At 60.6% G+C, this 52,758-nt stretch carries 45 protein-coding genes and 2 pseudogenes; 22 read left to right on the top strand and 25 right to left on the bottom strand.

All coding sequences use genetic code 11. The annotated features are described in order from the left end of the window. Positions 1–691: 691 nt before the first annotated feature. The 5 genes from AC1VNY_RS32465 to fdhD all read right to left on the bottom strand — a co-directional run bounded on the left by AC1VNY_RS32465 (position 692) and on the right by fdhD (position 7,052). Positions 692–922 carry a DUF6894 family protein gene (locus AC1VNY_RS32465; protein WP_482408232.1) on the bottom strand — a complete coding sequence of 77 codons (231 nt, stop codon included), beginning with the start codon at positions 920–922 and terminating at the stop codon, positions 692–694. A 299-nt stretch (positions 923–1,221) separates the two neighbouring features. Continuing rightward, positions 1,222–1,392 (bottom strand): hypothetical protein, encoded by a 171-nt coding sequence (locus AC1VNY_RS32460; RefSeq protein WP_482408231.1) that lies wholly within the window; start codon positions 1,390–1,392, stop codon positions 1,222–1,224. Positions 1,393–4,058: 2,666 nt separating this feature from the next. Next, positions 4,059–4,250 carry a hypothetical protein gene (locus AC1VNY_RS32455; RefSeq protein WP_482408230.1) on the bottom strand — a complete coding sequence of 64 codons (192 nt, stop codon included), beginning with the start codon at positions 4,248–4,250 and terminating at the stop codon, positions 4,059–4,061. A gap of 161 nt (positions 4,251–4,411) precedes the next feature. After that, the gene (locus tag AC1VNY_RS32450) at positions 4,412–4,663 is read right to left on the bottom strand and encodes a DUF6894 family protein (RefSeq protein ID WP_482408229.1); all 252 of its coding nucleotides are present in this window, start codon (positions 4,661–4,663) and stop codon (positions 4,412–4,414) included. A gap of 1,561 nt (positions 4,664–6,224) precedes the next feature. Then, a complete protein-coding gene (gene fdhD / locus AC1VNY_RS32445; protein WP_482408228.1) occupies positions 6,225–7,052 on the bottom strand; it encodes a formate dehydrogenase accessory sulfurtransferase FdhD in 828 nt (275 codons plus the stop codon). 109 nt (positions 7,053–7,161) lie between these two features. On the opposite strand from fdhD, the gene AC1VNY_RS32440 reads away from it, so the two are divergent. Both AC1VNY_RS32440 and AC1VNY_RS32435 read left to right on the top strand, forming a co-directional pair. Then, a complete protein-coding gene (locus tag AC1VNY_RS32440; protein WP_482408227.1) occupies positions 7,162–9,486 on the top strand; it encodes an FdhF/YdeP family oxidoreductase in 2,325 nt (774 codons plus the stop codon). A 9-nt stretch (positions 9,487–9,495) separates the two neighbouring features. Continuing rightward, positions 9,496–9,648, top strand: a complete 153-nt coding sequence (locus AC1VNY_RS32435) for a hypothetical protein (RefSeq protein WP_482408226.1) — start codon at positions 9,496–9,498, stop codon at positions 9,646–9,648. A 55-nt stretch (positions 9,649–9,703) separates the two neighbouring features. On the opposite strand, the gene AC1VNY_RS32430 is transcribed toward AC1VNY_RS32435, so the two are convergent. Both AC1VNY_RS32430 and AC1VNY_RS32425 read right to left on the bottom strand, forming a co-directional pair. Continuing rightward, complete coding sequence (locus AC1VNY_RS32430; protein WP_482408225.1) at positions 9,704–9,955, bottom strand: hypothetical protein; 252 nt, start codon at positions 9,953–9,955, stop codon at positions 9,704–9,706. A gap of 85 nt (positions 9,956–10,040) precedes the next feature. Beyond that, positions 10,041–10,250: a hypothetical protein gene (locus AC1VNY_RS32425; RefSeq protein WP_482408224.1), complete on the bottom strand. Its 210-nt coding sequence runs from the start codon at positions 10,248–10,250 to the stop codon at positions 10,041–10,043. A 275-nt stretch (positions 10,251–10,525) separates the two neighbouring features. On the opposite strand from AC1VNY_RS32425, the gene AC1VNY_RS32420 reads away from it, so the two are divergent. After that, a complete protein-coding gene (locus AC1VNY_RS32420) occupies positions 10,526–12,709 on the top strand; it encodes an exonuclease domain-containing protein (protein WP_482408223.1) in 2,184 nt (727 codons plus the stop codon). 14 nt (positions 12,710–12,723) lie between these two features. On the opposite strand, the gene AC1VNY_RS32415 is transcribed toward AC1VNY_RS32420, so the two are convergent. From AC1VNY_RS32415 to AC1VNY_RS32400, 4 genes are all read right to left on the bottom strand, one after another. Continuing rightward, positions 12,724–13,749 (bottom strand): glycosyltransferase family 4 protein, encoded by a 1,026-nt coding sequence (locus AC1VNY_RS32415; RefSeq protein ID WP_482408222.1) that lies wholly within the window; start codon positions 13,747–13,749, stop codon positions 12,724–12,726. Positions 13,750–13,887: 138 nt separating this feature from the next. Next, on the bottom strand, positions 13,888–14,097 hold the full coding sequence (locus AC1VNY_RS32410; RefSeq protein ID WP_225646023.1) for a hypothetical protein: 210 nt from the start codon (positions 14,095–14,097) through the stop codon (positions 13,888–13,890). 271 nt (positions 14,098–14,368) lie between these two features. Continuing rightward, positions 14,369–14,683, bottom strand: coding sequence for a hypothetical protein (locus AC1VNY_RS32405; protein ID WP_482408221.1), 315 nt, complete (start codon positions 14,681–14,683; stop codon positions 14,369–14,371). Between the two features lie 23 nt (positions 14,684–14,706). Beyond that, positions 14,707–15,822 carry a DUF1236 domain-containing protein gene (locus AC1VNY_RS32400; protein WP_482408220.1) on the bottom strand — a complete coding sequence of 372 codons (1,116 nt, stop codon included), beginning with the start codon at positions 15,820–15,822 and terminating at the stop codon, positions 14,707–14,709. Positions 15,823–16,043: 221 nt separating this feature from the next. Between AC1VNY_RS32400 and AC1VNY_RS32395 the strand changes: the two genes are divergently transcribed. The 8 genes and pseudogenes from AC1VNY_RS32395 to AC1VNY_RS32360 form a co-directional block, all read left to right on the top strand. After that, the gene (locus AC1VNY_RS32395) at positions 16,044–16,271 is read left to right on the top strand and encodes a hypothetical protein (protein WP_038959943.1); all 228 of its coding nucleotides are present in this window, start codon (positions 16,044–16,046) and stop codon (positions 16,269–16,271) included. An 892-nt stretch (positions 16,272–17,163) separates the two neighbouring features. Further along, the gene (locus AC1VNY_RS32390; RefSeq protein WP_482408219.1) at positions 17,164–18,066 is read left to right on the top strand and encodes an STAS domain-containing protein; all 903 of its coding nucleotides are present in this window, start codon (positions 17,164–17,166) and stop codon (positions 18,064–18,066) included. A gap of 2 nt (positions 18,067–18,068) precedes the next feature. Continuing rightward, on the top strand, positions 18,069–18,458 hold the full coding sequence (locus AC1VNY_RS32385; RefSeq protein ID WP_482408218.1) for an STAS domain-containing protein: 390 nt from the start codon (positions 18,069–18,071) through the stop codon (positions 18,456–18,458). Beyond that, entirely contained in the window at positions 18,442–18,843 is a 402-nt protein-coding gene (locus AC1VNY_RS32380) for an anti-sigma regulatory factor (RefSeq protein ID WP_482408217.1), read from the top strand. The genes AC1VNY_RS32385 and AC1VNY_RS32380 overlap by 17 nt, the downstream gene beginning before the upstream one ends. Before the next feature lie 4 nt (positions 18,844–18,847). Beyond that, complete coding sequence (locus AC1VNY_RS32375; protein WP_482408216.1) at positions 18,848–19,831, top strand: ATP-binding SpoIIE family protein phosphatase; 984 nt, start codon at positions 18,848–18,850, stop codon at positions 19,829–19,831. A 5-nt stretch (positions 19,832–19,836) separates the two neighbouring features. Continuing rightward, positions 19,837–21,603 carry an ATP-binding protein gene (locus AC1VNY_RS32370; RefSeq protein ID WP_482408215.1) on the top strand — a complete coding sequence of 589 codons (1,767 nt, stop codon included), beginning with the start codon at positions 19,837–19,839 and terminating at the stop codon, positions 21,601–21,603. Next, positions 21,600–23,198 carry a response regulator gene (locus AC1VNY_RS32365; RefSeq protein ID WP_482408214.1) on the top strand — a complete coding sequence of 533 codons (1,599 nt, stop codon included), beginning with the start codon at positions 21,600–21,602 and terminating at the stop codon, positions 23,196–23,198. Before AC1VNY_RS32370 ends, AC1VNY_RS32365 begins: the two co-directional genes overlap by 4 nt. A gap of 76 nt (positions 23,199–23,274) precedes the next feature. Next, positions 23,275–23,382 (top strand): annotated as a pseudogene (locus AC1VNY_RS32360) (DUF3606 domain-containing protein); the annotation flags it as partial. Positions 23,383–23,538: 156 nt separating this feature from the next. Here the strand turns inward: AC1VNY_RS32360 and AC1VNY_RS32355 are convergent. Both AC1VNY_RS32355 and AC1VNY_RS32350 read right to left on the bottom strand, forming a co-directional pair. Next, on the bottom strand, positions 23,539–23,676 hold the full coding sequence (locus AC1VNY_RS32355; RefSeq protein WP_482408233.1) for a hypothetical protein: 138 nt from the start codon (positions 23,674–23,676) through the stop codon (positions 23,539–23,541). Between the two features lie 968 nt (positions 23,677–24,644). Then, complete coding sequence (locus tag AC1VNY_RS32350; RefSeq protein ID WP_482408213.1) at positions 24,645–25,001, bottom strand: hypothetical protein; 357 nt, start codon at positions 24,999–25,001, stop codon at positions 24,645–24,647. 178 nt (positions 25,002–25,179) lie between these two features. Between AC1VNY_RS32350 and AC1VNY_RS32345 the strand changes: the two are divergent. Further along, positions 25,180–25,382, top strand: a pseudogene (locus AC1VNY_RS32345) (DUF3606 domain-containing protein). A 1,145-nt stretch (positions 25,383–26,527) separates the two neighbouring features. On the opposite strand, the gene AC1VNY_RS32340 reads toward AC1VNY_RS32345, so the two are convergent. The 3 genes from AC1VNY_RS32340 to AC1VNY_RS32330 all read right to left on the bottom strand — a co-directional run bounded on the left by AC1VNY_RS32340 (position 26,528) and on the right by AC1VNY_RS32330 (position 29,862). Next, positions 26,528–26,704 (bottom strand): hypothetical protein, encoded by a 177-nt coding sequence (locus tag AC1VNY_RS32340; RefSeq protein ID WP_482408212.1) that lies wholly within the window; start codon positions 26,702–26,704, stop codon positions 26,528–26,530. A gap of 1,582 nt (positions 26,705–28,286) precedes the next feature. After that, entirely contained in the window at positions 28,287–28,514 is a 228-nt protein-coding gene (locus AC1VNY_RS32335; protein WP_482408211.1) for a hypothetical protein, read from the bottom strand. 370 nt (positions 28,515–28,884) lie between these two features. Continuing rightward, the gene (locus tag AC1VNY_RS32330) at positions 28,885–29,862 is read right to left on the bottom strand and encodes a helix-turn-helix transcriptional regulator (RefSeq protein ID WP_482408210.1); all 978 of its coding nucleotides are present in this window, start codon (positions 29,860–29,862) and stop codon (positions 28,885–28,887) included. A gap of 710 nt (positions 29,863–30,572) precedes the next feature. Here AC1VNY_RS32330 and AC1VNY_RS32325 point away from each other — a divergent pair. The 4 genes from AC1VNY_RS32325 (at position 30,573) to AC1VNY_RS32310 (ending at position 33,722) form a co-directional block, all read left to right on the top strand. Beyond that, positions 30,573–30,872, top strand: coding sequence for a hypothetical protein (locus AC1VNY_RS32325; RefSeq protein WP_482408209.1), 300 nt, complete (start codon positions 30,573–30,575; stop codon positions 30,870–30,872). 21 nt (positions 30,873–30,893) lie between these two features. Beyond that, positions 30,894–31,394 (top strand): portal protein, encoded by a 501-nt coding sequence (locus AC1VNY_RS32320; RefSeq protein WP_482408208.1) that lies wholly within the window; start codon positions 30,894–30,896, stop codon positions 31,392–31,394. Between the two features lie 556 nt (positions 31,395–31,950). Continuing rightward, a complete protein-coding gene (locus tag AC1VNY_RS32315; protein WP_482408207.1) occupies positions 31,951–32,307 on the top strand; it encodes a hypothetical protein in 357 nt (118 codons plus the stop codon). Between the two features lie 71 nt (positions 32,308–32,378). Further along, positions 32,379–33,722 (top strand): AMP-binding enzyme, encoded by a 1,344-nt coding sequence (locus AC1VNY_RS32310; protein WP_482408206.1) that lies wholly within the window; start codon positions 32,379–32,381, stop codon positions 33,720–33,722. 348 nt (positions 33,723–34,070) lie between these two features. Here AC1VNY_RS32310 and AC1VNY_RS32305 read toward each other — a convergent pair whose 3' ends face one another. The 9 genes from AC1VNY_RS32305 to AC1VNY_RS32265 all read right to left on the bottom strand — a co-directional run bounded on the left by AC1VNY_RS32305 (position 34,071) and on the right by AC1VNY_RS32265 (position 43,669). Continuing rightward, positions 34,071–35,477 (bottom strand): TAXI family TRAP transporter solute-binding subunit, encoded by a 1,407-nt coding sequence (locus AC1VNY_RS32305; protein WP_482408205.1) that lies wholly within the window; start codon positions 35,475–35,477, stop codon positions 34,071–34,073. Positions 35,478–36,123: 646 nt separating this feature from the next. Beyond that, the gene (locus AC1VNY_RS32300) at positions 36,124–37,014 is read right to left on the bottom strand and encodes an SDR family oxidoreductase (protein ID WP_482408204.1); all 891 of its coding nucleotides are present in this window, start codon (positions 37,012–37,014) and stop codon (positions 36,124–36,126) included. Positions 37,015–37,291: 277 nt separating this feature from the next. Beyond that, on the bottom strand, positions 37,292–39,091 hold the full coding sequence (locus AC1VNY_RS32295) for a thiamine pyrophosphate-requiring protein (protein ID WP_482408203.1): 1,800 nt from the start codon (positions 39,089–39,091) through the stop codon (positions 37,292–37,294). A 76-nt stretch (positions 39,092–39,167) separates the two neighbouring features. Continuing rightward, positions 39,168–39,707 (bottom strand): hypothetical protein, encoded by a 540-nt coding sequence (locus tag AC1VNY_RS32290; RefSeq protein ID WP_482408202.1) that lies wholly within the window; start codon positions 39,705–39,707, stop codon positions 39,168–39,170. A 116-nt stretch (positions 39,708–39,823) separates the two neighbouring features. Next, positions 39,824–40,099, bottom strand: a complete 276-nt coding sequence (locus tag AC1VNY_RS32285; protein ID WP_482408201.1) for a cytochrome C oxidase subunit IV family protein — start codon at positions 40,097–40,099, stop codon at positions 39,824–39,826. Beyond that, complete coding sequence (locus tag AC1VNY_RS32280; protein WP_482408200.1) at positions 40,096–40,740, bottom strand: cytochrome c oxidase subunit 3; 645 nt, start codon at positions 40,738–40,740, stop codon at positions 40,096–40,098. Before AC1VNY_RS32280 ends, AC1VNY_RS32285 begins: the two co-directional genes overlap by 4 nt. Further along, on the bottom strand, positions 40,733–42,340 hold the full coding sequence (ctaD, locus tag AC1VNY_RS32275) for a cytochrome c oxidase subunit I (RefSeq protein WP_482408199.1): 1,608 nt from the start codon (positions 42,338–42,340) through the stop codon (positions 40,733–40,735). The genes AC1VNY_RS32280 and ctaD overlap by 8 nt, the downstream gene beginning before the upstream one ends. Then, positions 42,337–43,239, bottom strand: a complete 903-nt coding sequence (gene coxB / locus AC1VNY_RS32270) for a cytochrome c oxidase subunit II (RefSeq protein ID WP_482408198.1) — start codon at positions 43,237–43,239, stop codon at positions 42,337–42,339. The genes ctaD and coxB overlap by 4 nt, the downstream gene beginning before the upstream one ends. A gap of 76 nt (positions 43,240–43,315) precedes the next feature. Further along, positions 43,316–43,669 carry a hypothetical protein gene (locus tag AC1VNY_RS32265; RefSeq protein ID WP_482408197.1) on the bottom strand — a complete coding sequence of 118 codons (354 nt, stop codon included), beginning with the start codon at positions 43,667–43,669 and terminating at the stop codon, positions 43,316–43,318. 115 nt (positions 43,670–43,784) lie between these two features. Between AC1VNY_RS32265 and AC1VNY_RS32260 the strand changes: the two genes are divergently transcribed. The 6 genes from AC1VNY_RS32260 to AC1VNY_RS32235 are packed head-to-tail and all read left to right on the top strand — an operon-like array spanning position 43,785 to position 50,864. Beyond that, positions 43,785–44,441: a cytochrome c3 family protein gene (locus AC1VNY_RS32260; RefSeq protein WP_482408196.1), complete on the top strand. Its 657-nt coding sequence runs from the start codon at positions 43,785–43,787 to the stop codon at positions 44,439–44,441. Next, on the top strand, positions 44,438–47,344 hold the full coding sequence (locus AC1VNY_RS32255) for a TAT-variant-translocated molybdopterin oxidoreductase (RefSeq protein ID WP_482408195.1): 2,907 nt from the start codon (positions 44,438–44,440) through the stop codon (positions 47,342–47,344). The genes AC1VNY_RS32260 and AC1VNY_RS32255 overlap by 4 nt, the downstream gene beginning before the upstream one ends. After that, positions 47,341–48,696: an NrfD/PsrC family molybdoenzyme membrane anchor subunit gene (gene nrfD, locus AC1VNY_RS32250; protein WP_482408194.1), complete on the top strand. Its 1,356-nt coding sequence runs from the start codon at positions 47,341–47,343 to the stop codon at positions 48,694–48,696. The genes AC1VNY_RS32255 and nrfD overlap by 4 nt, the downstream gene beginning before the upstream one ends. Continuing rightward, a complete protein-coding gene (locus tag AC1VNY_RS32245) occupies positions 48,689–49,219 on the top strand; it encodes a DUF3341 domain-containing protein (RefSeq protein ID WP_482408193.1) in 531 nt (176 codons plus the stop codon). The genes nrfD and AC1VNY_RS32245 overlap by 8 nt, the downstream gene beginning before the upstream one ends. Continuing rightward, on the top strand, positions 49,216–49,737 hold the full coding sequence (locus AC1VNY_RS32240; RefSeq protein WP_482408192.1) for a c-type cytochrome: 522 nt from the start codon (positions 49,216–49,218) through the stop codon (positions 49,735–49,737). Before AC1VNY_RS32245 ends, AC1VNY_RS32240 begins: the two co-directional genes overlap by 4 nt. Positions 49,738–49,739: 2 nt before the next feature. Beyond that, positions 49,740–50,864 carry a hypothetical protein gene (locus AC1VNY_RS32235; protein WP_482408191.1) on the top strand — a complete coding sequence of 375 codons (1,125 nt, stop codon included), beginning with the start codon at positions 49,740–49,742 and terminating at the stop codon, positions 50,862–50,864. Positions 50,865–52,758 lie beyond the last annotated feature (1,894 nt).

Raw genomic sequence — 52,758 nt, 5'->3', positions numbered from 1 at the left:
ATATCTTCGCTTTCATCGAGGGCTTCTACAATCGAACCCGACTCCATTCCGCCATCGGATATATCGCCCCGATCGAAATGGAGCTAAAAGCCGCTTAAACCCGTCCACTTTTTCGGGGGAAGATCAGCCTCCCGCTCAACGCCCGGGCCAAGCGCCTTGGCTTTGGCGCTGGGCCCCTTCATTGGAGGCGATGACGTTCCGCGGATGGGAAAACGGACCGCTCCTTAGGAACGATCCAACGTCGGGAAAATTAGGTAATGGTGGATGCGTTTCCGGCCCCCAAGTTGGCGCATCCACCTCAGTCCCGGCGCTCCTCCCCAGAGCGCTGGGACTTATTTGTTTAAATAGCCGGTTTGAGCCGCCTTTGTGGCGATCCGTCTGGAGATCGGCCTCACGGAGGGCGGCGCTTACGTTCAAGTGCACAGCGCGACCAAGCGATATAAGACTTGGCGGCGCTGGCACTCAAACTGGAAATTGCAATCCTCCAGCGCCGGACATACGCGTTGATGCGCGGAAGGTTGCTAGGGCTGTTTCTCCAACTCGGCGATTTGCTCTTCGATGTCCTTGATTATGTCGACGAGCAAAACTCTCGTGGCGCCGCCAGTGAAGCGTTTGGAAAGCCCGCGATAGCCGCGCGGTTTCCGTTCAAGCTCTTGCCTCGGCTCTCTTGCGATCCATGTCGGCGCGCGCCTTACTGCTTCGGATTGTTCGTCTCAAAAATGATTGCAGCTCTGAAGAGTGGGCCATCTTCGGTTCGCACCTCGATCAAAACATCGGTCCGATTGGGGACCATGTCCTTCACGAGCTCTCCCAAGGTGCGGATAGCTTCCGCTTCCGCGGCCTGTTGGTCGGGCCAGTCGAAGCCCTCATCATCGGGGTAGAGGCCCCGAGCATCTCTAATGTCGAAGAAATAACGCGGCATTTCACGCTTCCATTGCGGCCAGCAATGGACAGCAACAAAACGGTGAAGGAGCCGTTCCTACGTCGGGGAATGAAGCCGAGGGACGCACAGCCATTCGGTCATTGGCGCCAGCTTCTGCTTGCCGGGTTGGTTTCAAGAGCGCTTCCTTCTCGATACCTCCGGCTAGGCGGCGCCTGAGTTCGTAAATCCCGAAGCCGTGCGTCAAGCGAATCCGTGTGGATACCCCGGCGCGAAAGTACCGTGCGACCTTTTTCCCCGTTCAGTTCCATAAGGGAACGCGCGGCAAATCCGTGCGTTTCCTATCTGGATTCTTGCATGGCGCGATGGACCTCATTAGCCAGATTTCGATGATGCGTGGCCAGTCTGGCGAACAGTTCTTTCTTGGCCTTGTTGGTCGCCAGCTTGCTGATCAGCTCACACTCTTCCGCCTCGACGCGAAGCTTTTCCCAATGCGCCTTCAAATCCTTCATCGGTCCCCCGTTGAGGCCTTAACCCGGCTGCGGTGTTTAGAATCGTAAACAGCTTTGGAGAGGAAAGGCCAACGCAAAGTTGCCGTTCCTTCCCGATCCGGAGCTTGGTTCAGCCACTCATAGCCCCGATAACTCCACTGCCAGGTGGATGGAGTCCTACCCCGAACATCGACTAGCCCTTGTTTGGGGCAGGGCTAAACGCGAGCTAGACCACCCTAAATTCCGAAGCGGCCTCGGCCGATTGACTAGGCAAAGTACCTAAGATCGTGGTCGATCCTCTTGGGGAAGGGAGTCCCCGGAGGGACCTGCCAATTTAACTTACCGCATGCGCAGGCATAGACGCGCGCATTCCCATTCCGCTTCGGGTCGAAGACTCTATGATAGAATCTGATTTCCCTCCCGCAGTACGAGCACTCGGGGAAAGCCTCCTCTTTTGCCACGTCGACAGTATCGGCCATTGTCGGAAATCCTTATTCACCTAGGACACTCCGAGTCTGAGAAACTCTTTCCCGCCGAAAAAAAACGTGGGTGACGCTGATCGTCACGTCTCCGTAGGCGTTGGTGGTATGCTACGCAGAATTTAGCAATCGGCGTCGCGCTGGTTAAGAGCGAGCCGGATTGGCAGGTCGCCTGACTTCGGGATGCTTGTCGATGGTCCTTTTCGCTGCAGCGATCGCTTCCTGAGTACTTTGATAGGTCATTGTTCTAATGGTTTGGCCGCTGGCGATCGGCGTGATTTTGACCAAGAATCCGCCGCCGGGTTGCTCGATAATCACCAATCGGTGCGCTAGATATTCTAGTTCGTTCGTCACATCAGTGATCTCGTTCTAGATTTCGAACAAACGAGTAAGACCTGGAAAGTTCCAATGGAAAGGTGGGGCACTCCGGGCCACCAACTCGATCGCGGGTTCACGGCGGAGAACTTGCAATTCCACCAGAACAAAGGATGGCCTTTGATTGCTTGACCAGGGCACAACGCCGCCCGCTTAAAATGCACACGGGCGGCGTTGGCTCTAGCCCCAGGATATAAAGTGCAAAATCCTGACGAGTAGGAAACTACGGAGGTACGTAAACGTTTCTTACCTAGGAAGGGGTAGTGCCCGAGGCTCGACCGATTTCTTGGGTCGGAGCTGGCACAAGCTCGCGGAGCTCTCATCCTGCGCATGAAGGACGATCTCCCGCCAAGATCACGTTCGGCGAGCAGACCGGTGCAATGCGTATCATTGTCTATTGCAGAGACTATAGATGCTCGTGCAACGTCCAGATGGACGCATCAAGGTTGCCGGAGGAAATGCGTCTGCCCGACTCGAGCCGCGGTTCACCTGCACGGTGTGCGGAAAGCGAGGTTCGAACATTCGATCGGTAGACGTGCTGCCAAGGATGGGTACGCGCGGTTGAAGGGGACGCTGCCCAAGCTTGGCCGAAATGGCCCGTGCGGACGACGCGATATCGAGCTGGACCCGTCCGAGTCCGGTATCAGCGACCATGGTGTCTTCACGAACAGGCCGGCACGCAGGATTGGCAAGACGGGAGCATGGGATGAACACCGTCGAAAGCGACCTCGCACGCGTACGGTGTGACGACCGACGCTTGCGGTCGTGCATAGCTTCGAGCCGCTGGATCGGACCTGAATGATCCCAAGAAAAGACGCCGCCGGTATCAGAAATACATGCCCGGCGGCGTTTTCGTCCTGAACTGGGACGCTCAAATCCCCAGCCTCACTTAGACTGCATGGGTTATTCCGGGTGGCGTCGGGCTCTCGGTCTCTCGCTGCTGGTGGACGAGCCGCCGCTCGTGGATGTAGCGTCGAATCCAACCGCCCAGATCGGCGGACCGGCGAAGCTGGGCGTTACGCAAAACCTGGTCGAGATCCTGGAATTGAATACCTGTCTCTTGTTGCATTGCTTTACCCCGGAATTTTTTAGGTGAGTAAGAACGTGGGGAGGGTGGGCGCGGTTTGTTTCACGCTCGCTTCTAGGTGTCGCGAATGATGTTTCGTTCACGCCGAGGTGTTGAGGTGGTTACGACCTTGCCCAGGGTGTAATTCTGACTCTGTGTCCATTAGGGCAGCTAAGATCGCATATCGCCCAGGACGCGAAGGGGGCCGTCGCTGAAAGGATCAGCGCGAGCTACGTTTAACGCGGCTGGGCAAATCGAGGCGGTGAGCTATGGCCCGGCCAACTGAGGCGCCCATACTCCTGCAATTCTCTTAGCATGCGGCTCCGGTGTTCGAGATGCAGCCTTTGGACGTCGTGGAAGTTTCCAAGCAGCTTTCTGGCTTCTGTCGTGTTGTGGCCATGTCGATCAAGCTCGGCAATTAGACGTTCCTGCCGATTAACGCGTTGCTCGCCTTCAATGACGTGCCGCTCTGCCATCCTAAGCCTGGATAGTTGCATTATGCGGTCGATGGGACAGTTTGGCACACTATTGCGCCCAGAGATATCGCGCAGAGCGCGGTCTATGATGACTTGGGCTTGCTCATCACCGTTCTCCTCAGCTACCGATGAAGCGGCTTCAAGGTGATGTTCGATCCAACGGTGAGTAAGGCTTCGCATCGCACTGCCTAACGAGTTCGTGACAGCCCCTCCGTAACCCGGGACACCGCGGTCACACGGATCAGCAAGTTTCGAACTGAGCACGCCCTGAACGGGGCTCCACAACCCGTGTTAAGATTGTGAGTTCTCGTACCAGCTTTCCTCTTGCGGGAAAGGCTCCTGCGTCTTGCGGCCAAGGAACGTGTCAGGTGCCGGGAGGTTCAGCAGCTCGACCGACCGCGCCACGATCTCCCGAACAAGTGCGCTCTGCTTGGTTATCTGGGCTGCTTCACTATGGACGCGATAAACGTGCTGGACCGGCATGGCCTCGCTCCCTTGCTTTTGCAGGCGGGAGCGCTCGCGGTCTCTCAGCCACCGACGCCCACGGGCAGAGCCTTTGGCCGGTGATGGTGGCACAATTCACGTAAGCCACATTCGTTGCTAGGGAGGCGACATTCCAAGCAGAACGTCTGCGGTCGGGGAATTCAGGAAGGCTTGACCCTCTTGGTTTGGAGATCAAAGACCAATTTAACCTGCATGATGGGGCCGGCTTCGTCCCTAACGTCGATGGTCATGTCGTGCGGCTTTGCCGACGTCGAGTGGATCTCATCACGAGCCAAATCCGCTAGCGACTTGGCGGCCTCGGCTTGGGCGGCCTGGACGTTCTGCAGTTCCAGTCCCTCCTCGTCGAGCGCCATTGCCTCTCCGTCGTAGAGATCGAAATAAAAGCGAGGCATCAGGACCTCCTAGACCTGCATTCGATCAAAGCGGGCCCATGGGATGCGTTCCTATTCGCCGCGCCTTAATGCCTTGTCGCGTGCGGAATGGCCGCTATCACTCTACTCCTATCGTCTCGCACGACCACAGCTCGGCCTGTCGCATCTGCCATCTCGCGCGCCATCCTCAACGCGGCGTCTACGTCGGGAAGATCGAGCACCACACGGCTTCTGCCGTTTTGCTTCGCGGATGTTAGTTCGATCGAAGCATCCCGTTGGCTCGCGTCTGCGGGGGAATACTGCCGAATCGATGGTGAGATACCGGACTGTAACCCGCTTTCGTGTTCCTCGTTCGGGAACGGTTCCTGGGTCTTGCGTCCAAGGAATGTATCGGGGATGGGGGTCGCTAGCAGCTTCGCCGAGGCCGATATTCGACCGCGCATGAAAGCGATGCGAGCTTTGACGGCATCGCCGTTTTGGATGCGATGAACAATCGCCATTGACTGATCTTCCGTTCTTGGCCCAGAGCGCGCTGAGTGGTTCACGTTGGGGTCTTGACCCGGGAGCGCGTAGCCATTCGGTCATGCTTGCGCCAGCTTCAGCTTGTCGAGCAAGTTTCAGCAGCGCCTCTCTCGATACCTGGGGCTAGGGCTGCGGCCTGATCGCGCAGACTCTTGGCCCTCGATATGAGGCGGGCTTCAAGCGAATGGGTCTGCTTCACGCGACTCCGCTTCTGCATGGCGCTGGCTCTCCGGTCCAATGGGGCGGAGCGCACGCGCGATCAAACCGATTGCCAAAGGGTTATGGCGCGGCGATGAGCAATCAATTGTGAGGTTGGGGCAAGGTTCCTAAAACCGTCAATTCGGCCGAGATTGGCCGACGGACTTCTCGACCCATCGAGCAGCCAGCTTGGCGAATAGATCTTTCTTACGATCGCCACTTGCTAATTAATCGCACTCTTCCGCCCTGATCCGAAGCTTCTCCAAGTGCGCCTGCATGTCCATCATTGGACATTCTCCCGAGATGGCAGGATCATCTCATAGGGAACTCGCTGAACAATGCACGTTTTCGGGAACCCCGTCAGGGACAACCCGGAAAACACCGGAAAGACGGGGCGGCCCCATTTGCAATCCTCGTTGTTTCAGTACGGATTGTGGAGGGTTCCAATGCCGGCATGGTCCAGGGAGGACGAACAGCGGCTTTTGCGGTTGATCCAGGAAACGGGCCTCACGCAGCGTGAAATTGCGCAGAAGATTGGACGCACAGAGGCTGCGGTCGTTGCTCGGCTGATAGTCATCCGGAAACGAATCGAGGACTCGAACTAGGTCACCAGCTCTGACGCACCTAGGTAAGTGCCGGAACGGTTCTCCAGCGGCTCACTGGACGCATGTTCAGCTTCGATCATATGGATGGCGTCGAGTACGGCCTTCTCAGCTTCGCCGGCATGTCGCTCGTCGTCAGCGTGAGTTGGCCCTTGATCGGCTGAACTCCCTCACTCTCGTGGATGACACGTCAACGTGGCCTCAGCGTTGATCCGCTCGCTGGGGCCGTTTCCGGGACTGGGGACCTCGGGCATTACAGATTACCCGCGAATTGCATCCGGATGGCTGAAGACTTCGAATTCGCATCCACGCGCAACAGCAATTAACGTAATTCCGCACGCCTCGGCCGCACGGACCGCGAACGCCGTCGGAGCCGACATCGCAACGAGCATGGGACAGCTGATCGCGGCGGCCTTTTGTACAAGCTCGATCGAGACGCGACTAGTCAGGACGATCGCGCCTTCGGTGGCGGAGACGTTGGTGGCGGCGAGCGCGCCAGCGAGCTTATCCAAGGCATTGTGACGACCGACATCCTCGCGAATCGCCACCAGTTTGTGATCGGGATGGAAGAATCCGGCCGCATGCGTAGCGCGCGTCGCGCGGTTGAGCGTCTGGGCGTCTGACAATGCGACCAGGACGCTCTCGACTTGCCGAGCTCGAATAGTGATAGACCTCGTCAAGTGGGTCGCCGGACGCGTGGCGTCCGCGAGGCTTTCGATGCCACAAAGGCCGCAGCCGGTCGGACCGACCAAGCGCCGCTGGCGCCGCCTGAAACGTTCTTCGCTAGTGCCGGCGAGCCACATGCGCAGCTCAACGCCTGACGATACTGGAATGATGTCGAGGGACTTCAGGTCGGCGACATTGTCGATGATGCCTTCGGTCAGGCTGAAACCCAGCGCAAGATCCTTGAAGTCAGCGGGAGTCGCCATGACCACGGCGGCCGTGGTGCCGTTGTACACTAACGCGACGGGACACTCCTCTGCGAGAATTCGCTGCGCTTCCAAGCCACCTTGATCTCTCCGCAGCGTCTCGACGGTGGGGTCGGGTAGATGATGAAAGCTGTCGTTGGAGATCGACAATATCTGCATGAGCGCTCCTTGTCAGCACGACGCTCGCGGCGCGCCACGGTTCCTGTTGCGCGAGGAACCTCCGCTTCAACGGTCGGTTTCTGTCAGTACTTGTCGAGCGAGATCAGCCATGAAGCAAAAAGTGACAGTAAAGCCATACGCCGGGCCGGCTGGTGGTTGGGGGTCAGTGAAGGCCGTCGCAGGTATTCTGACCCAAGAGGAGGTTGCGATCCTCGGCAGCGAAATCCTGCTGAAACAGAACAAATCCGATGGATACATGTGTGTCAGCTGCTCATGGGCGAAGCCCGCAAAACCCCGTCCATTTGAGTTCTGCGAGAACGGCGCCAAGGCCACCGCTTGGGAGGTTACGAACAAGACGGTCGAGGCCGAACTCTTTGCAAAGCACACGCTCTCGGAGTTGCGCAGCTGGTCCGATCACGCACTCGAGGAGCAGGGGCGTCTGACGGCGCCGATGCGCTATGATGTGGCGCTGGATAAATATGTTCCGGTGAGCTGGTCGGAGTCGTTCCAGGCGATCGGCCGAGAGCTGAAGGGGCTCGATCCACGGTCCGTGGTGCTGTACACTTCCGGCCGCGCCTCGCTTGAGGCAAGCTACATGTATCAGCTATTTGGCCGGATGTACGGCACCAACAATTTTCCCGACAGCTCGAACATGTGCCATGAGAGCACGTCGGTGGCATTGCCCCCAGTGATCGGCGTGCCGGTCGGCACCGTACGGCTGCCGGATTTCGAGCAGACAGACTGCATCCTGTTTTTTGGTCACAATACGACGACCAATGCCCCGCGGATGCTGCATCCGTTGCAAGAAGCAGCGCAACGGGGCGTCCCGATCATCACCTTCAATCCGTTGCGGGAGCGTGGTCTGGAGCGCTTCACCAACCCGCAGGACCCGATCCAGATGGTAGCGGGCGGCACCCGGATCAGTTCGCAATACCATCAAGTGAGGTTTGGTGGTGACGCCGGAGCCATCATAGGGATCTGCAAGGCCGTGATCGAGGCGGACGACGAGGCGCGGTCAAAGGGGCATGAACGTATTGTCGACGCCGCGTTTATCGAACAGCATACAAGCGGGTTCGACGCTTTCGCGGAATTCTGCCGCGCACAGTCGTGGATTGATCTGGAGCGGACGTCCGGGTTGCATCAGGCAGCGATGTTCCAGGCGGCCAGCACCTACATGGCCGCGGACGCCGTCATCGCGAACTACGGTATGGGCGTGACCCAGCACCGGCACGGCGTCGAAACCGTGAAAATGATCGTCAATCTGCTGCTGTTGCGCGGCAATATCGGCAAGCCCGGCGCCGGGATCTCTCCGATCCGCGGCCATTCCAACGTCCAGGGCCAGCGCACCGTCGGCATTTCCGAGAAGACCAAGTTGGTCCCGCTCGACAAGCTGAAAGAGCTTTACGCATTTGAGCCGCCGCGATGGGACGGCCTGACGACGGTGGACGCCTGCAAAGCAATCCTCAAGGGAGAGGTACGCGCCTTCCTCAGCCTCGGTGGCAATTTTATCCGCTGCATTCCGGAACGATCGCTGATGGAGCCGGCCTGGACCCGGCTTCGGCTATCGGTCCAGATCGCCACCAAGCTGAACCGTACGCATCTCGTCCCTGGAGAAGTGACCTTTCTGCTGCCGTGTCTCGGTCGGATCGAGATAGACCAGCAGGCGAACGGCCCGCAAGCCGTTGCCATGGAGGATTCCACGGCCTGCATTCATGGCTCCAGAGGACAACGCAAGCCGGTAGCGGAACGGCTGTTGTCCGAACCGCGGATCATTGCCGAGATGGCGAAGGCGACGTTGCCGCCGAATCCCAAGCTCGACTGGGACGCCTGGGTCGAGAACTACGCGTTGGTCCGCGACGCGATCGAGCGGACTTATCCGGATCAATTCAAGGATTTCAACAAGCGCATGTTTGAGCCAGGTGGCTTTCCGCGGCCACTTGGCGCTCGCGAGCGGAAATGGAACACGCCGAATGGCAAAGCAAATTTCACGGTGGCGGAAGCCGCTTTCGACCCGCCGCCGGCCGGGGACGGTGTCTTCGAACTCATGACTGCCCGCGCAGATGGTCAGTTCAACACGACGATCTATAACGAGAACGACCGCTTCCGCGGAATCTACGGCAGCCGCGAGGTCGTGCTGATGAACGCCGACGATATGGCCGAATGGGGTCTTGCCCAGGGCGATCTGGTCACGCTGGAGACGGCGGCCGATGACGGTGTCGAACGTCGTCTCCGTGGACTTCAGGTCGTTCCCTATGACGTTCCCCGCGGTGGCATCGTTGGATATTATCCGGAGTGCAACGTCCTCGTTCCGCTCTGGCATTTCGCAAAGGGCAGTAAGGTCCCGGCGGCAAAGTCGGTCCCGGTGCGCATCAGCCGTGATCCGGTGCCCGAATTGACGGACACCCATGAAATCCCGATCACCACGGTCGAGTGAGGAGGCGACATGCCCAAGGAAAACGATCTCGAAGGACAGCAGGATCAGGGCGGCAAGCACGGTGGCCAGAAGGGAATGCCAAAACCGGAGCCCAAGCCGAAGGGTGATCAGCCCGATCTGGTGAAGCGGCAGGGCTCGACGCCTCCGCCGACACAGGAGTGAGGTCGGCAGGATCGCGGCTGGCTGCATCACGCCAATGTGCGCGTCATGAAATCCATCAGGCGGCCACAGCAAAACGCCAAGCCAGAACGGCCCGGCGCCGGCGAAGATCAGGAGCCGTGCGCCGCGATTCCGGAGCTCCATGAAGAACGCCGCGACGATGGCGGCGTTGAGAGCGGTAATCACAATCGCCACCGCGGAATTTGAAGAACCCGAGCGGCGGATAGGCTAGGGTGACGGTCAGCGCGAGCAGCGCAAGCAATGCAAGCCAGGAGACGACGAGCGTCAGTGGTGATCGCCAAGCGGTCATGCACCACTCCGTCCGGGCAGGTAAATCAAGGCAAACAGCACGATCGAGATCACGTCGACAATGTGCCAATAGAGTGCGGCCGAGTTCAATGCGCGCAGACGCGTGCTCGCGGCGCGCGCAGCATGATGGCGAGAGTCGCCAGGACGGCAATGCCGACGATCATGTGGATCGCATGGATCGACGTCGCGAAGAAATAGAAGATGAAGAACAGCTCTGCGCCATGCGCGTGCGGCGTTGCGAAGCTGCTTTTTTTGGCCCCCTCAATTCCCGCGATGGCTATTTTGAGCTTAGTCAACCCGCCGGGTGCTGTGCCGACGGGTTAGCCTTAATCCAGATATCAAAGCGCGCCAGCGTCAGCGCATGGCGCGACCGGGGCCACCTCCGGGCCTGCCGCCCGAAGGACGACCGGCAGCGGGTCCGCCGCCGGGCGGGCGACCGACGCCAAGTCTACCACCACCGGGGGGACGACCGACACCGGGGCGGCGCTTGACAAATTCGCGCGCTGGAACAAAAAAGGAACGGTGCCTGCACGCGGTAGCGACGATGCGGAGCCAGAAGATTAGGTCCCGGATGACGCCTCCCGTCCTGCCGACGTATTATTATCGCGATCATTTCATCGAGATGCTGCAGTTTGTCGGCAGGACTTACGGCGAAATCTTGACCGAGGAGCATCGCGCGTTCCTCGCGTGCTTCCATGGCCTATCGCAAGATGCGCAATGCCTCCTGATCCGCATGGTCAACCGGCGCGGCGCGATCTTCAATCGCGCGTTATTCAGATACGCCGAGATCTCCGACATCCAGACCGCGACCGACGCGCTCATGGACTGTGGCCACGTCCGCGCGCTGGCCAGCCAGGACTATTGGGCTTTCGTCGCGTGCCTCACGAAGGTCGCGCTTCTTGACGGGGCCCGCGCTGCCGGCTTCGGGTCCGAGGTCCGGGCGTCATGGTCGAAGCCGGTCCTCGTCGACTTCTTCGTCGCTCGGATTCCCTTTGACGTAGCGGTCGAGCATTGCGGCGGCGAGAGCTTCGTTGCGCTGGCCGATACACGGCCGATCGAGTTCCTGCTGTACTTGTATTTCGGGAAGACCGCCAAGAATCTGAAGAACTTCGCGCTTCGCGACCTCGGTGTGCTGCGGACCAATCGGGAAACTTCGTTCAGCGCACGCTTCGCCGATGCCAAAGAGGCGCGTGCGTGCTTCCACTACAGTCAGGTGCTGGACCGCATCGAAATCCGCTCCGCCGAGATATGCGATAAGGCTGCTGTAGACATCCTGGAGGGACCGGAACGGACGACCGAATATGCCGCGGATCTTGCGGGCCGTGCGGCCTGCCAGTTTGGGCAGTTCTTTGAAAGGCAGGGCGACAAGGATCTCGCAGAGCGGCTCTACCGCTTTGGTGGCTCCGCCGAGTGCCGAGAGCGCCTTGTCCGGCTCCTGCATGCGCGGGGCGATAAGCCTGCGACGGAGGATCTGCTGCGGCGGATGATCGACGATCCGGAGAGTGACGACGAGCATCTGTTCGCCGCCGACTTCTACGCCCGCAAGTTCGGGAGACGACGGACCGGGCTGTGCACCGACCTTTTGCGGACGGAACGCACGATCACGGTTGACGACACGCATCGCGGGAATCCCGAGGCGGGCGTGGCCGGAGTGCTGCGGCGTCAGGGCGGACAGGTGTTCTTTGCGGAGAACACGCTCTGGCTTTCGCTGTTTGGACTTCTTTTTTGGGACGAGCTTTTCGAGTCCGGCCAGACGACCAGCGGGTTCGACTGGATCCCGCACTGCCTGCGCGATCGCACGTTCCGCAAGCGGTTTGCCACGCAGATCGATGCTAAGCTCATGGCGCTCGGATCCGGCCGTGGGATGCCGATCGTTCTGCGCACCGTTGCCGCTAGATGGGGGTGTCTCAACGGCATCTTCTCCTGGGACCACGTCCAGATGGCGGCGCTCCGGGTCCTGATCGAGGGCACAAGCGCGTCCGGCCTTGCCGAAATCCTCCGAACGATGTGTGACGACTTTCGTGGCATGCGGGACGGGTTTCCCGACCTGATGCGCGTCCGCGACGGCAAGGTCACGTTCGTGGAGGTGAAGGCCGAAGGCGACGCCATACGGCGAAACCAGCTCGTCCGCCTTCGCCAACTCGCACATGCCGGGATCCCGACCGAAATCGGCCGCGTGGACTACCGGTTCGATCCGGAGCAGGACTATGTCGTCGTCGATATCGAAACTACCGGCGCGTGGTCATCGGGCGATCGCATCACCGAAATAGGCGCAGTGAAGGTCCAGAATCACGAAGTCGTCGACGAGTGGCATTCACTGGTGAATCCGCAGCGGTCGATTCCGGCTAGGATTGTGCAACTGACCGGCATCACGAACGAGATGGTACAAGACGCGCCCGTATTCGCCGAAATCGCAGACCGCTTCATGACGTTCATGGGCGACGGCATCTTCGTCGCCCACAACGTGAACTTTGATTATGGCTTTCTATCGTACGAATACGAACGGCTCGATCGGCGGTTCCGCTTTCCGAAGCTTTGTACTTGCGCTGGCATGCGTCGCAGATATCCCGGTCATAAGTCCTATGGTCTCGGCAAGCTCTGCGCGATCTACGGCATCGAGCTCGAGGATCACCATCGCGCGCTGTGCGACGCCCGCGCCGCTGCCAGGCTACTGAACCTGATAAATCGGAAGCGCGCCGAGGAGACCCGGCGCCGCCGGTGGAAGTGGCCGCTTAACCGCACTCAGGGCAGGTGAAAGGGGCTGGCCCTTCAGGCGGCGATTAGGCCGCGGTAGGCTTTCTCGTACTCTCTCGCCATCCGGCTCGCGGAGAAGCGCGCCTCGAACCGGGCGCGTATCGTCTTCCGATCCAGCCGACCGAGCTCGGCCACCGCTCTTGTCGCCTGGTCTACATTCTCGACGATGAAGCCCGTTACACCGTCCTCTACAACTTCCGGCACGGAGCCGGATCGGTAGGCGATCACGGGCGTTCCGCAAGCCATGGCCTCGATCATGACGAGACCAAACGGCTCGGGCCAATCAATCGGAAACAGGAGGGCCGCCGCCTCGGCCAGAAAAGGTTGCTTTTTTGCCTCATCGACTTCCCCCACCAGGTGAACCGCTCGGCCATCGATCAGCGGCTCAATGGTTTTCTTGAAGTATCGGGTCTCGCCCCGAGGAATCTTGGCCGCGATTCGCAGCGGCTTTCCAGCCGCCTGTGCGATTCGGATTGCATCTTCGGGACCTTTCTCCGCGGTGAAGCGGCCGAGAAACGCGAGATAGGATCCCTGCTCATTCGACGGGTTGAAGAGATGCGGCGGCAGCCCGTGCTGAATTGTCGCGATCCAGTTCGCCCCCGGAAGCGGCAGCCGCTGATGCTCAGAGATCGAGACGAATCCCGCGTCCGGAAATTGGCGCACAACGTCAGGAAGGCCCGGGAGGTCCAATCTGCCATGCATGGTGGTCAGGAAGGGCACGGAGAGCCGGCCAAGCAGCGGAAGCGGCAGCCAATCGATGTGAGCGTGGATCACGTCGAAGTCCTTCGCGCGTCGCGCAACGGATTCCAGGAGCATGGCACAGGCTGCACTGGGATCGACGCCCTTACGTCCCAGGCGCAGGGCGCGCGGCCATACGGGATGCAACTTGCCCTTCGTCTTGGAATCTCCGCTTGCAAACAGCGTGACGTCGTGTCCGAGCCCGACCAGCTCGTCAACCAACCACGCCACCACGCGCTCGGTGCCTCCGTAGAGCTTCGGGGGCACGCTTTCAGCGAGGGGAGCAAGTTGAGCGATGCGCATCATGGATCCGTTAGATAGGAAGCGTCGCTCCGAGGAGTAAGACGATGGCCGCTGAAGCGAGTTCAGCAATGACCAGCAGTGTCCACTCCGGTCTTGCGCTGCCGCTCACCGCGTGCCTGACGAGCTCCTCCATCAGCCTCAACATTCGTCCTTGGGAAGACGATCGAGATAAGCCAGGCCGAATCCAGTGAGTTCATCGGCTTCGCTCACGTTCGCTTCCCATCTCCCTTGAAGGTGACGCTCGAGCAGACAACGACGGCTGTCCGCAATGTCGACATCGCGATGTTTTGCCCGATAGAGGCACCAAACCGTATCCACCACGCTTCTGAGCGGGACGTCGTCGACCATGTATCGGCTCCAGCAAGAAAACTACCGTGAAGGCAACTCGCGCTCGGGCCGATGTTTCCAGTTTTTCCTAACAATCGCGCCTAGTAACTTAGTCGGACGCTCTGTGGCGCAGACCTCGAGTGCTCCCCAGGATGCCGACCGTGTGGTTAGGAGTCACGCCGACGAAGAATTCGCGCTGCTTCCTCAAGACGTGATCTCTTGTCGAGGTCGGACCGCCACACTGCTACCGCAAAGAAGGGACCGCTCCGAAGGAGCGGCCCCTGTGTAGCGGCTACCAGCCGCGGGTGCCAAAGCTGAAGCCGACGCCCGGGCCGCTGCCGTAATAACCATAGCTGCGATCATAGTAGGCGGGTCCGCCGTAGGAACCGTAGCTCCGGCGCACCACATAGCCGTCATCGCCGTAATAGCGCTGAACGTAGCGGGGACCATGGCTGCGGAAGCAGCGACCGTACTCGTTGCAGACGAGCCGGACCTGGCGAATGCCGGAGAGTTCGGGCGAGCTGACGGCGGAGGGGCTGAGGGGAGCTGCGGTCGCAGCCGATCCCAAAAGGGCGGCGCCGAGGACGCCCAGGGCGATGATCTTCATGATTGTCTCCTCTTCTGATGAGATCAGTCGATCTCTTCGATGATGCGGCGTTCGTGCGGTTCGACGATGTAGGTACGGCTGTCGCGATTGATGTACCGATATTCTCGCAAGGTCGGCGCGTCTCGATAGACCTCGTCGGGGAATGCTTCGATCTCAACGTCGTCTGGCACGCGCTCGCCGGTTCGGATTTCGGTGCGAACCGTGCTGCCGGTGGTGCGCCGCTCGCGCTCGACTGGGCGCGCCTTGGCGTTCTTTCGGATCACTTCGCGATCGCGATCGCTAAAGGTCGTCTTGCGCTGCTCGGAGTGCGCCGGTGCCGCCGCCGTTGAGCGGCCCGAATACGGCATGACCGCAACGATCTTGTAGCTGGAAGGCTCCACGATCACGATCTCGTCTTTCACGAGGACGAAGTTGTAGCCGCGATACTGCGGAACGATTTCGGCGACCTCGGCTGGTAGCGGCTGCAGGCGCACGTCCCGAGGCACGGCCGTGCCGACCGATAGCGAGAAGTTCACGTTCGTCAGCGGCTGGACGTTGAGATGCGAGATCGACGTGCTGATGCGGGTACGCTGCTGGTCGTTGATGTTGACGGCAGCGTTCACGTTGGTATTCGACGAACGGTCGGCCGATTCCCGCTGGCTGTTCGGCTGCTGGGCCGTGTTAGTCGAGCTGCTACCGGTCGGCGACTGGGCCTGATTGCTGTTGTTCGACGCCGGCGGATTTGCGCTCTGAGCCTGACCGGTCGAAGGCGAGTTGGTCTGCGCCTGGTTTGACGGCGGGTTGGCCTGGTTCGACGGCTGGCTGGTCTGCGCCTGGCTTGGCGAGTTGCCCGAGGCCGGTGTCTGCGCAGTGTTGGCGCCGGTCTGGGATGATTGACCAGTCGCACTCTGGGCTGCGGAAGGGGACGACTGAGTTTGAGCAGAATTGGTTGAAGTGGCGTTGCCCTGAGCGTGTCCCGAAGACGTCGCAGCGGAGGACGACGGCATCGTGCTCGAGGGGGGCGTCGCCGTCGATCTGGAATCCTGCTGACGCTGCGCGACTGGCGGATTTGAGTTCGAAGTGCCTGGAGAGGTTTGCGCGAAAGCCGATGTCGCGATCACGGCCGCCGCAGTAGTGGCCAATAGTAAATGCCTGTTCATCCGAAAACTCCCTGAATGTGGTGGCCAACAACAATGCTTGACGCGGCTAGTTCCAACTCGGGATATTTTGGCAATAGCTGCAGCTTGCTCGAAAAATTAACGATGGGGCGCGTGCAGACTTCGACTTCAAGCCTGCCAGAACTACGCATCGGGAAAAAGTGGAACTTCCCTCGAAATCCGCCGTTGGGACGCACTATGAGCATCCACTGAAGGAGGACATTATGAAGAAGTTGATCGTATGCGGCGCTCTTGCCGCCTTTGCTCTCGGCACCCAGGCCGCCAGCGCCGCCGAGTTTTACATTGTGCGCGACGCATCGACAAAGAAGTGCACCGTTGTCGACACCAAGCCGACGACCACCACAACGACGGTCGTGGGCGACGGCGTCTACAAGACCAAGACCGAAGCCGAGTCTGCCGTGAAGACCACCAAGGTCTGTACCGAGCAGTAGGTTGCTCTGAGACGGCCTGGAGCGGCTAACTATGTCGTCAGATGCATTGAGCTGCTAAGCTGTGTAAGCGAAAGGCCCGCTTTAGCGGGCCTTTTTGCGAGAAGGCTGGCCTAAGGCGCGCGGTGGCCTTGGCGGCGTTGTAGGGGCTCATCGCCCAACCGCCACCCGTACCGGAGACCGAAGCAGTATTCACGATTGAACTATTGATTTCGAGAGATGGATGAAGCCGCCCGGCAGCCGAAGATATTCAGTCGGCATCCGTCGCCTTGACCCGCGCCATTGATCGTCCGAGATGCCGGCCGGATCGGCGACTTCGTGAACGGTGCTTTGCCGCCTTCGCAGCGTAATCGCGCGAAATCATGCGCAACCGAGAGCGGGCTTGGACGATGCTGGCCAAAAGAAATTGGCAACTCAGTAGGAACGAGTCCTGTCCAGGAAAATTACGCAATCGACGACGGCGCAACCCTGCCCCCAAGCAGGCCTTCGCCATTAGTCCCAGCGCCCCTTACTCCGGGCGCTGGGACCTATCCTTTCCAATCCCCCACCGCCGCATTCACGCGACCGATACGCTCTTGTACTCTGGCCGGACCGATCTTTCGCGTTGGGCCTGTCCAATACTCAAGTCGGCCCGTCTTGGTAGAGGATCAGAGCGTTGACTTGGGTAGGGCACGACAGTACCGCCGCACTTGCGGGCGCCGGCTCGGTGTCGCATAAGGTGGAGAACCCTTCGTCGGGCAGGCGCAGGCGCGCTCGAGCCGACCGGTCATCCTCCCAAAGTAACCCATGTTAGTTCGCAAGCTAGACTTGACCCGCAGGTTGAGCCTTGTCTTCCATTGCCATCGGTTCCGGCGCCGGATAAAGCGTGAAAATCAAGCCTCTCGGAGCACATGCAATGGCTGCAAATATCGGCACCCTCGCTGAATTAGTCGACAATAACGAGCAGACCATCCTGCCCGAATGGATTGATTTGCAGAAGAGATCCGGCACCCTGCAGACCGGTCGGATCACCGAGGGAGAGCTTCTGTCTCAGTCACGGGACTTCCTGCATCTGTTACGAGACGGCCTCGCCAAGGGCGGAAACGATGCAGCCAATCCGGCCTACGGACCGGCCAAGCAACTTCTCGGCGATCTCTCTCGCTCTCGCGCGCTCCAAGGCTTTTCGCCAAGCGAGACCGCAACTTTTGTTTTCTCGCTAAAGCAGCCGCTGTTCAATGCGCTCAATCGCGTTACGACACTGTCGCCGGCTCAGGCGGCGGAATTGACGTGGTCAACAACGATATTGCTCGACGAACTCGGAATCTACACGCTCGAGGTCTTCCAAAAGAGCCGAGAGGAGGTCATCGTTCGGCAACAGCGCGAAATCGCCGAGCTATCGACGCCGGTCGTGAAACTATGGGATGGCATTCTCGCGTTGCCCTTGATCGGCACATTGGATAGCCAGCGAACCCAAGTCGTGATGGAGAATTTGCTTCAAACCATTGTCGATACCGAAGCTGAAATTGCGATCATCGACATCACCGGTGTACCAACGGTTGATACGTTGACTGCGCAACACCTCCTCAAGACGGTCGCTGCGGCCCGATTGATGGGCGCTGATTGCATCATCAGCGGTATCCGGCCGCAGATCGCTCAGACCATGGTTCATTTGGGCGTCGAACTGAATGTCATTTCTAAAGCGAGCTTGGCGGACGCACTTGCTGTCGCGCTCGAGCGGACCGGCCGAGCTGTGACTAAGCTTAGGAAAGCGGTCGACGTTTCCGCGGCCAACGCGAAGCCAGCCCAAAAGGCTCAGTAGCGATGGATCGTATCCCAATCCTGAAATTCGGAAATGCATTGCTGGTCACCATTCAGGTTGACATGCATGACCGTCTCGCCACAGCCCTGGAAGAAGATCTGACGAGCAAGATCGTCGAATATAACGCCAAGGGCGTTCTTATCGACATTTCAGCGCTCGAAATTGTCGATAGCTTCATCGGTCGCATGCTCGACAATATCGCAGCCGTCTCGCGGATCTTAGATGCGGATACGGTGGTCGTTGGCATGCGACCGGCGGTCGCGATCACCTTGGTCGAGCTGGGGCTATCGCTGACAGGCGTTAAGACGGCGCTCAATGTCGAGCGCGGCATGGCGTTGATCAAGGCGCGGCTCAAGACGGCAGATTCCGAAGAGGATGACGTTGAGGAGTGAGCGGCTCGATATCCGGTCGTCAGATGACGTCGTGCGCGTTCGTCAATTGACTCGCACGTTGGCCCTGGAGGCTGGTCTGAGCCTTGTCGATCAGACCAAGGTCATCACAGCGGCGAGTGAGCTGGCGCGCAATACATTGGACTATGGCGGGGGCGGATTTGTGCTTGCAGAGCTGATCGAAGGAGCCGGCCGCCGCGGCGTTCGGCTGACCTTTGAGGACCAGGGTCCCGGTATCCCCGACGTCGAGGAGGCGTTGAAGGACGGCTATACGTCCGGCAAGGGCATGGGCCTTGGCCTTGGGGGTGCCCGAAGACTCTCCAGTGAATTTTTCATTCATTCTAAGCCGGGCGAGGGCACCAAAGTCGCCATTGCGCGTTGGAAGTAGCCTGATGATCGCTCTCGCCGTGCAGGACCAAAGCCAAGTATCGGAAGCACGGCAAACGGCGACAGAGATGGCGCAGCGCCAGGGGTTCGGCAATTCCGATGCGGGGCGGGTGGCGCTGGTCGCAACCGAGCTCGCAACCAATATTCTCAAGCACGGAAAAGGTGGCGAAATCCTCGTCGGCCCATACGGCGAGGGACCGGATAGCGGCATCGAACTGATTGCGCTAGACAAAGGCCCTGGAATTTCAAACGTTGCCGCCAGCATGGCGGATGGATATTCCACCGCCGGAACGGCGGGGAACGGCCTCGGCGCGGTGTCGCGTCAATCTCATTTCGTCGAAGTGGCTTCATGGCCCGGCGCAGGTACGGCGGTCTTGGCGCGCCTTAAGCCCGGGCAACCGGACGGATCGATCGATGCAAGTCGAATTGGCGCGGTGTCAGTGGCGAAGCCCGGCGAAGAGGTGTGCGGCGATTCGTGGGGCGTGTCGGTCGGGTCAGAGGAAACCACCGTCCTGGTGGCCGACGGGCTCGGCCATGGTCCGGAAGCCGCCGAGGCCGCTGTCGAGGCGGTCCGGCTATTTCACCGGTTCAACGGGCACCGAGCCCCGGTGCTGCTCGATTATATCCATGGCGGCCTCAGGGCTACCCGCGGGGCGGCAGTTTCGGTGGCCCGCTATCAGCCCGCAACGGGCAAGGTGATCTATTCGGGAGTAGGGAACGTCGCCGGAGTCATTTCCACCAATGGCGAGCTACGGCGCATGGTGTCGATGCCGGGCACGGCCGGTCACAATGTGCGTAAGATTCAGGCCTTCGACTATCCCTTCACGGCCGGCCTCGTAATCCTGCACTCCGACGGAATCGCCTCGTCATGGACAATGGACCGCTATCCAAGTCTCGCTACCAAACACCCGACGTTGATAGCTGCGGTTCTCTATCGAGACCTGACGCGGCACCGGGACGATTCAACTGTGCTGGTCGCAAAATGGTGAAAGGCATGACCGCGGACAGCAAGCTATGGCCGATCGTTACGGTCCCGATCGAAAGCGAGGCCGACGTTGTTACCGTTCGTCAGCGCGCCCATCGGCTAGCGGAGCTATTGGGCTTCGAACGTCAGGATCAAACGCGGATAGCGACTGCCGTTTCTGAGTTGGCCCGAAACGCCTTCAGTTACGCGGGCGGCGGGCGCGCCGAATTCATCCTCGACCCGGCACCCACACCCCAAGTCTTTTACGTCAGGATTTCGGACAAGGGGCCGGGCATCTCCGATGTCCAAACCATTCTCGACGGGCAGTATCGTTCAAAGAGCGGCATGGGTCTTGGCATCCTCGGTGCCCGCCGGTTGATGGATCACTTCAGGATTGACTCCAAGCTAGGCAAAGGTACCACCGTTGAGATCGGCCATGATTTGCCGCGTCGCGCTCCCCCCATCACCCGCGCAAAACTTGGGGATGCGTCCGCCACGCTGAAACGGGATAGTTCATCCGATCCGCTGGAAGCTTTGCGTCAGCAAAACCGCGAGCTGTTACAGAGTCTGGACGAAATCCGCCGCAAGGATGAGGAAAGCAAGCAGCTCGACCAGGAGCTCAGCGACACCAATCGGGGCGTTGTTGCGCTTTACGCCGAATTGGACGAGCGCGCAGAGCAGCTTCGGCATGCCAGCGAGCTCAAGACAAAATTTCTCTCGAATATGAGCCACGAATTTCGCACGCCGCTCAACTCGGTGCTGGCACTGTCCCGGCTATTGCTCGATAGGATCGATGGTGATTTGACGCCAGAGCAGGAGCGGCAAGTGGGCTACATCCGCCGTTCCGCCGAGAGCCTGCTCGAACTCGTCAACGATCTGCTCGATCTCGCCAAGGTCGAGGCCGGTAAGGTCGATATTAAACCATCGGCCTTCACGGTCGGCGAGCTGTTCGGCGGCCTGCGCGGCGCGCTGAGACCCTTGTTGACCGGCCAGGCGGTCGAATTGATCTTCGATATTCCGGACAAGGTCCCAAATCTCTTCACCGACGAGGCGAAGGTCACGCAGATACTGCGTAATCTCATTTCAAACGCTCTAAAATTTACCGAACAGGGCGAAGTTAGGGTAACCGCATCCTTCGATACCGATGCGAAGCGCGTCAATCTCTCAGTCCGAGATACTGGAATTGGCATCGCGCCAAAGGATCATGGTCGTATTTTTGAGGAGTTTTCTCAGGTCGATACGAAGATCCAGAAACGCGTCAAGGGAACTGGTCTAGGTTTGCCGCTGTCCAGGTCGCTAGCCGAATTGCTGGGAGGCGAGTTGCTCCTTGAAAGCGTGCTCGGGCAGGGGTCGGTTTTCACCCTCTCGATCCCACCCGAGCGCGGGGATCCGTTGCGGCGCCAACGCGCTGGCGACAACGCTCGCAAACGCGTCCTGCTCATAGACGATGATGAGACGTTTCGCTACGTAATGCGCCAGATCATCAGCAATGAACCCCGCTATGAGTTTATTGAAGCCTCTGACGGGGACGAAGGCCTCAAGGTCGCGCGTGAGCAGCGACCTGACGTCATCATTCTCGATCTGCAGATGCCGACCGTGGACGGATTTACCGTGCTCCAGGAGCTAGGCGCCGATAGCCGGACAAGTGTAACTCCGGTGATCGTATCGACGTCTCTTAATGTGAATGCCGAGCTGAAGGCTCGACTTCCGGCAGGCACCCGCGTGATTTCCAAGAACACCATTTCTCGCGAAAACGTTTCGCTCTTCCTTCGCGACGCAACGCAGGGGGCATCGTGACCGAGCGCGGAAACATTGTCGTTGTTAACGTCGATGACCAAGATGCGCCTCGCTACGTCAAGACGCGCGATCTTCAGGAACATGGCTTTACTGTTATTGAAGCGCGAACCGGCGCGGAAGCGCTTCGGGTGATTGAGGCCGAACGGCCGCCAATAGTTTTATTGGACGTCGAGCTTCCTGACATCACCGGCTATGACGTCTGCTCCTTCATCAAGAAGAAGTGGCCGGATGTAATGGTGTTGATGACGTCATCCACCTTTACGACATCGGTCCATCGGACGCGCGGTCTTGATTCAGGCGCGGATACCTATCTTGTGCAGCCGGCAGAACCCCTCGAACTAGCTGCTGCGGTTAATGCACTGTTACGGATACGTTCCGCCGAAGATTCAATGCGCGCTCTCAACGCGAGCTTAGAGCAACGCATTAAGGATCGCGTAACCGATCTGGAAGCAGCAAACCTTAAGCTGAGAGGCGAAATCGAAGCGCGCGAACGTGCTGAAGCTGCACTTGTGCAATCGCAGAAGATGGAGGCGATCGGTCAATTGACCGGCGGCCTAGCGCACGACTTCAACAATCTCCTCACCGCAGTCGTCGGAAATCTTGACATGATCCGCATGCGCGCAACCGATCCTCGCATCGTTCGCCAGGCGGAGCACGCGTTCAAGGCAGCGGAACGAGGATCAAAGCTTACGGCGCAATTATTGGCTTTCTCCCGGACACAGAAATTGGCGACCGCGCCGGTTGATCTGAATGCCTTGATTTCGGGCATGGGTGCGCTTGTTAATCAGACGCTGGGTGCAGAAATTACGGTCGAAACCGACCTGTTCGAAGGGTTGCCGCACGCGCTGGCTGATACAAATCAGCTTGAGCTTGCTATCCTCAATCTGTCGATCAACGCGCGCGACGCCATGCCCGGTGGTGGGACACTGACGATATCGACCAAATCAGATGCGACCAATCCGCAGCGAGTGGTCGTTTGCGTGGCTGATACGGGAACCGGCATGCCACCGGAAGTGGTTGCTCGGGCATTCGACCCATTCTTCACGACCAAGCCGCCGGGCAAGGGGACGGGGCTGGGATTATCTCAGGTATACGGTATCGTTCGGCAAATCGGCGGGGACGTTACCATCGATACAACCGTGGGCAAGGGGACGCGCATCAGCATCGCTTTACCTATCGCTCTCGCGGAAGCCCAAGGCGAGAATGCCGGTCCGAGCAATGTGCCGCGAGGCTCCGAGTCGGTTTTAATCGTGGATGACGATTCTGATGTCCGCGAGATCATGGCCGGCGTTCTGTCCGACCTTGGTTACCGCGTGAGAGACGTTGCAAGTGGGGAAGCGGCACTGCAGCTCTTGAGAGATTATCGACCGGATTTGCTCGTGCTGGATTTTGGTATGCCTGGCGCGAATGGTGCAGAGGTGGCGATACACGCCCGGCAGTTAAGTGCTGGCCTGAAAATTCTCTTCGTCAGTGGTTATTCTGATACGTCTGCAATCGAGGAGGCCGTCGGGAAAGCCATGTTGCTGTATAAGCCGTTTAGGCCGGCCGAATTTGCGGCTGCCGTACGGTCCGCACTTGATGGATCTCAACACTAAGCTGATCCCTCGCTTTCATGATGCGGTCTCGAATCAATCGGCACCGCCAGTTGCGTCAACGGTCCCTTCCTCATGTTACGAGGTGCACTATAAGGCGAGGAAGATCGGCAAGTCGGCCGCATCGGTGAAGAAGACCGTCAAGAAGGTCGGCACCGGCCGCAAGCGAGTTGAGCGTCGGCTCGGGTCGGCCATGAAGGAGTCGTTACGAACGACACCTTCGAAGGGTGCCCGGCACTCGCCCCCGAAGGCCCGGGGCACCTTCTCGATCAGCGCTCAGTGGAATTCGCCTCGAAATGACTGTGCAGCCCTAGGGTTCCACAATGATCCGGAATGCGTTTCTTTATTCGGCGGTCGCGTGGGCACGCTCCAGCGCCGCCTGGTAGATCATCTGCTCGTTGAGCTTGACCTCGTAAAGCAGGGCTCCGGTCTCGGAGACAGGGTGAATGCCAAACCCGGCGTCCGGACGGCGGGCGGCCATGTTCGCGTTCGTAGCGGCCCGTGTAGACCTCGATTTCAGACATCGGCTTGGTCCCGCTTTAGGACTCGCTGAGAGATAGATAGTGGATGGCGGTTTTACGAATCAGCGCGGCGGGCAGGATCGGTTGCGCGGCAGCGGCCCCGGCAGTCGCCTCCAGGCCCCAGAAGTGCTGGGGCCGTTATCCGGCCAACTGGGGCGGCCTGATTAAACGAAAATGCTCGTCAGCAGCGCGGCAAGCATTGTCGCGCTAAATATCGCAACGCCAAGAAAGATGCGCGCTGCCTTCGAATAGGGGTCGAAGTGAGGCTGGTTAATCATGGGCGGCCTACATTGGCGCCTGCAGAGCTGGGGGACATCAGCCACTCGGTCAGATGAGCCACCGCTTCGTCTTGCCGGCCCCCCCTGAGCAGGGCCTCTTTCTTGGCTAATGGAGGTAGCGCCTTGGCCTTCGAGCGCAGGCGCATGGCCTCGTCAGTCAGACGCTCTCCTAGTGATTGGGTTTGTTTGAAACGACGCCGCTTGCTAGTCATAACGCTGCTCCTGTTTGTGTGGGGCGGGAGCGCGGTGACGGCGTTCTCGTCACCGCTAGTTACCGAGGGCCGTGCGGTGATGAGCTGACAATGACCCCGCGGAAGGTGGGTTTCCATAACACCCGTTAACTATCTGAAACTCTGATAAGCCTGCTCGGCCGCGGAACGCACGACAGGAATAAGAGCATAGGCACAGGCGCGGGAACGGAGTTGTCACGGCAACTATAGTACCATGCATTGCAATCCAAACGCGTGGTTGCCGCTGAGGCGCCATCACGCACGCCCGACAGATTCGATCCGCGCTGACAAATGGCCTCGGTGCCGAGATCAAAAGCGATCTTAAGGCCACGCGCCCGTTGTGATGCTCGAGCCTAATCTCGGGAGAAGCGCCGCCTACCGAATAGATGCCTGCTTAGCCTGACTTTTTGCTTCGGTTCTCTAACAGCCAGCTCTGCGTGATTGCTGAGGCCTCAAACGAGCCGTAGGGTCAGTTGCCGGCGATCGCCGAGATGTCGATCGACAAAGCCCTGTAGGGCTGCCGGCACCCCGCTGGATCTCGCGCGCAATATCTTCGGAGACGTCTTCGCTCCAGCGCTCGGCGGCGTTGAAGCCGATCACCCGGATCGGGTCGGAATACTCGCCACCCATCAGGTGCTGGATCACCGTCTCGAGATCGGTGGCCTCGAGGTCGGCCTCGCGCCAGGCGCGGCCGATTTTTCCGAAGTCGTCGGCGACCAGGTAGACGGTCTGATCCGTCGACGGAACGATCGAGGGTGTCCAATTGGACCGACGCATGATGCCAGTCCACGCAACTGAGCCAATGACGAATTTAGTTGCGCGGGAGCTCTGAGTCGAATCACCGTGCAGTGTTACGGCACCACGATGATCCGGAACGCCTTTCTCTGTTCGGCGCTCGCACGGGCGCGCTCCAGCGCCGCTGGGGAGATCATCTGCTCGCTGAGCTTGCGGCGCGTTGGGAGGCCTGAATGGCAAAGAAAGCGAAGAAGCAGACCGCGCGCACTTCGCCGGCGGGCGGGATTACGAGGTGATTTATGAGGCGAAGAAGAGCGGCGAGCCGCATCGGTGAAGAAGGCCGTCAAGAAGGTCGGCACCAGCCGTAATCGAGTTGAGCGTCGGCTCGGGTCGACACCAGCGAAGAAGCGCGGCCGCCGCTAGTCGACTACCAGAGGCCCGGAATGCAAAAGGCGTCCGGGCCCCATCTCAACGACCGCCTTTCAGTAGAATCACTACCAGCGGCTGTGATGATGATGCCGCCAACCGTAGTGATGGCCCCCGGTGCCATCCATAGTGACGGCCGCGTCCCCAACCGTAATGATGTCCGCGCCCACCGTGATGGCCCCAGCCGTGCCCATGTCCCCCTCTCACCTGAATAATCTCTCCATTAGTGCCCATCGCGTTAGGCGTTGCGACGGGCATAGCCGACGTGGGCAAGATCGGAGCGAGCGCAAAGGCGCATCCGAGAAATCCGAGTATCATGAATCTTTTCATCATCGAACCTAATCCTCCTTTGGCAACGAGCTCGCATTAGCGACTATTTCTCATATTCGCGCAGTGAACAGACCGTTCATCAACCGTTCATGTCCTCAGCATCAGACGCTGCGGCCCGACGCTGAGCATTTATGGAACGCCACTGTCGACAAGCGGTTGGTTGCTGGGGCTCATTCTGGAGGACAAAAATGAAGCGCACGATCATCACACTCGCAGCGGCAAGCCTCATGACTTCAACAACTGTCGTTCTCGCGCAGGGCGTCTCCAACAAGTCGCCGGGCCACGAGATGCAGGACCGAGGATCCAAGAAGGGAAACCCCGGCGCTTCCGGATACGCTCCAGGGCAAGAAATGCAGGCGAAGGGGTCAAAGTCGGATAGACCCGGCGCGTCTGGATATGCTCCCGGTCAGACGACTGGCTCATCAAGCACCGGCATGAGCGGACACGGTTCAACGAGGTCCAAATAGGGCTTCCAGCGAGAAGCGAGCGTGGCCCGGAAAAGAGGCCGCCAACTGAGGAGGCCTCACTTTCACGCATCGTTTCAGAAGGCGATGATGCTGGTCACCAGCGCAGCGAGGACGGTCCTGCTAAAAATTGCAGCGCCGAGACAGACGCGCGCCGCCGTCGGGTAGGAATCGAATTGGGGATGATTGATCATGGCGAGCGACCTATCCACTCCCGCGAACCGGGGGTCATCAACCACTCGGTTAAATGGGCTGCCGTCTCATCTTGCCGGGCCCTCCTAAGCAAGGCCTCTTCCTGGCTGACGGGGGAGTACCTGGCCTGCGAGCGCAGGCGCATGGCCTCGTCAGCTAGGCGTTCCCGCATTGGCTTTCCTCTTGCGGGAACGGCTCATAGGTCTTGCGGCCGAGGAAGGTGTCGGGCGAGTTGTCGCTCAGAATCTCCATGGCGCACTGAATCATCCTGCGCGACTCCCTGGCGAGCTTTTCGAACCATAGTTCTGGGGCAATATCGCGCTGATCGGCCATAGCCGCGCTCCCTCGCTCAGTGCAGGCGGCAGCGCTCTCGGTCTCTCAGCCACCGACGCCTACGGGCAGAGCCTCGGCCGGTGATGCCGGCAGGATAACACTCGTAAGCTGCAACAAGACAGGCCGGAAGACACCGGACGGACGCAGCAGCCAAAATCTGCAATTCATTCCGGTATTTAAGTGCGGAGCAATTTTGGAGAGTTCCAATGCCAGCATGGTCCCAAGAGGACGAGCAGCGGTTATTGCGATTAATCCGGGAAACGAACCTCACGCAGCGTGAAATTGCGCAAAAGAATGGACGCACGGAGGCTGCGGTCGTCGCTCGGCTGATAGTTATGAGGAGGCTCATCGAGAACTCGAGCTAGGTCTATCTCACTCTGACGCGCCTAGGTCTCGCTGTAGGAACCCGCAGTTGGCCGCAGCGTTGCCGCCGCATGAACTGCCCAAAATGCTGTAAGGGAATGACGGCGCGACCCTAAAATGGTTTTACCTGTGAGCCGCGCCGCGAGTTCGTTTTCGTCTTTACAGTGACGTCTAGTTTTAGATCTTCACTATATATAATCGATCGATACCAGCCGGCCGTGAAGCAGATGCTTGAGAGCCAGTACGCGCATTGCCCGATCAGAGCACAAACGCCGACCGCTTAAATGCGCACGCCAATCCGCAGCAAAGGCCCCGGTTTGGCGCTTCTCCGGGGCCTCGCCTTGTGCGGTAGGGGCTCTCGGCTTGGAGAGAGCCGAGGGGTCGAATTGAACCTCACTTCAATGGCGGCGTCAAGGTGACGGGAAAAAGTGGCAATTTCCGAAGACGCCTGCTAAGGCTGGATCATCGGGTCACGCCCCGATTTTTGGTTGACGCATAGGAAAAACTCCCATTACCCCCGGCCGCGCGCCGGGGGCTTTTTTCCTTGCAGTTGCTAACGGGTTTGTTCACCGGAATTCGAAACTCCGTTCACCCACGGAGAACACGGGGGTAATTTCAAATTGGGACCTTACCAAAAGCACAACGCCGCCCGCTTAAAATGCATGCAGGCGGCGCCGGTCTAGCCCCAGGAAGGATCCGCAAAATCCTGGCTAGGGTATGTCTGCACGAAGACCTAAAAAGTTTAATACCCCTGAAGGGGTAAGAGGCTCGCATGGAGCTGATAGAGGACATCGTCGCAGTCGTTGGAGTGCTCAGCGCGGCTGCTGCGGTTGGGACCGGATATTGGTACGTCATGTCAGAACGGCAGCGGCGATAGGCCCAGTGGCTCTTGGTCAGGCGAACAGATCTTTGCCCGGTCGTTTTCTCTTATTCGGTCCCGCGGTTTGAATCCCGCTGATCCAACAGCCGCTTTAGGGCGCTTTCGAATAGTGCCTGCGCCCGCTCAATTGATCGAGCAACTCCCGGGCTTCCGCCTCATTGTAAGTCTTGCCGCTCGCAATGCGCTCGCGCTAGTTGGCCACAAATGCGGCGCCCATCCTCAACGTGCTTTCTGGCCAGCGCTATCTGTTCATCCAGGGTAGGCATGAGCCTGGCCTGCAAGCTGCTCAGCTCGCCTACATTATCACGCGAAAAGGTTGCTTCCAGCCGGTTAGCATTCTTACGATGTCCCGCTTTCGTGGTACTCGAGCCAGCCCTGATTCTTGGCGTACTGCAAGCCGGCCCAGTATTCGGCCGGCGTCGCCTTGTCTTGGTAGATCATCGGGTGGTTGATCTTCTCGATGTAGATCCTGCCGTCCTGGATCGGCTCAAACGCGCGGGCGGGCTCCATGAGCCTGCGGGCGGCTTTCTCGGGGACGGAGTAGGGGCGCTCGCCAACGTATTTCATCGCTCAATCTATGGAATTGGCGAGAGCCCCGGCAACTTTTGGGGGCCAGGAGGCAGTCGCCGGGGCCCTCTACGCGGCTAGTCCAACGCCAGCCGACTCGCAATGAAAGGCTGCCAGCTTTAGAGGAACATCGCAATCGCTGCGATCGCGACAGGGCAGATACCTAAAAGGATGATGCCTACGCGGACCAATATTTCGGCCATGGCACACCTCGATCGTGCGGCATTTATTGCAGACTAAGCTAGGTCGCCTCTCGCTGAAAGTCGCAGCTCGGGTGGTGGTTCGTGGCAGAGCGTCTAGGCGTGCTCTTCAATCTAGGATCCCGCCGCGTTTCAGCGGCATCGCCGGCGCACTGTGAGGGGTCGCAGGATCACTTCTGCTCCTGCATGGTCGATGCTGCGCGCACGCCCGATGGCGTCTCGCCGAAGCGCCGGCGGAACGTGCGATTGAAATAAGAAACATCACCAAAGCCGACTGCAAACGCAATATCGATGATGGCCAAATGCAGATAGTGTGGGTCCGACAACATCGCAAAAGCACGCTCAAGCCGGCATCCTGCAAGGTGCTCGGTGAACGACTTTCCGGTCCCCTCGTCGAGCAATTTTTGCACGTATCGCCGCGAGATGCCGATCGTCCCAGCGATCTTGTTCAGATCGAAATTGGGATCGCTGCAGCGTCGCGCGACCTCCGCCAGGATTGCCTGCAGCTTTGCTGCTTTCACACCGCGCTCCGTAACGATGCCTGTTGCTTGATCGGTCGGCCCGAGCGTCGCGGCTACAAGATCGAGGAGATGTACGCCGACGGTGGCGGCCAGTTTTGATGACGGAGGTCCTTTGAAGGATGCGAGCGACCGCAGGTAGCAGTTGAGAAGTCTCAGCGCCGGTCCAGAACGCACTGGCCGACCTGATAGGTCTTCCGGATTGGCAACCAGAGACCTAAGGGCGGCAGCCTGCACGGTTACGAATTTGACGCTCCCCCCACGCGGTCCAAATACACGCAGCGGCCTTCCCCGATCGACCAAACAAGCGGAGCCGACGTCATAGGCATGCTCTTGGCCAGCATTAGCAAATTGAACCGGTCCAGCCTCGACGAGGTTCAGCCCGAATTGTTCACGGCTATCCTTGAGGTGGTGCTTGTGACGGACAAACTCTACCGGCGTGGCGACAAGGCGGCAAACGCCAACCGCGCCAAGCTGCAAGTGGGTAACGTCGATACGCGGGCGGCCACCGCTGTGGTCTATCACGTCCAACGCGAGGTTCAGCCGCGCAAACTCCTCACGGAACGTCGAGAACCGCGAGCGCTCCGGCAGCATCTCGGTCGACCACCGCAGGTGAGATGACGTTGGCATCTCGACCTCCCGTCTTGGGGCAGCCCTCCAGAGTTCATTACAAACGGCGCGTCGATTAATCAATCGTAATCGATAAGGTCCGTTGCTGGCCCATAGCTGCGCCGGAGGGCCGTGGTCCTGACTCTATGGCTTTGGACTTGGCGAAGGCGCGGGAGCCTGGGGCGCCGGCGGTGGTTGATCTAGGGAGGTGATTGGCTGATCAGTCCCCGCATGCGGAATACAGGTCCCGGCATTCGCAACTTTTCCGGTCGCGTCTCCTCGAGCCCGTCGATGGTGGCGGCTACGGTGCCTCTCGAACTGGTCGTCATCCATCGAGCGTTGACGCAAAGCGGTGTAGGCGTTCGCATAAGTCTGCTGCAACTGTACCTCGGCGGTGAGGCAATCCGACAGCTTCTCGAACACAAGGTCGGTTTGAACCGGTGCTACGCCACCCACCAATACGACCAGAATCCATTTCATGTCTTCGCGATCCCAACATCCGAGCCTGCCCGCAAACGCCGGGCAGACGGAGGAGTTCCGTATTGCATTATGCAGTTTGTGCCATACAGCGTCGGGAGCGTCACGTCGGCTGGGTTGGCGACCTTTTCACCGGGGCGGCAGCGAGCGTGGTGTCTCTATTCTGTCGGCTTTGCCTGGAGAATGAACCCGATGCGCCGAGGCTCATCTTTTTCCTTTGGCACAGAGCACAGCAGGATAGATAGCTGCGAGTGATGTTGCAGCAGCTGCATTTTTCGGCCGTTGGCGGCGCGTCGAAGCGAAACCTCAAGGATGCCCGCCGCGTCATCCACATCCGGCGCGGCGTGCCGCTCGATGAGGCCAAGGCGCTCTGCCCGGGCGATCCCGATAGGCCGTTTGAGGACGGCGATTATCACGCCTCCTGGATTGATGACGTCGGCGCCAAGGACGAGGGCAAGCCCAACGAGAACGACAATCGGTTCTATGACAAGGATGGGATCGGCGAGGGCGAGGACGACGACGACGGCGTGACGCTGGTTCGCGCGCAATGGTAGGAGCGCGTCGCGGTTTACCTGGTGCTGGATCCGACCGACCCGACCGGCGAAAACAGCCTGACGCTGGGTGAGGACGAATTCAAGGGTCTGAGCGCGAAGGCGAAGCTCGCCGGCGGCAAGCTGCGGTTCACCAAGTCGACGCGCAAGGTTGACCGGCAGGCTTATCTTGGATCGGTGCTGCCTGAGATCGGCGAGGCGCCGTGTGCAGGACATTTCTCGTTCCAGTGCATGACCGGCAAACGGGACCGCAACAAAAACAGCTTCTACGGTATCGTCCGCGCCATGAAAGACTCCGCCCGATGGTCAAATGAGTGGATGTCGCGGATCATGCACATCATGAACGCGACCGCGAAGGGTGGCATTGCCGCGGAGCGCGGAACGTTCTTCGACGACGACGAACAGGGCGCGGCGTTCTGGGCGCATCAGGATCAGGTGACGTTCCTCAAGCCGGGCGCACTCGGCGCGAATCCCGAGATGATCCCGAAGCCGGCCTCGCAGGTCCCGCAAGGTCGTTCGAGCTGATGCAATTCGCGGTGCAGCGCTGCCGCAGGTTTCTGGCGTGAACGCGGAAGCGCTCGGCATGTCGCCCGTGGGCGACCAAGCGGCGGCGCTCGATCGCCAGCGCAAGCAATCAGCGCTGACCATCCTCCAGCCGCTTTTCGCGAGCCTGCGTGGCTAGGGGATGACGTCGACCCGGCCTCAGCGGGGAATCCCTCGCGGGGTCGTGATTCTGCAGATCGGGGCGATTGTCGGACTTCGTCGCCTCCAATTTGATCCGCCTTAGTTTAGCGCTCAATCGGACCATCCTGGCTCGTGCCCGCTTCGCTGGGGTGTTCAGTCGCTCGCCCACGGTCCTTTTCTTCGCCATACGTGCTTTCTTCTTGCGGCAAAGGCTCGTACGTTTTGCGGCCGATGAATGTATCCGGCGGCGGGGTGCCTTTGAGTGACCGGGCAGATTCGGTCGAGAGCCGGAGGGCCGGATCAATGGAACCGCTTAAACTGATAAGAGACGCCGGCGCCAAGTTATAGAGTGCTTATTTTTTCCGAAGCCGTAGTTTTATGGTGTCGTGTTAGCCGGATGGAATTCGAGCTTGTTGCTCTCGAATTTCGCGATCAAGGCTTTGATGGCGGTGCGAGCTTGCTGGTCGGTTATATTTCGCAGCAGTGCGGTGTAGTGCGCGATCTTCTCGTCTTCTTCGGCGCATCTCTCGCACATCGGCGTCACTCCAAGCTGCGAGACAATTTCGAACCGGTTACTTTCGTTCCCGGAACTTCGTTCATGGCATTCGGATGCATGGTGCAGTCACGGCGCCACTCAATGTCCTGTTGGGATGTCGCGCTCCACCGCAGTCCGCGGCGGATTGGCGCACCACCTGACTATCCCGGGGTAATCACCAATTCCAACACCGCCTGTGGGAATGATTTGCTTGCTTGATACTTAAACGGTTTCGCACGGGCGATATCGGCAGCTGCGACGGAGACGGCTTTCTGACCCTGCACGGCCGCATGAATGAACTGATCAACCGCGGCGGTGAGAAGATTGCGCCCGCCGAGATCGAATCCGCGCTGTTGAGCCATCCGGCCGTAGCCGAGGCCGCAGCCTTCGGAATCCGGCATCCACGTCTTGGCGAGGACATCGCAGCCGCCATCATTCCCCGTCCTCACGCGCAGACGACACCGGCGGAGCTACGTCAGTTCCTGCAATGCAAGCTGGCCTCATTCAAGATTCCGCGTCACATCCTGATCCTTGACCAGCTGCCAAAGGGAGAGACGGGAAAGGTTGAGAGGCGACAGCTGCGCGAATTGTTCGACGGGCGGTCGGGTCATCAGGTTTTGATGCCCGTGCCCCACACCGTCAAAGAAAAACCAATGAAAATAGAAGCTGAATTGCTGATGCTGTGGCGGCGGCTGCTCAAGTCCGATGCCGTGACGCCCGACGATGATTTCTTCGCAAGCGGTGGTGACTCCCTCCTGGCGATGGAAATGTTGCTTCAGCTCGAACAGCTGATCGGCAAGGCGGTCCCCGAAACGATTCTGTTTGGGGCGGTAACCATCCGACAGCTTGCCCGGAAATTAGAGGAGGAAACTCACACGCCGCCGACGCCGATCGCTCAGTTCCATACGGGTGGCAATCGGCCTCCGTTGTACTTTTTCAATGGGGACCTTAGATCCGGCCACACCGGCCTACGGCGGATGGTCGAACTTTTGGGGCCCGATTATCCGATCATCTCCATCGATCCCCACGGACTTCGTGGAGAACCGATCCCAGCCTCAATCGAGCGAATGGCCGCCGATCGCCTTCCGCTTATCCTGGAACGGCAGGCCAGCGGTCCTTTCCTTCTTGGCGGAAAATGCAATGGCGCCATGGTGGCGTTCGAAGCCGCTCGTCAGTTGGTGGCGACCGGACACAGTGTCCATATGGTCGCGATGATCGACCCGCCGACGGTCAATGCCCGTCCGGCGACCCGAGCGATCGTCAGGCTGATGAAGCCGATCGTCTCGCGCTACTTTTTACGCAGGATGTTTGAGCGCCTGGCGCGGCAGGAGCGAGACGCCAAGCGTTCGACGAGCGAACCGGTATGGACCGCCAAGGGCAGGATTTCGCCGGCTCTGTGGGACGCTTATTCAATGGCGATGGCGCCATATCTTCCATCATCGCTCGAGATCCCCGTTGCGTTTTACGCGGCGGAACACGAGGGACGGAATTGGCGGCATCTCTGTTCTCAACTCGAGGTCGTTCAAGTGCCGTGGGGGCATGATGGCTGCATGACTGTTGGCGCGGAATGCCTGGTTGATCATCTGCGGCAAAGAATCGACGCTCTAGGTTCGCGGGTACCTCCCGTCATATGATTCTTGGGGATCTCCGAGGTTGTTCTTCCGATTTGGGTCACTAGCCGTTATCCCGGCGTTGGCCGATCTTGGTCCGCTCATAGCTCCACAGCGGATGGTCCGGGATTTAAGAGTACACGCCCTAGGTCTCGGCCCTGTTGATCGCGCACTCACCTCTTTGGCTCCTGCCCGATGATGCGCTGCTAGTTTGGCGAAAACTTCTTTCTTAGCCCTACGGTCGACAGCCGGCTGATCAGCTCACATTCTTCAGCTTCGACCGGAGTTTCCCCACAGCATCGACCGCTGTTCGAGAGCGAGAGAACCGAGGCCTAATCGCGACCTCGATGCGGCCAGCTTGAAAGCTCGACGCTATCGGCGAGATGCAAGAGAAGGCCCTGGTGCCCCAAGTTGATCCGGTCGACCGCTCTGCACGGCTGCTCGCCGTTCTGTGATTGCATGATCAAAGAGTTCAAGGGCAAGGCCAAATACGGCCAAGTCCTCTTGTTCGATTGCACCGTCATCGTAGCACGCAAGCGTCTCTCCTATGATCGCGTCGACTTCGCGTTGCGAAGCTAACAAGTCCTCTTCGGATTGAGCCGTGCGGACCTGGGAAGCCGCGGCAAGTATGCGGTTGCGATGGCGCGTGGTCTCATCCCGTTCGTCGCGGTTCATATAACGGCGTAGCCAGGCGGCGGCTGAACCTACTCCGGAGAGGAGAAGAAGAACGAACCAGAAGTAGTCACTGTATTTGTCCAGAAACGTTCGCTCGGTGCCGTTAATGACGGCCGCAGCGCCCCGATGTACGGACGGCTCAGTCTCCTTTTCCGTTTCGGGCTTGGTAATGTGCGTCGCGCCGGCTACACGCTGCTTAATCGTATCGCGGACGGCGAAGAGTTGTCGGTAGAACGCTATTGCCTTCGATTCTGACAACGCCTTCTTGGCCACGACGAGATGGTTGACGCTGATCGTGTCGATCTTGTCGTCCGGCCAAGCTGGGTTCGCGCTGAAAACGCTTGCCGGGATCTCTTCGGCCTCGTAGCGAGGATGCTTTAAAGCGATGGCCTCTGACGCTTCGATGGAAAGGAACTTCGGCGGTCCGCGCGATCGGGCGGTAGCTGCGATAGCGTTAGCAGTAATGCTGCTGTCGAGCGGGCCGACGGATAAATATGCGTCGAGGCTCGGGTCTTGCGCAAGCCTCTCGAGTTCCTCAGTGCCGAATTGTGCCGTCGCAACTTTATCCGGATTGACGCCGGAACCGCTAAGGATCGCCCGTAACAGCGCCACGTTGGCAGCCGTCCTGCCAATGATGCCGACCTTGTGCCCATACAGATTGCCGACCTCTCTGATCTTCGCGGACGCCTTCTTTCCGGAACCCTTTGATGTGGGACCCGACGGCGACCACAGAACTGCGTAGTTTTTCCGCAGAACGGCGAGGGTCTGCGCGTCGGCAGGCATGCTTAGGTCAGCGCGACCAACGGCAAGATCAGTTTCGTTGAGATCCAGTAACGCGAGTGATTCCGCCGCTCCAGCGGTCGTGATCGAAGAGAGCCTGACCGTTCTGCTTTCGTCATTGAAAGCCTCGGCCATGGCTCGAACTACCCGTTCGTCTTCACTACCTGGTGGTCCCACGGCGATCCGGAGCGTCGTCGGCTCCAAAACGTAATAAAGAGTGCCCGCGGCCGTACAAAAGACAGCAAATCCCAAGGCCAAAACGATCAGCAACGATTTGCTTCCACGGGGGCGATCGGGGCTTCCCTTGTCTTTGGATGGGGACATACTCGATCCATGTGAGAAAATGGTCGTGCGTTGGCACGTCGAACATGAAGGTGCTCGCTTACGAAACTTGTGTGAGCTCGTTCCCGACGTTCCGTGCTGGAGTTTATGAGCGATGCCAAGAAGTAGATACTTCCTAGAGCATCGCCACCGGAGGCTTTTATGGCACCGTAGCGGTCCTCAGATCAGCGGAAGCAATAGCCCGAAGGCAAGGCGCTCGCTTCAGGATCCGCATGCTATCTGAACGGGAATGGAGTGCTGTTGTTCCAGCAACTGGAACATTTGCCGCTGAGGCCACGTGGATGTTGCTTTAGAACAATGGAATTTTTGCGGGTATCAATGTTTCCGAGGTCTCCAACGTTAGTAGTCGCGCGCAGCAGAAGGCGACGATCGACCGGCTGGCTGCGCCCACGGAGAAAGTCCAGATCCACCGTCGACGCATGGCAAGCGAGCGGACGAAGCCGAGACGTTGGAGCCGGAAGGCTTGGTGTATCCACGTCATCTCGCCGCGGGCCGTCATTTGGCGCTGTGGTTCATGGCGACAGTGTCGGTGCCGAAATGCTCCCCGCGCGAGCCGATTGAACAATCCGGACAAGGGCCTCGACGATCCCAATCCAAAGTGACGGTCCCGGTGCTCGCGGTCGGCCGTTCATGGCTGTCCCGATCCGCCTGCCGATCCGTAGACCTGGCCGGTCGCATAGCTGGCGTCGCCCGCAGCCAGCTGGACATAGATCGAGGCGAGCTCGACGGGTTGGCCAGGCCGGCCCAGCGGCGTCTGACCGCCAAACTGTTCGAGCTTTTCCATCGACGCGCCGCCGGAGACTTGCAGAGGGGTCCAGATCGGACCGGGCGCGACACCGTTGACCCGGATACCCTTCGGACCGAGTTGCTTGGCCAGCGACTTCACATAGTTCATGGTCGCAGCCTTGGTCTGGGCATAGTCATATAGCTCGGGCGAAGGATCGTAAGCTTGCTCGGAGGTCGTCCCTATGATGCAAGCGCCAGCCTTGAGGTGCGGCAGCGCGGCCTTGATGATCCAGAACGGCGCGTAGACGTTGGTCTTCATCGTTGCATCGAAATCCTCCGACGAGACGTCGAGGATGGACTCGCGCGATTGTTGGCGGGCTGCGTTACAGACGACAATGTCGAGACCGTCCAGGCCCTCCACGGCGCGCGCGACCAACTCCCGGCAGAACGACTCGCTTCTGAGGTCGCCGGGAATCGCAAGGCCGCGGCGGTCTGCCGCCTTGATCAGCGCGATCACGTCCCGCGCGTCTGGCTCCTCGGACGGGAAGTAGTTGATCGCAACGTCGGCGCCTTCGCGCGCAAACGCGACGGCGGCCGCGCGGCCCATGCCGGAATCGCCGCCCGTAATGAGCGCCTTCCGGCCTGCCAGTCGGCCCGATCCCTTGTAGGTCGTTTCACCGTGGTCCGGACGCGGTTCCATTTGGCTCGCCAGCCCGGGCCATGGTTGCGACTGCCTCTTGAACGGCGGCTTCGGATAGAGGCCCGTCGGGTCGGCCAAGCTTTTATGCTTCATCTGCGCTTCCGTGGGGTGTTTGTCGAGGCAAGTGGCCATCGCGCAATCCAACAACATCGTTTCGTCAAGCGTCCGACTCCGAGGCGGTTCCTATTGGTGGCGAACGCACCAGTCGGCAGGCCATGGAAGGTTTGACCAGGGCAGACCTTGATTGCCTGGACGCCGACGGAGGTCGCGTGGCCGGTATGCGACGACCACGGCAGCCGGCGCCGTTCAGCTTTTAGGGATCGCTCATGGCCAGAAAGACGCTGGTTGAGTGAAATACTCGGATCGAGCCTTATGAAGCGCCGTCAGCCTTGCCCGGAAGGATCGTCTCCAGCACCTGTCGAGCGGCGCCGCGGATCACGCCAACCTCGTTGGGATCGCCCTTGGCGAGCGCAATGGAGAAGTTCTTGGCCTGCTCCAACGTGATGTGCGGTGGGAGCGGCGGCACCTCCGGATCGGTCTTCACCTCCAGCACCACGGGCACATCGCTCGCCAGCGCCTGCTCCCAGGCCAATCCGACCAGATCGGGCCGATCGACATAGATGCCGCGGAGCCCGATCATCTCGGCAAAGTGGGAATAGGAGACATCAGGGATGCGCTGCGAGGCCTCAAATTTCGGATCGGCATTGACGATCCGTTGCTCCCAGGTTACCTGGTTTAGATCCTCGTTGTTGAACACGCAAACGATCCAGCGATGGTCTTTCCACTGGCGCCAGTATTTCGCGACTGTGATCAACTCGGCCATGTTGTTCATCTGCATCGCGCCGTCGCCGACAAGCGCGATCACGGGGCGGCCGGGCGCGGCATATTTGGCCGCAATCGCGTAGGGGACCGCTGCTCCCATTGAGGCGAGGCCGCCCGAGAGGGAGGCGTTGAGGCCGCGTCGCATCTTGAGATCGCGCGCGAACCAGTTTGCGCAAGAGCCGGAATCACTTGTGATAATGGCGCGGTCGGGAATCCGGGGTGACAGCTCCCAGGCGACACGCTGCGGATTGACTGGTTTGGCGGGTTGCCCTGCGCGCTCCTCGAGCGTTGTCCACCACTCGCGGACATTGCCCTCGATCGACTTGCGCCAACCGCCTGGGCTCTTTTGCTTCAGCCGCGGCAGCAAGGCGCGTAATGTCTCGGCGGCGTCGCCGACAAGGCCAACTTCCATTGGAAAGCGGATCGACAGCATATTGGCATCGATGTCGATCTGAACGCCGCGGGCGCTTCCCTCCTTTGGCAAGAACTCCGAGTAGGGGAAGGCGGAGCCGATCATCAGCAGCGTGTCGCATTCCATCATCAAGTCGTAGCTCGGCTCGGTGCCCAAAAGTCCGATCGAGCCGGTGACCCAGGAAAGATCGTCGGGTAGCGCGGCCTTGCCAAGCAGCGCCTTGGCGCAGCCCGCCTGCAGCCGCTCGGCAACCGCGATGACCTCGTCGGTCGCACCGAGCGCGCCCGCGCCGACCAGCATCGCGACCTTCCTTCCGGCATTGAGAACAGCGGCGGCGCGTTCGAGCTCGGCCTCATGCGGGATGACACGAGGCGGAGCGTATCCAATGCCGGAGCGTAGCGTGCCATGGGCGCGCGGCGGATCCTGGTAATGCTCTTCTTGAAGGTCGTTCGGAAGGATGATCGCGGTTACGGTACGCCGCGCCAACGCGATGCGCGCCGCGCGGTCGATCAGATGACGCACCTGCGCGGGCGTAGAGGCTTGGACGACATAGGCGCTGGCGACGTCCTTGAACATCGAGAGCAGGTCGAGTTCCTGTTGGTAATGGCCGCCGAGCGCGTTGCGCGCCTGCTGACCGACGATGGCGAGCACCGGCTGATGATCCAGCAGCGCATCATAAAGGCCGGTCGTAAGATGCGAGGCTCCCGGCCCCGAAGTCGCAATGCATACTCCGAGCCCCCCGGAGAATTTAGCGTAAGCCGTGGCCATGAACGCGGCCATCTCCTCGTGGCGCGCTTGGATGAACTCGATCTGGCCGTCCGCGCGATTGAGCGCGCCGAACACGCCATTAATGCCGTCGCCGGGGTAGCCGAAGATGTGCCGCACGCCCCAGCCGTGCAGGCGGTGGACGATGAAATCGCTAACGGTCTGGGACATAAGAGACGGCCTCGGAAATGACGTTCTGAATTGAACGGTTGTTTAGGCCGGCTGTTCCTATCCGGGAGGCGCGTCCTCAACGCCGATAGCGTAAGCCGAAAATCAGCGCGAGCGCCGCGAACGCGGCAATGGTGCAGGAAAATGCGATATCCGCGACGGTCGCATTGGTGAGGCTCCACAGCGCGCCGCCGCCAATCGCCGGCAGCGCATTGCCGATGAAGCAGCACACGAAATAGGTCGATACCACGGTGGCTCGCTCGTTCGCCGGTGCGATCTGGTTGACAACCTGGAGACTGCCGCGATAGCCGAGCCCGGCGGATATCGCCACGACGGCGGTGGCTGCCAGCATCACCCACAGCGATGCGGAAACCTGCGCGACGACGATCGACGCGGCCGCGGGGATCATCAGCGCGAGCGACCACAGCATTGAGGTTCGGCTGGCAAGCGTCTGCCTCGCCACGATGACCAAAGCGACGACGATGGCAAGCTCAAACAGTAACGCGCCGCCGGCGGCACGATTCTCGATGTGAAGATCGTGCGCCAGGATCGCCGGTATCAAGGAGGCATAGAATCCGACTGGCGCCATCAAGCCGAATCCGGTGATCGCAGGGGCCACGAACTGCGCCTCCCTTTCGTGGCAACGCCAATTTTGGCCACTTGGGCAAGGGCCCGGCGGTCAGCGAGGAGCAGGCTAAGGCGGAACCACAGCGCTCAACGCCAGAACCAATTGACTCACGTCCGCGTCACAAAATCCATCAGGCCGAGCCAGAGCAGGATACCTAGCCAGAACAGGCCGGCGCCAGCAAACAACAGGGTCAACGCATCCCGGTGCCGCAGCTCCATGAAGATCGCGGCGACCATTGCCGCCTTGGTGATACCGATCCCGATGGCGACGACGGCATTTGCGGCGCCGAGCGGCACGTGGGCCATCGCCACGGTCAGCGCGAGCAGGCCGAGCAGGCCGAGCCAGGCAGCGATCAGCGGCAGAGAGGGGCGGTGTTGCGTCATGCGGTCGACCTTCCCGGTAGATAGATCAGCGCGAACAGGATTATCCAGACGATGTCGACGAAGTGCCAGTACAGCGCCGCGCTGTGCAGCGCCGCGCGATGCTGGGTCGAAGGTGCATTGCGGCAGAGCAGCGCGAGGACCGCCAACAGACCGATGCCGATCATGATGTGGAGAGCGTGAATCGCCGTCGCGAGGAAGTAGAAGATGAAGAATAGCTGAACGCCGTTGGTGAGGTCGCCCTTGAACTGGAAATCGACGCCCGGCACGAGCTGCTGCTCGTACTCGCCGCGATACTCGATGCCCTTCAGAACGATGAAGGCAAGCCCGAGGCAGATCGCGCCGGCGAGCAGCCAGGCCGTCAATTTTCGCGTCTCCGCCGAGTAGATCTCGACGGCCCAGGCGACCAGGAAACTCGAGGTAAGCAGAATCGCGGTATTGGCCGTTCCGATCACGATCTCGGTGTGGCGGCTCCCGGTCGCAAAGCCCTGCGGATAGCTATGCCGGTAGACAAAATAGGCCAGCAGCAGGCCGCCGAACAGCAGCACTTCGGTCTCGATGAAGACCCACATGCCGAGCTCGGCGGTCTCGTCGCGATGGCTGGCCGAGGCGAACTGCGGGGCGACGCCGGGGCTGTCAGGCATTCTGCGGCTCCGCCGCGAACTTGCGGGAATATTGATAGGGCGCGCGCGTCACGACCGGCTGGACGTCGAAATTGTGCTCCGGCGGCGGCGACGATGTCTGCCATTCGAGCCCCGGCGCGTCCCAGGGATTGGCGGGCGCATGAGCCCCGAAGAACACGGAATAGCCAAGGTAGAACAGCGGCAGAAGGTAGGCGGCAGCCAGGATGGTGGCCCCGCCGGACGACAGCACGTTCCAGAGCTGGAATTCTGGCGGATAGACGTGGTAACGCCGCGGCATGCCCTCGGTGCCGAGGATGAATTGCGGGAAGAAGGTGAGGTTGAAGCCGAGGAAGATCAGGATTGCGGCCGCCCGCGCCCAGTATTCCGAATAGAGCCGCCCGGTGATCTTCGGCCACCAGTAATGCAGCCCGCCGAAATAGGCGGTCACCATGCCGCCGACCATGATGTAGTGGAAATGCGCGACAACGAAGTAGGTGTCGGTGGCATGCACGTCGAAGGCAAGGCAGGCGAGGAACAGGCCGGTGAGGCCGCCGATCGTGAACAGTCCGATGAAGGCCAGCGCGTACAGCATCGGCGCGTCGAACCGCAACGAGCCCTTATGCAAGGTGGCGGTCCAGTTGAACACCTTGATGGCGGAGGGCACCGCGACAAAAAAGCTCATGAACGAAAACACGAGGCTAGCGACCAGCGATTGCCCAGTGACGAACATGTGGTGGCCCCAGACCAGGAAGCCGAGGGCTGCGATCGCAAGGCTGGCCCAGGCGACGAACTTGTAGCCGAACACCTGCTTGCGCGAAAAGCACGAGATCAGTTCGTTGATCACGCCCATGCCGGGCAGGATCATGATGTAGACCGCTGGGTGCGAGTAGAACCAGAACAGATGCTGGAACAGCAGTGGATCGCCGCCGATCCGTGGATCGAAGAAGCCCACTCCGAAGAACCGCTCGACCGCAATCAGCACCAGCGTGATCGCAAGAACCGGCGTCGCGAGCACGAGGATCACCGAGGTCGCGTAGAGCGACCAAAGGAACAGCGGCAGCCGATACCAGGTCAGTCCCGGCGCACGCAGCCGATGAATGGTGACGATGAAGTTCAGTCCGGTCAGGATCGACGAGAAACCTGCAATGAACACGCCGGCCGCGGCGACCATGACGTAGCTATTCGAATAGAGCGTCGAGAACGGGGTGTAGAAGGTCCAGCCGGTATCGATGCCGCCGGCCAGGATCGCAAACAGCGTCACGCTGCCGCCCAGCATGAAGATGTACCAGCTCATGAGGTTGAGGCGCGGGAAGGCGAGGTCGCGCGCGCCGATCATCAGCGGCACGATGAAGTTGCCAAGCGTGTTGGGGATTGACGGGATCAGGAAGAACCACACCATGATGATGCCATGCATGGTGAACAGGCGGTTGTAGATGTCATCGCTGACGAGATCGGCCTGCGGCGTGGCCAGCTCGATCCGCATCGCGGTCGCCGCCGCGCCGCCAATGAAGAAGAACAGTGTGAGGGATGCGAAATAGAGGATCGCGATCCGCTTGTGGTCCGTGGTGAAAAACCACGAGCGCAGCGTGTAGTTGGCGGTGAGGTAACTGGGTTCGGTCATGGCTGTCGCCTCAGCGATTTGATGTAGAGCACCAGGCGAAGCAGCTGATCCTCGGTGACTTGGCCCTCGAAAGACGGCATCAGCGGCTCGTAACCCGCTGCGATTTGGCTGCGCGGCAGGAGGATGGAGTCGCGGATGTATTTGTCGTCGGCGATCACAGTGCTGCCGTCGGACAGCGGCACCGGGCGTCCGTAGATCCCTTCCAGCTGCGGCGCATGGATCTTGCTGCCCACGCTGTGGCAGCCGCTGCATCCGAGCTGCCGGAACAACGCGCCGCCTTCGTCCGCGAGAGAGCTTGTGGGCGCCTGCTTGTTGAGCCAAGCAGCAAAATCGGCCCGCTCCATCACCACGACCTCGCCGGTCATTCCCGAATGAGCGGTGCCGCAATACTCGGCGCAGAACAGATGATAATGCCCGGTCTTCTGGGCCGTGATTTCGAGGTCCTGATAGCGGCCGGGAACGACGTCGTGCTTCAGGCGGAGTGCGGGAATGAAGAAGCTGTGAATGACGTCCTGTGAGGCCATCACCAGCCGGATCGGACGCTCGACCGGCATATGCAACGCATTGATTTCGGATTGACCGCCGGAATGCTGGACCTTCCACATCCACTGCTTGGCAACCACGAAAGCAGTCAGCTCATCGGGTGGCCGGCGGTAGATTTCGAAGTAAACGCTGGCTCCCCAGACGAAAAGGGCGAGAAAGCTGAGCAGCGAGGCTGTAGTCCAGCTGACCTCCCAGTACCAGCTCTTGGCCTCGTGGTTCTCGCGGTCGACCTCATTGCCGGCGCGATAGCGCACGCAGAACAGCGCCAGCAGGAAGAACAATAGTCCCAGCATAAGCGCGCTGGCGATCAAGAGACCGGCAAACAGCAGATCGACGTCGCCGCCTGCCGGGGACACGCCGGGGTGCCAAAAAGGAATCCACTGGCGCCACATGCTCAGGTCACCGCCGGCGACCTGGCGGAAAGGTTGCAAATCATGGGGTAGGCCATCCCGGCAGGCCCTTTCGCAGCAGCATTTCGGTGGCGCGCTTGATCGGCACGCGCACGATCCCGCGGTCGCGATCGACCCAGCCATAGGTATCAGTCATCTCGGCGTCCTCACGGCGCACGCGCGCGAGTTGGTCGGATGGCGTGATTTCGAGTGGAGGAGCGTTTGAGCTCAGCGCCGGCCGCGCGACGGGGCTGGCGTGGTGCAGCGATTGCGGAAAGATCAGCGGCATGACGAGCGGAACGATCAGCACGAAGGCGCCGAGACCAGCTGCGATCCAGACGATGGCGTTGATCGCGATGTCCGACCGTTCGAAGTCGAAGCCGCTCGTTTGAACCATGTTCCGGGTCCTTGCGCTGCTGGTCAATGCGGAACGGGTCACGGCGTTCCTCAGCTAGGAACCAATCGACAGGGGCGAGATTGACGATCAGTCCCCGCCAGCTGGTCGGCCACGGATGGCTCAGCTCTTTTCACCCGCCGCCGATACCTGGATGCGGCTGTTCCTCGTCGGAAGTCTTTCGCTGATGGCCGGTGGCACGGTTGGCATCATTGGCTTTGCACGGTCCGCCTACATGACCTCAACCGACGTCCGCCCGCAGCAGCCGGTGCCGTTCAGCCACCGTCACCACGCGGGCGAGCTCGGGATCGAATGCCGCTACTGCCACAGCAATGTCGAGAGCGGTCCCCAGGCAGGCCTGCCGCCGACAGAAACCTGCATGACCTGTCACTCGCAGATCTGGACCGACGCCTCCATGCTGGAACCGGTCAGGCAAAGCCTCGCGCACCACACTCCGATCCAATGGACGCGGGTCGCCAAGCTGCCTGACTATGTTTATTTCCGCCACGACATCCACATCGCCAAGGGCGTCGGATGCGCAGATTGTCACGGCCGCATCGATCAGATGGCGCTGACCTATCGTGCCAAGCCGCTCACGATGGAGTTCTGCCTGGATTGTCATCGCGATCCCGCGCCGAAGCTGCGGCCGCCGGAGCACATCACCGATATGGCGTGGACGCCGCCGACGGATGCTCGCGCCAGGGGCGAGGCGATCGCGGCACATGAAAAGATCCGCTTCGGCGAGCTAACCCACTGCACGGTGTGTCACCGATGACGCACAATGTTCGACAGCACCGCAATCAAGGCGCGCCGCTGGAAGGTGGGCCACGCCAATGGTCCGGTATCGAGGAACTGTCTGACGATCCCGCGTTGCAGGCCTTCGTCGATGCGGAGTATCCGGCCGCGCAGACGTTCTCGCCGACCGCCCGGCGCGAGTTTCTCAAGCTGATGGGCGCCTCCTTCGCGTTGGCCGGGCTCACCGGCTGCGAGAAGAGCCCGTTCGTGGCGGGGCTACCCTATGTCGATCAACCTGATGATGTGACGATCGGAGTACCGCGTCGCTATGCCACCGCGGTCATCCTCGACGGCTATGCGCAGCCGGTGATCGCCACGACCTATTCGGGGCGGCCGACCAAGCTGGACGGTAATCCCGACCACCCCGTGACCGGCGGGCGCAGCGACATCTTCATGCAAAGCGCGGTGCTCGGGCTCTACGATCCCGACCGTGCGCAGGCTCCGACACGCCGCGGCGAACCGGTCAGTTGGCAAGACGTTGTTGCGGCGATCGGCGTCCTTCGCGAGGGATGGAGCAAGGACGGAGGAGAGGGGCTGCGGCTGCTGGTCGGTCCGATCACTTCACCGACCTTGTTGCGGCAGCTCGATGCGTTGTCGAAGCAATTTCCCAAAGCACGGGTTCATCTCCATGTCCCTGCTGCGCAATCTCCGCAGCAATCGCTCGCCATGGCTGCTTATGGAAAGCGCGTACACCTTCATTATGCGCTGAAGCAATGCGACGTCATTGTCAGTCTCGACGATGATTTCCTCGGCCCCGGTCTCGATCAGGTGCGCAATGCGCGGGGTTGGGCAGCCTCCCGGCATCGCTTTGCCGATCGTCCGGGCAATCGCCTGTTCATGGCGGAGAGCGTGCCGTCGGCGACCGGCGCGATCGCGGGAAGCCGGCTGATCGCCGATGCCTCGCGCATGCCCATTCTCGCCGAAGCGTTGGCGAATGCGCTTGGCGTTTCCGGCGCCGCCGCGGGCGAGATCACGGAACGCGAGCGCGACTGGATCAAGCGCGCAGCCAATGCATGCGGCAACGCGCGTGGCACGTCCTTGATCGTCGCCGGCCCGGTCGGAGGGCGGGCGGCGGCCATCTGGGCGGCCAGGATCAATGATGCTCTCGGCAATGCCGGGCAGACATTGAAGTTCACCGCCCCAATCGCTGGCCCAGCCGTCGCCGGGACGCTTGCCGAGCTCGTCTCCGACATGAGCGCTGGAAAAGTCCATTCCCTGATCGTGATCGACTGCAACGTGGCTTACAGCGCGCCCGGCGAGCTCAAGGCGGCGGAGGCGTTGCAGCGGGTGAGAACATCGCTGCATCTCGGCTCGCAGCGCGACGAGACCGGCGCGCTCTGCGAATGGCAACTCCCGATGGCACATGCGCTGGAGAGCTGGAGCGACGCACGTGCCGTCGACGGGACGGCGACCATTATCCAGCCGGTGATCGTGCCGTTCTACGACGTAAGAACCATCCATCAGTTTATCGCGATGCTGCTCGGCGAGATCGATCCAGCGCCCGATGCCGCCGTCCGCCAGACCTGGCAGGTCGCGTTCGGCGACGCGTTCTCGACGCGGTGGAAGCAGGCGCTCCATGATGGGTTCGTTCAGGGGGCCGCAGGCTTTGTAGACGCGAGGGCCGTCAGCGGAGCGGTCACCGCACCGTCGGCGGACGGTGCGGTCGACATCGTGTTTCGGCTCGATCCGACCGTTTGGGACGGCCGGTTCGCCAATGTCGGCTGGTTGCAGGAACTGCCGAAGCCCCTCACGACAGTCACCTGGAGCAACGTCGTCGCGATCGCTCCCGATCTGGCGAAGCGCATTCCGGTCGCCAACGGCGATCACGTGGAGATCCGGATCGGTGACCGCAGCGTCACAGGTCCAGCCTGTATCATGCCGGGCCAGGCCGGCAACACGGTCGCACTCTATCTGGGCTACGGCCGGACGCGGGCAGGGCGGGTCGGAGATGGACTTGGTTACGATGCCTACCAAGTGCGGCCAGCGGATTGGCCGTGGCTCGCCAAGGGCAGCCTGCGCAAGGTCGACGCGACCGAAACGCTCGCGGTGACGCAGTTGCATCACCGCATGGAAGGTTTTGATTTCGTCCGCGAAGTGAGCCCCGGGGAGCTAGCGAAGCCAACGTCCTCGGAGCAAGCGAGTTTCTATCCGTCATGGGCGTCATCGGAGAACGCCTGGGGCATGGTGATCGATCTCGACGCCTGTATCGGCTGCAATGCCTGCGTGGCGGCCTGCACGGCCGAGAACAACGTTCCGATCGTGGGTGCCGATCAGGTCAAGGTCGGCCGCGAGATGCACTGGCTGCGGATCGCACGTTACTACGATGGCAGCATCGAGGAGCCCAAAAGCTATTTCCAGCCGGTGCCCTGCATGCATTGCGAGGACGCACCCTGCGAGATGGGGTGTCCGGTGCACGCGACCACGCACAGCCCGGAAGGGCTCAACCAGATGGTCTATAATCGCTGCATCGGCACCAGGACGTGCTCGAGTTATTGCCCATACAAGGTGCGGCGTTTCAACTTCTTCGATTATCGGGCGCCGGCCGATTCCCCGACGCAGGCGGCACACAATCCGGACGTAACGGTGCGCTCGCGCGGCGTGATGGAGAAGTGCACCTATTGCGTCCAGCGTATCGAGGCGGCCCATGTCACGGCCGACAAGGAGAGCCGTCCGTTGCGCGACGGCGAGGTCATGACGGCCTGCCAGCAGGCTTGTCCGACCAGCGCGATCGTGTTCGGCGACATCAAGGATCCGAATTCGGAAGTGGCGCGGCTGAAGCGCGATGGCCGACACTACGTTTTGCTGGAAGAGCTCGGCACGCGGCCCCGCACCACCTATCTGGCGCGTTGGCGCGATGACGGTTCGGGGAGCGGGCAGGGATGAGCGATCGCTCCGAGATCCTGCCGCGGCGCCAGAGCATGGGCGGCATCGCCGACCAGCTCACCGGCATTCCGCTACATTTCCCCGCGGAGCGCCGCTGGGTGATCGCTATGGCCTTCGCGAGCGCGTTGCTTCTGCTGCTGATGATCTCGGTGACCGAGCTGTTCACGCGCGGCGTCGGCATCTGGGGCATCAACATTCCCGTCAACTGGGCGTTCGCGATTCACAACTACGTCTGGTGGCTCGGCATCGGCCATGCCGGCACGCTGATCTCGGCGCTGCTGCTTCTGACCGGCAGCGAGTGGCGCAATTCGCTCAACCGCTTCGCCGAGACCATGACGCTATTCGCGGTGGTCTGCGCCGGCATCTACCCGATCCTGCATCTCGGTCGGCCCTGGTACGTCTACTGGATGTTTCCGTATCCCGCGACGATGGGCGTTTGGCCGCAATTCCGCAGCCCGCTGGAGTGGGACATCTGGGCGGTGCTGACATATCTGACGGTTTCCCTGGTGTTCTGGTACACTGGGCTGATCCCGGACCTCGCCGCCGCGCGGGACCGCGCAACCGGGCGCGGCTGGCAGATCTTCTTCGGTATCACCTCGCTCGGCTGGCGCGGCTCTGCGGTACACTGGCTGCGCTGGTCGCAGGCCTATCGCCTGACCGCGGCGCTCGCCGTGCCCTTGGTCGTATCCGTGCACAGCGAGGTGTCGCTGTTGTTTGCGGCCGGGCAGATCCCCGGATGGCATTCGACGATCTTCCCTCCGTATTTCGTCCTCGGTGCCGCGTTTTCAGGCTTTGCCGTGGTCGCCATCATCGCGGTCGCGCTGCGCTCCTGGTTCGGGCTGCGAAACTTGGTCACCGACGACCATCTCGATGTGCTCGGCAAGGTCCTGCTCGCGACCGGGTTGATGACCGGCTACGGCTATGTGTTCGAAGTCTTCGATGCACTCTACTCGGGCGAGGCGCATGAGATGCGGACGCTGCTCGGCCGCGTTGCCGGCGTTTATGCTTGGACCTATTGGGGTGCTGTGCTCTTCAACTTCGTGCCGCTGCAGGCGCTGTGGTGGAGGGGCGTTCGGCGCTCCGGCTGTGCGCTGCTCCTGATCTCGATCTCGGTCGCGATCGGGATGTGGCTGGAGCGGGACATGATCCTGGTCACCAGCCTCTATCGCGACTTCCTGGTGTCGTCGTGGGGCGGGTTCACGCCAACGTTCTGGGATTGGTCGACCTATCTCGGCACGATCGGCCTATTCCTGGTGCCGTTCCTGATCGCTGTGCGGCTGATTCCGATGATCTCGATTTTCGAGACCAAGGAGCTCCTCCATGAAGAAAAGGAGGAGGCGCATCATGGCTGAACGTGCCTATGGCATGCTCGGAGAATTCGAGAGCCCGGAAGCATTGTTGGCGGCCGCGCGGCGGGCGCGCGCAGCCGGCTATCGCGAGCTCGACGCGTTCACGCCATTTCCTGTCGAGGGTCTGGCGCGAGTCCTGAAAATTCCGCGCCCATGGATCTCGCTGGTCGGCTTGATCGGGGCATTTTCAGGAGCAGGCATAGCGCTCTTGATGCAGATGTTCGTCAGTTACGACTATCCCCTCAATGTCGGCGGCCGGCCACTCTATGCGCTATCGGCGTTCGCCGTAGTCACCTTCGAGCTGACCATCCTGTTCTCGGCACTCGCCATGCTGGTCGCCATGCTCTGGCAGAACGGCCTGCCGCGGCTCAACTATCCCGTCTTCACGGCACCACGTTTCCACCTCGCCAGCAAGGATCGCTTCTTCCTCTGCGTCAAAAGCCAGGATCCGATGTTCGACGACCGCGAGACCGCGGCGTTCCTCGACGGTGTGGGCGCCGCCTCAGTGATCCGCGTGTCACCATGATCAAACTGGCGCTCACCGCACTCGCGTTATTGCTCGTGGCCTGCGACCAGAACATGGATGTGCAACCGAAATACAACGAGTATTCCCGCGGGCCGCTGTTCCGCGGCAGCGTGTTGCGTCCTCCGCCGGCCAATATCGTGGCGCGCGACGATCCGGCGCGGGAGAAGGCGGTAACGACCAAGCCCGCGCTTTCCGCCCAGCTGCTTGATCGCGGCCGGCAGCGGTTTGCGATCTTCTGCTCGCCGTGCCACGGCGCGGGCGGCGACGGCAATGGCATCATTGTTCATCGCGGGATGCCGCGTCCGACCAGCTACCATGTCGACCGGTTGGTGACGGCCGACGACCAGCACTTCTTCGATGTAATCACCAACGGCTATGGCGCGATGTACTCCTACGCCGCGCGCGTCGGCCCCCGGGATCGCTGGGCCATCGTGGCCTATATCCGCGCCCTGCAGCTCAGCCGTCGCGCCTCGATCGAGGATGTACCGTCAGACCCGCGCGCCAAGCTCACGCGATAGCCATGAGCACGCGCCGCGACATCAGGATCATCGTTCTCTTCGTCGCCGGTCTGGCTCTCGCGACGGGCATTATGGTCGATGGCCGTGCCACGGCCGCGGCCTATCTCGTGGCCTGGGTGACGTGGGGCGCGGTCCCGATTGGAGCGCTGGCCCTGTGGATGACGAGCTATCTGGTCCGTCGCGTCTGGACCGAGGCCCTCTACCCGCAATTCGTCGCGGCAGCGGCAACTTTGCCGGTGATTGCTGTGGCGTCGCTGCCGATCCTGCTCTTCATCAAGCAGCTCTATCCGGCGGCCGCCGATCCATCCGCCTTGCCGCCATTTAAGAGTTACTACCTCGCAACCTGGTTCTTCATATTGCGTGGCGCGATCTATTTTGGACTCTGGATCGGTTTCGGATTCTGCCTACGCCGGGCGTGGCGCAACGATGACGCCATGGTGCGCGCGGCATCTGCGGGGTTGGTCGTCTACGTCTTGACCGTATCGCTGGCCGGTATCGACTGGACGGCGTCACTCGAGCCAGACTTTCATTCCTCAGTCTATGGCCTGCTTTTCCTCAGCTTTGCGCTGCTCAACGGCTTCGCCTTTGTGCTCGGCGTCAGCCTGCTTTCGGGACGCCGGATCGGCCGTAGCGCTGGCTATAGCGGATTGCTGCTCTCCCTGATCCTGCTGTGGGGCTACCTTCATGCGATGCAGTACATCGTGATCTGGTCGGGTAATATCCCCGACGAGGTGACCTGGTATCAGGCGCGATCGGAGCAGGGGTGGCAGTTTCTGCTTGTTGCGCTTTCGCTCGGACAGTTCGTGCTCCCCTTCTTTGCGCTGTTGAGCGCAAGGGTTCGATTCAGTCCCCGTGCGCTTCTAATGCTCTGCGGGCTGACCTTGCTGATGCGCTGTTGCGAGGCAGCTCTTTTGATCCTGCCGGCGATCCACCATATCGCGCCGCTGACGACGGCTCTGATGCTGCTCACCGCGGTGCTTTTCGTTGGGGCGCTGCTGTGGTTGGCTTTCGACCGGGCGTTGGCGAATGACGGACGCCTCAGCCAGGCTTGGGCGAGCGTCCCGCCGGATCAGAAGCGCCACCAGCGCGATGAGGGCTGCCATCGTGATCACGACAGCACCAGTTAACATCCGCCAGATCGCAAAGGTGTAGACGCCTGTTGCGGGATCGAAGCCATAGCAGAGCAGGTGGGCCTGATCCGACCAGGTGCCGACGTGGCCGCGGCCGGCCTCGACCAACCCGAGCCGTAGGTCACCGGGATCCAGGGCGATGCCGGATAGCGCGCGCGAGATGCGGCCCTCGGATGTGACCATGAATGCCGCGACCGGATGAGCGAACTGGTCGCGCTCGCGGTCATAGCTCGACCGGATGCCGAACGCCGCCAGTAGTTTGTTCACGCTGGCGGAGGTTCCCCGCAAGAATGTGGCATGATCCGCGACTTCACCGCGGGTGGTGATCTGCTTGGTCTTCATGGCCTGGGCGTCGCCAGCCGTGTCCTTTGGATCAAGGCCGAGCACCACTAGCCGGAAATCGGCTCCGGGCCGCAATCCGGTATCAGCCAACGCGTTCGAGACGATCGACAGCAGCGGCCCGCAAAGCGTCGCGCAGGTGTAATCGGCATTGACCCAAACGGTGGGAGTCGCTTGCAGCCATGCCTGAAGAGACCGCGTCTGATCCAGCTCGTTCGCAAGGGGCACGTCGAGCGGCAATCGCCTGCCTATGGTGGAAGTAGTCACGGCTCGTTCCAATTGATCTCGGTCGAGTGCGGCATGCGCACAAGGCGCGGTGCCCACGAGAGCAACGAATAATCCCACCCAGATTGGGGAGATGGAGGGTGTAGTTTGGCGAACGCGTTTCATAGATGAACCGATGAACGTCCGCAAGGCAATCGCAGAGCGCCCAGGTTGGTTCCAGTGAGACGTACGTGTTGTTGGTGCTCGTCCGGTGTCTGCTCTTTGCCAATATCGCGACAAATGCAGTGACTGCGCGAGCCGGCGAGCAAGGTCCCAAGGGTTAGACGGGCAACGAGGCCTCGCTCTAGGGCTCTGCGGTGATAAGAACCTGCAGATCGCGGGATTCAGCCCGGGGCGTCGATCTTACATCCGATGATGTCGCTTATCCTACCGATGGTGAATCGCTTCCGCCATTCGCGCTGATCGGGTCGTAACGCGCCGTCGGTTGAGGTTTGGAGCCGAATAGGCGGCCGCGACCTGGTCGCTCCATGTTGCACGCTCGCAGTGATGGTTGGCGGAAGCCGAAAAACTTGCAGCCTTGGGCGAGTGAAGAAGAAGCGGTTCCCAACAAATCAATGATTCGAAAGAAAACGCGCAAGAAGGCCCAGGGACGCCGAACGAGGTCATCGTGTTTGTGGTCAGGGCGCGTGCGGCAATCGCCGCACCGGGCTCTTCTGAACCGAGCCGCGTTGCGTCTCGGCCATCCATCCGGTTGCGGTCCCTCGCGCAGTATATAATGTGTCGCTCGCCGGAGGCACTCGCCCGCGGGCCCCGCCGTCATTGCATGCCGGCATCGCTATCGCTGTCCCGCGTTCGGGTGCCTTGTTAACCGGTCTCGCGACTGCAGTCGCCTCGGTGCCCGCGGCCATTGCATGCCCGCGTCGCTATCACTGCCCTCTCGCCGGCTGCCTCTTTGATCTTGTCACTCTTGGCTTGATTTCACTTCTTCCGGGTTGCTCAGCGCTCTCATCGTCGAGAGCTACGGGGCTCCGCCCCTCGCGCGCGCGAGGGTAGCGCGCCGGCTATACCGGCGCCGCCCCGAGCGGTCTCCCCGGTCTTCCGCGCTTCGTTCATTTGCCGACCTTGGACGAATTGGGACGCGCTTGTGCAGACCCGCTTCTCGCGAAGCGGCCCTCATCGGGCGGGAGATACCCCTCCGCCCGGGTCGCCCTGGCACTTGCTACCCCCGGTCTCGCCGACGGGCAGGGGCGCAGGCGCGGAGTGCGCCATGCACCCATGGAAGCAAAAGGAAGAATGATCATGTCGGCCAAATCAGTTGAAATCATTC

It is taken from the genome of Bradyrhizobium ferriligni (genome assembly GCF_056837965.1).
The sequence above is the reverse complement of the archived record's forward strand: the minus strand, read 5'-3'. Positions and strand labels throughout refer to the sequence as shown.

What these genes read in the sequence shown, in the direction of transcription:
- AC1VNY_RS32465 (WP_482408232.1), bottom strand. Translation starts at nt 922, where the DNA reads ATGCCGCGTTATTTCTTCGACATTAGAGATGCTCGGGGCCTCTACCCC.
- AC1VNY_RS32460 (WP_482408231.1), bottom strand. Translation starts at nt 1,392, where the DNA reads ATGAAGGATTTGAAGGCGCATTGGGAAAAGCTTCGCGTCGAGGCGGAA.
- AC1VNY_RS32455 (WP_482408230.1), bottom strand. Translation starts at nt 4,250, where the DNA reads ATGCCGGTCCAGCACGTTTATCGCGTCCATAGTGAAGCAGCCCAGATA.
- AC1VNY_RS32450 (WP_482408229.1), bottom strand. Translation starts at nt 4,663, where the DNA reads ATGCCTCGCTTTTATTTCGATCTCTACGACGGAGAGGCAATGGCGCTC.
- fdhD (WP_482408228.1), bottom strand. Translation starts at nt 7,052, where the DNA reads ATGCAGATATTGTCGATCTCCAACGACAGCTTTCATCATCTACCCGAC.
- AC1VNY_RS32440 (WP_482408227.1), top strand. Translation starts at nt 7,162, where the DNA reads ATGAAGCAAAAAGTGACAGTAAAGCCATACGCCGGGCCGGCTGGTGGT.
- AC1VNY_RS32435 (WP_482408226.1), top strand. Translation starts at nt 9,496, where the DNA reads ATGCCCAAGGAAAACGATCTCGAAGGACAGCAGGATCAGGGCGGCAAG.
- AC1VNY_RS32430 (WP_482408225.1), bottom strand. Translation starts at nt 9,955, where the DNA reads ATGACCGCTTGGCGATCACCACTGACGCTCGTCGTCTCCTGGCTTGCA.
- AC1VNY_RS32420 (WP_482408223.1), top strand. Translation starts at nt 10,526, where the DNA reads ATGACGCCTCCCGTCCTGCCGACGTATTATTATCGCGATCATTTCATC.
- AC1VNY_RS32415 (WP_482408222.1), bottom strand. Translation starts at nt 13,749, where the DNA reads ATGCGCATCGCTCAACTTGCTCCCCTCGCTGAAAGCGTGCCCCCGAAG.
- AC1VNY_RS32410 (WP_225646023.1), bottom strand. Translation starts at nt 14,097, where the DNA reads ATGGTCGACGACGTCCCGCTCAGAAGCGTGGTGGATACGGTTTGGTGC.
- AC1VNY_RS32405 (WP_482408221.1), bottom strand. Translation starts at nt 14,683, where the DNA reads ATGAAGATCATCGCCCTGGGCGTCCTCGGCGCCGCCCTTTTGGGATCG.
- AC1VNY_RS32400 (WP_482408220.1), bottom strand. Translation starts at nt 15,822, where the DNA reads ATGAACAGGCATTTACTATTGGCCACTACTGCGGCGGCCGTGATCGCG.
- AC1VNY_RS32395 (WP_038959943.1), top strand. Translation starts at nt 16,044, where the DNA reads ATGAAGAAGTTGATCGTATGCGGCGCTCTTGCCGCCTTTGCTCTCGGC.
- AC1VNY_RS32390 (WP_482408219.1), top strand. Translation starts at nt 17,164, where the DNA reads ATGGCTGCAAATATCGGCACCCTCGCTGAATTAGTCGACAATAACGAG.
- AC1VNY_RS32385 (WP_482408218.1), top strand. Translation starts at nt 18,069, where the DNA reads ATGGATCGTATCCCAATCCTGAAATTCGGAAATGCATTGCTGGTCACC.
- AC1VNY_RS32380 (WP_482408217.1), top strand. Translation starts at nt 18,442, where the DNA reads ATGACGTTGAGGAGTGAGCGGCTCGATATCCGGTCGTCAGATGACGTC.
- AC1VNY_RS32375 (WP_482408216.1), top strand. Translation starts at nt 18,848, where the DNA reads ATGATCGCTCTCGCCGTGCAGGACCAAAGCCAAGTATCGGAAGCACGG.
- AC1VNY_RS32370 (WP_482408215.1), top strand. Translation starts at nt 19,837, where the DNA reads ATGACCGCGGACAGCAAGCTATGGCCGATCGTTACGGTCCCGATCGAA.
- AC1VNY_RS32355 (WP_482408233.1), bottom strand. Translation starts at nt 23,676, where the DNA reads ATGGCCGCCCGCCGTCCGGACGCCGGGTTTGGCATTCACCCTGTCTCC.
- AC1VNY_RS32350 (WP_482408213.1), bottom strand. Translation starts at nt 25,001, where the DNA reads ATGCGTCGGTCCAATTGGACACCCTCGATCGTTCCGTCGACGGATCAG.
- AC1VNY_RS32340 (WP_482408212.1), bottom strand. Translation starts at nt 26,704, where the DNA reads ATGGCCGATCAGCGCGATATTGCCCCAGAACTATGGTTCGAAAAGCTC.
- AC1VNY_RS32335 (WP_482408211.1), bottom strand. Translation starts at nt 28,514, where the DNA reads ATGAAATACGTTGGCGAGCGCCCCTACTCCGTCCCCGAGAAAGCCGCC.
- AC1VNY_RS32330 (WP_482408210.1), bottom strand. Translation starts at nt 29,862, where the DNA reads ATGCCAACGTCATCTCACCTGCGGTGGTCGACCGAGATGCTGCCGGAG.
- AC1VNY_RS32325 (WP_482408209.1), top strand. Translation starts at nt 30,573, where the DNA reads ATGTTGCAGCAGCTGCATTTTTCGGCCGTTGGCGGCGCGTCGAAGCGA.
- AC1VNY_RS32315 (WP_482408207.1), top strand. Translation starts at nt 31,951, where the DNA reads ATGGAATTCGAGCTTGTTGCTCTCGAATTTCGCGATCAAGGCTTTGAT.
- AC1VNY_RS32310 (WP_482408206.1), top strand. Translation starts at nt 32,379, where the DNA reads ATGAATGAACTGATCAACCGCGGCGGTGAGAAGATTGCGCCCGCCGAG.
- AC1VNY_RS32305 (WP_482408205.1), bottom strand. Translation starts at nt 35,477, where the DNA reads ATGTCCCCATCCAAAGACAAGGGAAGCCCCGATCGCCCCCGTGGAAGC.
- AC1VNY_RS32300 (WP_482408204.1), bottom strand. Translation starts at nt 37,014, where the DNA reads ATGAAGCATAAAAGCTTGGCCGACCCGACGGGCCTCTATCCGAAGCCG.
- AC1VNY_RS32295 (WP_482408203.1), bottom strand. Translation starts at nt 39,091, where the DNA reads ATGTCCCAGACCGTTAGCGATTTCATCGTCCACCGCCTGCACGGCTGG.
- AC1VNY_RS32285 (WP_482408201.1), bottom strand. Translation starts at nt 40,099, where the DNA reads ATGACGCAACACCGCCCCTCTCTGCCGCTGATCGCTGCCTGGCTCGGC.
- AC1VNY_RS32280 (WP_482408200.1), bottom strand. Translation starts at nt 40,740, where the DNA reads ATGCCTGACAGCCCCGGCGTCGCCCCGCAGTTCGCCTCGGCCAGCCAT.
- ctaD (WP_482408199.1), bottom strand. Translation starts at nt 42,340, where the DNA reads ATGACCGAACCCAGTTACCTCACCGCCAACTACACGCTGCGCTCGTGG.
- AC1VNY_RS32265 (WP_482408197.1), bottom strand. Translation starts at nt 43,669, where the DNA reads ATGGTTCAAACGAGCGGCTTCGACTTCGAACGGTCGGACATCGCGATC.
- AC1VNY_RS32260 (WP_482408196.1), top strand. Translation starts at nt 43,785, where the DNA reads ATGGCTCAGCTCTTTTCACCCGCCGCCGATACCTGGATGCGGCTGTTC.
- AC1VNY_RS32255 (WP_482408195.1), top strand. Translation starts at nt 44,438, where the DNA reads ATGACGCACAATGTTCGACAGCACCGCAATCAAGGCGCGCCGCTGGAA.
- nrfD (WP_482408194.1), top strand. Translation starts at nt 47,341, where the DNA reads ATGAGCGATCGCTCCGAGATCCTGCCGCGGCGCCAGAGCATGGGCGGC.
- AC1VNY_RS32245 (WP_482408193.1), top strand. Translation starts at nt 48,689, where the DNA reads ATGGCTGAACGTGCCTATGGCATGCTCGGAGAATTCGAGAGCCCGGAA.
- AC1VNY_RS32240 (WP_482408192.1), top strand. Translation starts at nt 49,216, where the DNA reads ATGATCAAACTGGCGCTCACCGCACTCGCGTTATTGCTCGTGGCCTGC.
- AC1VNY_RS32235 (WP_482408191.1), top strand. Translation starts at nt 49,740, where the DNA reads ATGAGCACGCGCCGCGACATCAGGATCATCGTTCTCTTCGTCGCCGGT.